The organism is Pseudomonas sp. S36, assembly GCF_016647875.1.
GTDB classification, from domain to species: domain Bacteria; phylum Pseudomonadota; class Gammaproteobacteria; order Pseudomonadales; family Pseudomonadaceae; genus Aquipseudomonas; species Aquipseudomonas parafulva.
The window spans coordinates 1-45,712 of record NZ_JACVVG010000037.1 but is presented as its reverse complement, the minus strand read 5'-3'; the positions used below and the strand labels follow the sequence as shown (position 1 = coordinate 45,712).

46 protein-coding genes are annotated in these 45,712 nt (G+C 64.3%); 21 read left to right on the top strand and 25 right to left on the bottom strand.

The genetic code is table 11. The annotated features are described in order from the left end of the window. Positions 1 to 283: 283 nt before the first annotated feature. The 4 genes from IAE36_RS18460 to IAE36_RS18445 are packed head-to-tail and all read right to left on the bottom strand — an operon-like array spanning position 284 to position 5,042. The gene (locus tag IAE36_RS18460; protein ID WP_201213927.1) at positions 284 to 1,138 is read right to left on the bottom strand and encodes an efflux RND transporter periplasmic adaptor subunit; all 855 of its coding nucleotides are present in this window, start codon (positions 1,136 to 1,138) and stop codon (positions 284 to 286) included. A 10-nt stretch (positions 1,139 to 1,148) separates the two neighbouring features. Next, positions 1,149 to 1,349, bottom strand: coding sequence for a DUF1656 domain-containing protein (locus tag IAE36_RS18455; protein ID WP_028633275.1), 201 nt, complete (start codon positions 1,347 to 1,349; stop codon positions 1,149 to 1,151). Next, positions 1,339 to 3,516: an FUSC family protein gene (locus IAE36_RS18450; RefSeq protein ID WP_201164599.1), complete on the bottom strand. Its 2,178-nt coding sequence runs from the start codon at positions 3,514 to 3,516 to the stop codon at positions 1,339 to 1,341. The genes IAE36_RS18455 and IAE36_RS18450 overlap by 11 nt, the downstream gene beginning before the upstream one ends. Next, positions 3,513 to 5,042 (bottom strand): efflux transporter outer membrane subunit, encoded by a 1,530-nt coding sequence (locus IAE36_RS18445; protein ID WP_201213925.1) that lies wholly within the window; start codon positions 5,040 to 5,042, stop codon positions 3,513 to 3,515. The genes IAE36_RS18450 and IAE36_RS18445 overlap by 4 nt, the downstream gene beginning before the upstream one ends. A 190-nt stretch (positions 5,043 to 5,232) precedes the next feature. Between IAE36_RS18445 and IAE36_RS18440 the strand changes: the two genes are divergently transcribed. Beyond that, on the top strand, positions 5,233 to 6,180 hold the full coding sequence (locus IAE36_RS18440) for a LysR family transcriptional regulator (RefSeq protein ID WP_060483060.1): 948 nt from the start codon (positions 5,233 to 5,235) through the stop codon (positions 6,178 to 6,180). A gap of 119 nt (positions 6,181 to 6,299) precedes the next feature. Next, positions 6,300 to 7,274, top strand: a complete 975-nt coding sequence (locus IAE36_RS18435) for a 2-hydroxyacid dehydrogenase (protein ID WP_201213924.1) — start codon at positions 6,300 to 6,302, stop codon at positions 7,272 to 7,274. A 9-nt stretch (positions 7,275 to 7,283) separates the two neighbouring features. On the opposite strand, the gene IAE36_RS18430 is transcribed toward IAE36_RS18435, so the two are convergent. Continuing rightward, positions 7,284 to 8,186 carry a DMT family transporter gene (locus tag IAE36_RS18430; RefSeq protein ID WP_201213923.1) on the bottom strand — a complete coding sequence of 301 codons (903 nt, stop codon included), beginning with the start codon at positions 8,184 to 8,186 and terminating at the stop codon, positions 7,284 to 7,286. Positions 8,187 to 8,539: 353 nt separating this feature from the next. On the opposite strand from IAE36_RS18430, the gene IAE36_RS18425 reads away from it, so the two are divergent. Continuing rightward, complete coding sequence (locus IAE36_RS18425; RefSeq protein ID WP_201213922.1) at positions 8,540 to 9,415, top strand: helix-turn-helix domain-containing protein; 876 nt, start codon at positions 8,540 to 8,542, stop codon at positions 9,413 to 9,415. Positions 9,416 to 9,436: 21 nt separating this feature from the next. Here IAE36_RS18425 and IAE36_RS18420 read toward each other — a convergent pair whose 3' ends face one another. From IAE36_RS18420 to IAE36_RS18395, 6 genes are all read right to left on the bottom strand, one after another. After that, entirely contained in the window at positions 9,437 to 11,827 is a 2,391-nt protein-coding gene (locus IAE36_RS18420; RefSeq protein ID WP_201213921.1) for a TonB-dependent siderophore receptor, read from the bottom strand. Between the two features lie 113 nt (positions 11,828 to 11,940). After that, a complete protein-coding gene (locus tag IAE36_RS18415) occupies positions 11,941 to 12,927 on the bottom strand; it encodes a FecR family protein (protein WP_201213920.1) in 987 nt (328 codons plus the stop codon). Continuing rightward, complete coding sequence (locus tag IAE36_RS18410; protein ID WP_236404157.1) at positions 12,924 to 13,424, bottom strand: RNA polymerase sigma factor; 501 nt, start codon at positions 13,422 to 13,424, stop codon at positions 12,924 to 12,926. The genes IAE36_RS18415 and IAE36_RS18410 overlap by 4 nt, the downstream gene beginning before the upstream one ends. 79 nt (positions 13,425 to 13,503) lie before the next feature. Further along, complete coding sequence (locus IAE36_RS18405; protein ID WP_201164605.1) at positions 13,504 to 13,830, bottom strand: DUF3325 domain-containing protein; 327 nt, start codon at positions 13,828 to 13,830, stop codon at positions 13,504 to 13,506. Next, positions 13,830 to 15,407, bottom strand: coding sequence for a PepSY-associated TM helix domain-containing protein (locus IAE36_RS18400; protein WP_201213918.1), 1,578 nt, complete (start codon positions 15,405 to 15,407; stop codon positions 13,830 to 13,832). Before IAE36_RS18400 ends, IAE36_RS18405 begins: the two co-directional genes overlap by 1 nt. Further along, the gene (locus tag IAE36_RS18395; protein WP_201213916.1) at positions 15,404 to 15,709 is read right to left on the bottom strand and encodes a DUF3649 domain-containing protein; all 306 of its coding nucleotides are present in this window, start codon (positions 15,707 to 15,709) and stop codon (positions 15,404 to 15,406) included. The genes IAE36_RS18400 and IAE36_RS18395 overlap by 4 nt, the downstream gene beginning before the upstream one ends. Before the next feature lie 174 nt (positions 15,710 to 15,883). On the opposite strand from IAE36_RS18395, the gene IAE36_RS18390 reads away from it, so the two are divergent. The 5 genes from IAE36_RS18390 (at position 15,884) to IAE36_RS18370 (ending at position 20,724) form a co-directional block, all read left to right on the top strand. After that, a complete protein-coding gene (locus IAE36_RS18390) occupies positions 15,884 to 16,384 on the top strand; it encodes a sigma-70 family RNA polymerase sigma factor (RefSeq protein ID WP_028633288.1) in 501 nt (166 codons plus the stop codon). After that, positions 16,381 to 17,307: a FecR domain-containing protein gene (locus IAE36_RS18385; RefSeq protein ID WP_201213915.1), complete on the top strand. Its 927-nt coding sequence runs from the start codon at positions 16,381 to 16,383 to the stop codon at positions 17,305 to 17,307. The genes IAE36_RS18390 and IAE36_RS18385 overlap by 4 nt, the downstream gene beginning before the upstream one ends. A gap of 117 nt (positions 17,308 to 17,424) precedes the next feature. After that, positions 17,425 to 19,749 carry a TonB-dependent Fe(3+) dicitrate receptor FecA gene (gene fecA, locus IAE36_RS18380; RefSeq protein WP_201213913.1) on the top strand — a complete coding sequence of 775 codons (2,325 nt, stop codon included), beginning with the start codon at positions 17,425 to 17,427 and terminating at the stop codon, positions 19,747 to 19,749. 189 nt (positions 19,750 to 19,938) lie between these two features. Continuing rightward, positions 19,939 to 20,286: an HPF/RaiA family ribosome-associated protein gene (locus IAE36_RS18375; protein ID WP_201164610.1), complete on the top strand. Its 348-nt coding sequence runs from the start codon at positions 19,939 to 19,941 to the stop codon at positions 20,284 to 20,286. A gap of 147 nt (positions 20,287 to 20,433) precedes the next feature. Beyond that, the gene (locus IAE36_RS18370) at positions 20,434 to 20,724 is read left to right on the top strand and encodes a DUF3509 domain-containing protein (RefSeq protein WP_028633292.1); all 291 of its coding nucleotides are present in this window, start codon (positions 20,434 to 20,436) and stop codon (positions 20,722 to 20,724) included. A gap of 3 nt (positions 20,725 to 20,727) precedes the next feature. Here IAE36_RS18370 and IAE36_RS18365 read toward each other — a convergent pair whose 3' ends face one another. Next, positions 20,728 to 21,198, bottom strand: a complete 471-nt coding sequence (locus IAE36_RS18365) for a phosphate-starvation-inducible protein PsiE (RefSeq protein ID WP_028633293.1) — start codon at positions 21,196 to 21,198, stop codon at positions 20,728 to 20,730. 212 nt (positions 21,199 to 21,410) lie between these two features. Here IAE36_RS18365 and IAE36_RS18360 point away from each other — a divergent pair, with 212 nt between their 5' ends. Continuing rightward, entirely contained in the window at positions 21,411 to 21,674 is a 264-nt protein-coding gene (locus IAE36_RS18360; protein ID WP_028633294.1) for a YebG family protein, read from the top strand. Positions 21,675 to 21,716: 42 nt separating this feature from the next. Here the strand turns inward: IAE36_RS18360 and IAE36_RS18355 are convergent, their stop codons facing one another. Continuing rightward, positions 21,717 to 22,736 carry a Leu/Phe/Val dehydrogenase gene (locus tag IAE36_RS18355; protein WP_201213911.1) on the bottom strand — a complete coding sequence of 340 codons (1,020 nt, stop codon included), beginning with the start codon at positions 22,734 to 22,736 and terminating at the stop codon, positions 21,717 to 21,719. Between the two features lie 121 nt (positions 22,737 to 22,857). Here IAE36_RS18355 and IAE36_RS18350 point away from each other — a divergent pair, with 121 nt between their 5' ends. Then, complete coding sequence (locus tag IAE36_RS18350) at positions 22,858 to 23,664, top strand: transglutaminase family protein (protein WP_028633296.1); 807 nt, start codon at positions 22,858 to 22,860, stop codon at positions 23,662 to 23,664. Here IAE36_RS18350 and maiA read toward each other — a convergent pair. Genes maiA through hmgA form a run of 3 tightly spaced genes read right to left on the bottom strand, consistent with a single transcriptional unit; the run spans position 23,661 to position 26,898 of the window. Beyond that, positions 23,661 to 24,290: a maleylacetoacetate isomerase gene (maiA, locus tag IAE36_RS18345; RefSeq protein WP_201213909.1), complete on the bottom strand. Its 630-nt coding sequence runs from the start codon at positions 24,288 to 24,290 to the stop codon at positions 23,661 to 23,663. The genes IAE36_RS18350 and maiA overlap by 4 nt on opposite strands. An 11-nt stretch (positions 24,291 to 24,301) precedes the next feature. Next, on the bottom strand, positions 24,302 to 25,594 hold the full coding sequence (fahA, locus tag IAE36_RS18340) for a fumarylacetoacetase (protein ID WP_201213907.1): 1,293 nt from the start codon (positions 25,592 to 25,594) through the stop codon (positions 24,302 to 24,304). 2 nt (positions 25,595 to 25,596) lie between these two features. Then, positions 25,597 to 26,898 carry a homogentisate 1,2-dioxygenase gene (gene hmgA / locus IAE36_RS18335; RefSeq protein WP_201213905.1) on the bottom strand — a complete coding sequence of 434 codons (1,302 nt, stop codon included), beginning with the start codon at positions 26,896 to 26,898 and terminating at the stop codon, positions 25,597 to 25,599. Between the two features lie 170 nt (positions 26,899 to 27,068). Between hmgA and IAE36_RS18330 the strand changes: the two genes are divergently transcribed. Continuing rightward, positions 27,069 to 27,851, top strand: coding sequence for an IclR family transcriptional regulator (locus IAE36_RS18330; protein WP_201213904.1), 783 nt, complete (start codon positions 27,069 to 27,071; stop codon positions 27,849 to 27,851). Between the two features lie 237 nt (positions 27,852 to 28,088). Here IAE36_RS18330 and IAE36_RS18325 read toward each other — a convergent pair whose 3' ends face one another. The 3 genes from IAE36_RS18325 to IAE36_RS18315 form a co-directional block, all read right to left on the bottom strand. Beyond that, positions 28,089 to 28,994, bottom strand: coding sequence for an alpha/beta fold hydrolase (locus IAE36_RS18325; RefSeq protein ID WP_201213903.1), 906 nt, complete (start codon positions 28,992 to 28,994; stop codon positions 28,089 to 28,091). Positions 28,995 to 29,163: 169 nt separating this feature from the next. Further along, positions 29,164 to 29,850, bottom strand: a complete 687-nt coding sequence (locus tag IAE36_RS18320) for an LrgB family protein (protein ID WP_060483047.1) — start codon at positions 29,848 to 29,850, stop codon at positions 29,164 to 29,166. Continuing rightward, entirely contained in the window at positions 29,840 to 30,226 is a 387-nt protein-coding gene (locus tag IAE36_RS18315; RefSeq protein ID WP_028633303.1) for a CidA/LrgA family protein, read from the bottom strand. The genes IAE36_RS18320 and IAE36_RS18315 overlap by 11 nt, the downstream gene beginning before the upstream one ends. A 99-nt stretch (positions 30,227 to 30,325) precedes the next feature. On the opposite strand from IAE36_RS18315, the gene IAE36_RS18310 reads away from it, so the two are divergent. After that, positions 30,326 to 31,225 (top strand): LysR family transcriptional regulator, encoded by a 900-nt coding sequence (locus IAE36_RS18310; protein WP_201213902.1) that lies wholly within the window; start codon positions 30,326 to 30,328, stop codon positions 31,223 to 31,225. Between the two features lie 16 nt (positions 31,226 to 31,241). Here IAE36_RS18310 and IAE36_RS18305 read toward each other — a convergent pair whose 3' ends face one another. Beyond that, positions 31,242 to 31,697: a flavodoxin gene (locus IAE36_RS18305; RefSeq protein WP_201213901.1), complete on the bottom strand. Its 456-nt coding sequence runs from the start codon at positions 31,695 to 31,697 to the stop codon at positions 31,242 to 31,244. 225 nt (positions 31,698 to 31,922) lie between these two features. On the opposite strand from IAE36_RS18305, the gene IAE36_RS18300 reads away from it, so the two are divergent. The 5 genes from IAE36_RS18300 (at position 31,923) to IAE36_RS18280 (ending at position 34,694) form a co-directional block, all read left to right on the top strand. Beyond that, on the top strand, positions 31,923 to 32,540 hold the full coding sequence (locus IAE36_RS18300) for a hypothetical protein (protein WP_201213900.1): 618 nt from the start codon (positions 31,923 to 31,925) through the stop codon (positions 32,538 to 32,540). Positions 32,541 to 32,709: 169 nt separating this feature from the next. Then, positions 32,710 to 33,282, top strand: coding sequence for an antibiotic biosynthesis monooxygenase (locus IAE36_RS18295; RefSeq protein WP_201213899.1), 573 nt, complete (start codon positions 32,710 to 32,712; stop codon positions 33,280 to 33,282). A gap of 33 nt (positions 33,283 to 33,315) precedes the next feature. After that, complete coding sequence (folM, locus tag IAE36_RS18290) at positions 33,316 to 34,053, top strand: dihydromonapterin reductase (protein WP_201213898.1); 738 nt, start codon at positions 33,316 to 33,318, stop codon at positions 34,051 to 34,053. 10 nt (positions 34,054 to 34,063) lie between these two features. Then, entirely contained in the window at positions 34,064 to 34,360 is a 297-nt protein-coding gene (locus IAE36_RS18285) for a DUF1244 domain-containing protein (protein ID WP_028633309.1), read from the top strand. Continuing rightward, on the top strand, positions 34,353 to 34,694 hold the full coding sequence (locus IAE36_RS18280) for a HopJ type III effector protein (RefSeq protein ID WP_201164623.1): 342 nt from the start codon (positions 34,353 to 34,355) through the stop codon (positions 34,692 to 34,694). The genes IAE36_RS18285 and IAE36_RS18280 overlap by 8 nt, the downstream gene beginning before the upstream one ends. Before the next feature lie 72 nt (positions 34,695 to 34,766). Here IAE36_RS18280 and fabV read toward each other — a convergent pair whose 3' ends face one another. Then, positions 34,767 to 35,978, bottom strand: coding sequence for an enoyl-ACP reductase FabV (gene fabV, locus IAE36_RS18275; RefSeq protein ID WP_201213897.1), 1,212 nt, complete (start codon positions 35,976 to 35,978; stop codon positions 34,767 to 34,769). Positions 35,979 to 36,264: 286 nt separating this feature from the next. Between fabV and IAE36_RS18270 the strand changes: the two genes are divergently transcribed. Continuing rightward, positions 36,265 to 37,446, top strand: coding sequence for an acetyl-CoA C-acetyltransferase (locus IAE36_RS18270; RefSeq protein WP_201213896.1), 1,182 nt, complete (start codon positions 36,265 to 36,267; stop codon positions 37,444 to 37,446). Positions 37,447 to 37,449: 3 nt separating this feature from the next. On the opposite strand, the gene IAE36_RS18265 is transcribed toward IAE36_RS18270, so the two are convergent. Then, complete coding sequence (locus IAE36_RS18265) at positions 37,450 to 38,283, bottom strand: 5-methyltetrahydropteroyltriglutamate--homocysteine methyltransferase (protein ID WP_201213895.1); 834 nt, start codon at positions 38,281 to 38,283, stop codon at positions 37,450 to 37,452. A gap of 247 nt (positions 38,284 to 38,530) precedes the next feature. Here IAE36_RS18265 and IAE36_RS18260 point away from each other — a divergent pair, with 247 nt between their 5' ends. Further along, complete coding sequence (locus IAE36_RS18260; RefSeq protein ID WP_201213894.1) at positions 38,531 to 40,015, top strand: methylenetetrahydrofolate reductase C-terminal domain-containing protein; 1,485 nt, start codon at positions 38,531 to 38,533, stop codon at positions 40,013 to 40,015. Here IAE36_RS18260 and yjiA read toward each other — a convergent pair. The 3 genes from yjiA to IAE36_RS18245 form a co-directional block, all read right to left on the bottom strand. Beyond that, positions 39,975 to 40,952, bottom strand: a complete 978-nt coding sequence (yjiA, locus tag IAE36_RS18255) for a GTPase (protein WP_028633315.1) — start codon at positions 40,950 to 40,952, stop codon at positions 39,975 to 39,977. The genes IAE36_RS18260 and yjiA overlap by 41 nt on opposite strands. 84 nt (positions 40,953 to 41,036) lie before the next feature. Further along, on the bottom strand, positions 41,037 to 41,234 hold the full coding sequence (locus IAE36_RS18250; protein ID WP_003251633.1) for a YbdD/YjiX family protein: 198 nt from the start codon (positions 41,232 to 41,234) through the stop codon (positions 41,037 to 41,039). 13 nt (positions 41,235 to 41,247) lie between these two features. After that, complete coding sequence (locus IAE36_RS18245) at positions 41,248 to 43,314, bottom strand: carbon starvation CstA family protein (RefSeq protein WP_028633316.1); 2,067 nt, start codon at positions 43,312 to 43,314, stop codon at positions 41,248 to 41,250. A gap of 164 nt (positions 43,315 to 43,478) precedes the next feature. On the opposite strand from IAE36_RS18245, the gene IAE36_RS18240 reads away from it, so the two are divergent. Then, positions 43,479 to 43,841: a PilZ domain-containing protein gene (locus tag IAE36_RS18240; RefSeq protein WP_201213892.1), complete on the top strand. Its 363-nt coding sequence runs from the start codon at positions 43,479 to 43,481 to the stop codon at positions 43,839 to 43,841. Positions 43,842 to 44,102: 261 nt separating this feature from the next. Continuing rightward, complete coding sequence (locus IAE36_RS18235; protein ID WP_060483037.1) at positions 44,103 to 45,620, top strand: nucleobase:cation symporter-2 family protein; 1,518 nt, start codon at positions 44,103 to 44,105, stop codon at positions 45,618 to 45,620. Positions 45,621 to 45,712 lie beyond the last annotated feature (92 nt).

Sequence of the window (45,712 nt, the reverse complement as noted above, 5' to 3'; positions counted from 1 at the left end):
CTTTTTGTCGCGTTTGACAAAAAGTGACTCGCCGTAAGGGCGAAAAGGTGAATAAGCGTCACCATCGCATATGGACTATGCTTGCCATGAAAACCCACGAACAGCAAACAACTTAAAACTTAAAAAGCGTGGACGGACACACCGGGCAGACATTCTTTTACGCAAGTGGCGCTTAATCACCTTTCCGCCGTAAGCGCGAAAAGTTGATCAAGCGTCCCCATCGCAAATGGACTATCCACATTATCAAAACCAACCCAAAGAACATATATGGCGATCCATAACACTAGAGCGGCGTCACCACCACCGTACACGTAGTCCCCGCCGCCAACAAAAACCCCTCCGGCACACTATCAATATGAATCCGCACCGGCACCCGCTGCGCCAACCGCACCCAGTTGAACGTCGGGTTCACATCAGCCACCAACTCACGGCTCTGCGGGTTGTCCCGATCATAGATACCCCGGGCAATACTCTCCACATGCCCCTCCAACCGCACCCCACTCATCATCTGCAACTCCGCCGGGTCCCCCACTTTCACATGCGGCAACTTGGTTTCCTCGAAAAACCCATACACCCAGAACGAGTGCTCATCCACCACCGCCATCACCGCCTCCCCCGTACGCGCATAATCCCCCCTGTGCACATTCAGGTTGGTCACGTAGCCATCCACCGTCGCCACGATCTGCGTACGCTTGAGGTTCAGCTCCGCTGCCGCCAACTGCGCCTGAGCATGCTGGTAATCGGCCAGCGCCGAACTGGCGATGTTGCTCGCATCGTCGCGGCTTTCCTTGGAGATGACCAGGTTGTCCATGTCCGCACGGCGCCTGGCGTTGACCCTGCGCATCTCCCACGTCGCTTTGCGCGAGGCCACCAGCGCCTTGGCCTGGTCGACCGCCACCTGGTAATGCGCCGGGTCTATCTGGATCAGCACATCGCCCTTCTTCACCCGCTGGTTATCCTTGACCGGCACATCCACCACATACCCCGGCACATCGGCAGCGACGTTGATGATGTCGGCACGCACACGGCCATCCCGGGTCCAGGGCGTGGTCATGTAGTGCAGCCACAGCTGACGACCGATCACCACCGCAGCAGTCAGCACCAACAGAGTGGCGACCAGGCTGAAGAACTTTTTCATTGAAGGTTTCTCACCAATAGAGCGACAGCGCCAAGGCGCCGAACAGGCAGACGAACAGGCTCAGGCGCAACAGCGCCGGGTGCCAGAAGAAACGGTAGCCATCGTGGCTGGCGATGAACCGGTCCAGGCCCCAGGCCAAGCCCAGCGCAAACAGGAACATCAGTGTCAGGGTGGGCATATAGACGCCATGGAAGGCAATTTCACGGGGCATGGTGCACACCTTTGTCCGGGGCCAGCGGTGACAGTGGGTCGAGCAGAGACGAGCGAATGAAGTGCAGGTAGCTTTGCGCACGGCGCAGCACCGAGGTGTCGAAGTGCCGGGCGAAGGGCTCATCGGTGGCCTGCACCCGCGAAATGGCATGGTCGACCGCCACCAGGGCCCGCTCATGGTTGCTGGCATTGGGCTGCAGGAACAGCCGTGCCAGCGCCCGCCCCATCACCCGGATCGCCTGGCGCCACGGCTGCGATTCGGCATAGGCCGGGTGCACCGGCGCGCGGTCCTGCTCCTTGCGCAGCTCGATGACCGCATGGCCGATTTCCAGCACGGTGAACATCCAGCCCATCAACTGGCTCTGCACCTGCGGCTTGCCAGCAGCAAGGCCGTAGGCCTGGTGCAACAGGTCGCGGGTGCGGCTTTCGAAGGCCGTGCCGATGCCGCGCAGCCGACCGCTGATGGCGAACAGCACCTGCTCGCGCAGTGCCTGCTCCAGGCGGCTCCACAGCCAGCGGCTGTTGGGCGGCAGGATGATCGCCCCGGCGGCGGCGCACACGAACATGCCGATAACCATGGCGATGTAGTCGTTGATGAAGCTGTACGGGTCATACACCGTCAGGTTGTTGGGCACCGAACCGATGGCGAAGAACACCAGCAGGCCGATACCGTAGCCCGCGTAAGCCGGGCGCGACGACAGAAACGCCCCTAGCACGAACACTGGCGCCAATACCATGCACAGCAACGGGAAGCCGTCGATCCAGGGGAAGACGAAAAAGGTTTCGAAGAAGCCCACCACCGCGCCGATGGCCGTGCCGCAGGCCATCTGGAAGGACAGCCGCTTGGGGTTGGGCGATGCGGCAGACAGGCCCACCGTGACCGTGGCGATCAAGGTCATCATGGCCCCGCTGGGCCAGTCGCTCAGCAACCAGTAGCTGCCCAGCAGCAACAGCACCGCCGATGCCCGCAGCCCGGCCGCCAGCGACACCAGCCAACTGGTCTGCGCCACGTAAGGCTCGTCCCACTGCTCGCGCTCGTGCTTGTGCACGGCCAGCGACGCATGGGTTTCGGCGTAGCTGTACATCTCGTCGACGAAGCGGTACAGCAACTCGAACGCGGTGTGGAAATCCAGCAGGTCCGCTTCACCGGGTTCGGTGGCGAGGTACTCGGCGCGCAGGCTGCGTACCTGGGCCTGCAGGCCCTCCCGGTAGGCCCCCAGCTCCAGGGTCAGGCGCAGCGCGTCGGCGTCGGTCAGGGCGCGGTTCACATAGGGCTGCAGCAACTCGACCAAGGTCTGCAGGCCGGGCTCGATGGCGCCGACAATTTGCGACGGCCCCCGGGCACGCAGGCGTTCGATCAGGCGATGCAGGGCGTTGAAGCGCGTGGTGATGGCCATGAACTCGCTGTTCATGCGCACCAGGCGGCCACTGCGCCGGCGCATGTGGGGGTCCTCGAAGGCGGTGACGTTACGCAGGCTCTCCAGGCCTACCGCCTCGGCAACGAAACGCACGTTGCTGCTTTCAAAACGGTCGCGCTGGCTGTCGCCCCGCAACGCCTCCACCACTACAGCGGCGAACACGCCAAAACGCTGGTAGAGGGCGTTGCGCATGGCGGCGCTGGCGGACTGTGGCAGCACCGCAGCACTGACGAATGTGGACACCAGGATGCCCAGGGCAATTTCCAGCACCCGCCACATGGCCGCCATGAAGGCTTGATCCGGGTGCTGCAGCACTGGCAGGCCGATCATGGCGGCGGTGTAGCCGGCCAGCACGAACCCGTAAGCCTGGAAAGTGCGGTAGCGCATGGCACCTGCTGAACACAGGCCCACCCACAGCGCCAGGCTGGGCAGGAACAGCTCGGTGTTCTGCGGGAAGATGGCCATCAGCGTCACCATCATGGCAGAACCTGCCAGGGTGCCCAGCACCCGATAGAAGCTCTTGGCGAACACATGCCCGCTTTGCGGCTGCATGACGATGAACACCGTGATCATGGCCGTGCGCGGCTGCGGCAGCTCCAGGCGCATGGCCAGCCACAGAGTGATGAAGGCCGCCGCCAGCACCTTGAAGATGTACACCCAGGTGACGCCGTCCGTACGCACCCAGGCAAAAAAGCCTCGTCGCCACTCCAGGCGTTGCAGCCAGCGCAGGGGCAAGCTGGCAGCGCTCATTCTGCACGGCCCCTTCTGGGGTTGAGGATCGCCAGGGTGGCCGGGGTTTCCGGCGCCGCCTGGCGCTGTTCGTCGGGCACATCCCTACCGGCCTGCAGGCCACCGCCCAGGGCGGTAACCAGGTCGGCATGGGCAACCAGTCGCGCGGCCTGCACCTGCTGCTGCACCTGCTGCTGGCGGAACAGCAACGTCTGCGCGTTGAGTACGTTCAGGTAGTCGGTGAGGCCGCGCTTGAACGCTACCGTGGCGATGTCGTAGGTTTTCTGCGCAGCCGCCACCGACTCGGCCGCGAAGTGCGCCTGCGCCTCCATCGACTCGCGGCGGATCAGCTGGTCGGAGACACCCTTGAGCGCATCCACCACGTTCTGGTTATAGCGCGCCACGGCCATGTCGTAGCCCGCCGAAGCGGCACCCAGTTGCGCGCGCAAGCGGCCACCGTCGAACACCGGCAAGGTGACGGCGGGGCCAATGGTGTAGTTGAACTTGCGCCCGGTGAGGAACGCCAGCGCGCCACCACCGGTGGCCATGAAGCCCAGGCTGCCCACCAGGTCGACGTTGGGGAAGAAGCCGGCGTGGGCCACATCGATGCCGCGCGCCTGTGCAGCCACCTGCCAGCGGCTGGCAACCACATCAGGCCGCTGACCGACCAGTTCGGCGGGCAGCGTCGAGGGCAGCTTCAAGGGTGCAGCCAGGGCCAGGCTGGGGCGCTGCAACTGGGCGCCCTCCCCCGGCCCCTTGCCCGCCAGGGCAGCCAGCTGGTTGCGTGCCAGGGCAATGGCTTCGTCGAGGCTGTCGAGCTGACGATGGGTTTCCGGCAACGGCGCTTCGGCCTGGCTGACCTCGAAGTGAGTGCCGATACCGGCATCCAGGCGGCGTTGGGCCAGGGCCAGAATTTGCTGTTGCTGGGCAAGCTCGGCCTTGACGATGTCGCGCTGGGCAAAGTGCAGGCTCAACTGGATGTAGGCGCGCACCACATTGTGCTGCAGTTCCAGCTGCGCCTGGCGGGCCTCGGCCACGCTCACGTGTACCTGGTCCACCGCCTGCTCGCTGGCGTTGCGCTCCCGCCCCCACAGGTCCAGGGCATAGCTTAGACCCAGGGCCGCCTGGTTGTCCCAGGTGTTGGCACCCGACAATGCGCCAGGCCCGTAGAATTGATCCTCGGGCCAGTTGTGGCGCTTGAGTGCAGCCTGGCCATTGCCTTGCAGTTGCTCTGCCGACTCGGCGATGCCGGCCATGGCCCGGGCCTGGCGCACTCGCGCCGCCGCCATGGCCAGGCTTGGGCTGCCGGCCAGGGCCAGGGCGATCCAGTGGTCCAGTTGCGGGTCAGCATAGGCATGCCACCATTGCTGGTCGGGCCAGTGGGCGTCGCTGGCAGCTTGCTGTATGGCCTCATCCGTGGTGAGGGTGTTGGCTTGCAGCGTCTTGGTTTGCGGGGCGATGCCCCAGGTTCCGATACAGCCACTCAAACAGAGGGCAAGGGCACAGGCACTGAACGCATGGAGCGTTCTGTTGAGGCGACGCGGCACAGCTGCGGTATCCCGAGGAAAAGGTGGAGGGGCCGCGCAATTCTAGGGGGCGGCCGCACTGGCGATAAGCGCTGTTTCCTGCGAATCTTTGTTACCAAAACAGCGATAATCCGCCTTTGGTCGTAGGCAATTTTCATCTCCTGCGCATGACTTCGTGACACAATTTTGTCCTCTACATCGAGAGTTACCCATGGACACCCTGCAAAACATGCGTGCGTTCAGTTGCGTTGCCCAGCTTGGCAGTTTCACTGCCGCAGCGGGCCAGCTGGATACCACCACCGCGAACGTGTCGCGGGCGGTTTCCAACCTGGAGGCCCACCTGCAAACCCGGCTGCTCAACCGCACTACCCGCCGCATTGCGCTGACCGAAGCCGGCAAGCGCTACCTGATGCGCTGCGAACAGATTCTGGCCTACGTGGAAGAGGCCGAGGCCGAGGCCAGTGACGCCCACGCCCGCCCGGCCGGGCAACTGAAAGTGCATTCGATGACCGGGGTGGGCCAGCACTTCGTGGTGGACGCCATTGCGCGCTATCGCGAGTCGCACCCGGACGTCACCTTCGACCTGACCATGGCCAACCGGGTACCCGACCTGCTCGACGAGGGCTACGACGTGTCCATCGTGCTGGCCACGGAGCTGCCGGACTCTGGCTTCGTGTCGCAACGGCTGGGCATCACCTACAGCATCGTGTGCGCCTCACCTGGGTACATCGCCCGCCACGGCGTGCCGCAAAAGCCCGCGGACCTGCTCAGGCACGCCTGCCTGCGCATGGTCAGCCCGGTGATCCCGCTGGAGAAATGGCTGTTCGACGGCCCGGAGGGCCAGGAGATGGTCAACGTCACCAGTTCGCCGTTCATGGTCAACACCGCCGACGCCATGCGCACGGCCATCCGCAGCGGCATGGGCGTGGGGGTGCTGCCGATCTACTCGGCCATCGAAGGCCTGCGCAACGGCAGCCTGGTGCGCATCCTGCCGGAGTACCGCCTGCAGGAACTGAACCTGTACGCCATCTACCCCTCGCGCCAATACCTGGACGCCAAGATCAAGACCTGGGTGGAATACCTGCGCAACTCCCTACCCGAAATCCTTGCTGCCCACGAAGCCGACCTGAAAACCCACCAGGTCATGATCGCCAACTAAAGGCCGCCTGGCGGCCCTCTCCAACCCAATCACGCTTCACCTTGCCGCTTCCAACTTGCAGCTTGCAGCTTGCAGCTTGCAGCTTGTAGCTTGTAGCTTTCCGTCCGAAGGGTGTTTCGATGAAAAAGACTGTCCTGGCCTTCAGCCGCATCACGCCAGCAATGGCCGAGCGCCTGCAGCATGACTTCAACGTGATCGTGCCCAACCCCAAGCTCGGCGACATCAGTGCCCAGTTCAACGAAGCGCTGCCTGAAGCCCATGGCCTGATCGGTGTGGGCCGCAAGCTGGGGCGGGCGCAGCTGGAGGGCGCAGGCAAGCTGGAGGTGGTGTCCAGTGTGTCGGTGGGCTACGACAACTACGACCTGGACTATTTCAACGAGCGCGGCATTGCCCTGACCAACACCCCGGATGTATTGACCGAGAGCACCGCCGACCTGGGGTTTTCGCTGGTCATGGGCTGTGCCCGGCGTACCGCTGAACTGGATGCCTGGACCAAGGCCGGCAACTGGCAGGCGACCGTGGGGCCGGCGCAGTTCGGCAGCGACGTGCACGGCAAGACCCTGGGTATCGTCGGCCTGGGCAACATCGGTGCCGCCATTGCCCGCCGCAGCCGGTTCGGTTTCAACATGCAGGTAATCTACGCAGGCAACAGCCGCAAGAGCGCACTGGAACAGGAACTGGGCGCGCAGTTCCGCAGCCTGGACCAGTTGCTGGCCGAAGCCGATTTTGTCTGCATCGTGGTGCCGTTGTCCGATGCCACCCGCAAGCTGATCGGCGCACGGGAACTGCAGCTGATGAAGCCCAGCGCGTTCCTGATCAACATCGCCCGCGGGCCGGTGGTGGACGAGGCGGCACTGATCAATGCACTGCAAAACGGCACCATTCGCGGCGCCGGGCTGGATGTGTACGAGAAAGAGCCGCTGGCCGACTCGCCGCTGTTCAAACTGCCCAATGCCCTGACCTTGCCGCACATTGGCTCCGCCACGGCAGAAACCCGCGAAGCCATGGCCAACCGCGCCATCGACAACCTGCGGGCAGCCCTGCTGGGCGAGCGCCCCCAGGACCTGGTGAACCCGCAGGTGTGGAAAAGCTGAACGGCCGTTCTATACCGACCTCGGCACGCCCGGGGCCACCCTGGCCCTGGGCTTGCGAAACACCAGCACATTGCCTGCCATCACCGCCACCAGGCCCAGCAGCGCGGGCGGCGTCCACTGATACCCCTCCACCGCTGCAGACACGTTCAGCGCCACCAAGGGGAACAGCACCGTGCAATAGGCCGCACGCTCCGGCCCCATGCGCCCGACCAGCGTGAGGTAGGCCGTAAAGGCGATCACCGAACCCGGCACCACCAGGTACAGCAACGAACCGATGTACCGCGTGCTCCAGTCCAGGGTGAACGGCACGCCGGCCAGCACGCAGAACACCGCCAGCATCCCGGCCCCGTACATCATGCCCCAGGCATTGGTGGTCATCGGCTTGAGCCCGGCCTTCTGCTGCATGCTCGACAACAGGTTGCCTGCCGAGAAGCACAGGGTGCCCAGCAGCGCCAGGGCCATGCCGTACAAGGTTTCACGGCTGGCGGCATGGTGCGAGAGCTCCGGCCAGAACAACAGCCCCAGGCCGGCTAGCCCCAACGCCCCACCGCCGAGCACATTGGCAGCGATCTTCTGGCCGAAGAACAAGCGGGCGTTGAGCGCGTTCCACAGCGTGGCAGTGGAAAACACCACCGCGATGAGGCCGCTGGCGATCCATTGGCTGGCGCTGAGAAAACAGATGAAGTTGACGCAGAACAGGCACACACCCTGGGCCAGGCACAGCCAGTGACCACGGCGGTTCATGGCTTGCAGCTTGCGGGTGAGCAACAGCACGGCGAACAGGATCAGCCCGGCGAGGGCAAAGCGGTAGACGATGGATACCGGGATGGCGACCACGCCCAGTTGAAGTTTGAGCGCGATCCAGGTGGTGCCCCAGATCAGGACGGTGAGCAGGTAGAGTGACAGGTTCATCAGGGGCCTCAGGCGGTGGGGATCAATTCGGGGACCGCATTGCGCTGCCTTGCACGAAATCTCAAAGTGGCCGCAATCACTGTGGGGCAACTGTGTTCCACCAAATCTCAAAGTTGACGCAATCACTGTGGGAGCGGCTTCAGCCGCGAACACCGGCAAAGCCGGTGCCATACACTGCGCTGCCCGCTTCGCGGGTAAACCCGCTCCCACAGAAGGCGAGAGCAGGGTTATCTCCCAGATGCGAGTTTCATCCGGATAGCCCATTGCGGCTTGCATAAACTTGCGCATTTGTTGCGCAGGTAGCTGTAAGCCTGCCCCAGGCTCAGTAGGATGGCTGGCAAGAGGAATTGCCCATGACCCCACTCGACCAGCTGCACGTGTTCAATGCCATGCATGCCTCGCCCAATGCCCGGCTGGAACTCAGCGCGCACCTGGGTGACGGCTTGGCGGCTGCGCTGTGGCACAACCGCGACGACGCTCGCGACTACCAGGCGCCCAGCCATCACACCTTGTCGTGCTACATCGACGATGGCACCGGCACCTTCCGCCGCCAGCGCCCGGCAGACAAAGGCGCACCGGACAAGCTGTGCATACTCCCGGCCGGGCATGAGTCAAACTGGGTGATCAATGGCACCATTCGTGTCGCCCACCTGTATGTGAGCGAGGCGCAGTACGCCCTGGGCTGCGTGCGCCTGCTCGACCGTGAACCGCGTGAGCTGCAGTTGCAGGAGGCCACCTTCACGGACGACCCGCAGCAGGCCCGGCGGTTTCGCCAGCTCATACAGCTGGGTTGGGACGAACCTGCAGAACGCCTGCTGGCCAGCAGCCTTGCACACGAAGTGGTGGACCACGCCCTGCTCAGCCAGGTGGGGGTGCGTGATGGGTTGCGGCTTAAAGGGGGGCTGGCGCCGAACCTGCGGCGCCAGCTGATCGACTACATCGAGGCGCACCTGGCCCAGCCCCTCACCCTGGGCGAGCTGGCCGTGCGCTGCAACCTGTCCGAATACCATTTCGCGCGCATGTTCCGCACCAGTTTCGGGCTCCCCCCGCACCAGTACCTGCTGGCCCGCCGGCTGCAACGGGCTTGCCAGCTGCTGCGCCTGGGCGACACGCCACTGGGCGACGTGGCCATGGCCTGCGGCTTTGCCAGCGCCAGCCACTTCACCAACCGCTTTCGCCAGGCGCTGGGGGCGACACCTGGCGAATACCGGCGGGCGTTCAGCCGCTGAACCGAGGCGGGCAAGCGCGCCTTAGAACTCCAGCGTGCTGGACAGGCTGACCTGCCGGGCATCGCCGAGGGCGACGAAGTACTGGTTAACCGCCGAGCTGTAGTACACCTTGTCGAACAGGTTCTTCACGTTCAGTTGCAGGCGCACCTTGTGCTCGTCCAGTCTGGTTTCGTAGCTGGCAAAGGCATCGGCCACGGTGTAGGACGGCAGGTCAAAGGTGTTGGTGGCGTTGCCCGGGCGCTCGCCAACATACCGCGCCCCCGCGCCCACCCGCAGGTTGTCGCCACCGAACAGGTTGCCGAAGTCGTACACCGCCGACAGCGAAGCCCCATGCCGGGCCACGTTCTGCAAGCGGTTACCTTCCAGGGCCGGGTCTTTTGTCACCTTGGCGTCGGTGAAGGCGTAGCTGCCGATCAGGCTCCACCGCTCGCTCAACTGGCCGGTTAGGTCGAGCTCGACGCCACGCGAACTGACTTCGCCGGCATTGCTGTACACCGTCTCGCGGGTGGTGGAGTCGAAGTTGGACACCAGCACGTTGCGCTTGGTGATATCGAACAGCGCCAGGGTGCCGGTGATGCGGCCAGGCACATCGAGCTTGGCGCCCAGCTCCCAGGACTTGCCCTCTTCCGGCGCGATTGCTGAGTCCAGCACCACATTGCCGGCCAGCGGCGCGATGGTGGAATTGGGCTTGAACGACTCGCTGTAGCTGCCATAGAACGACAGCTGTTCGTCCACCTTGTAGACGATACCGGCGTGGGGCACCCAGGTCTGGCCGCTGATATCGGTGTTGGCCTTGAACGGGCGGCCGCGACCGGCGTACTGGTCGTACTGCTGGAAGCGCCCACCCGCCACCAGGATCCAGTGGTCGTCCAGGTGCAGCGCGTCCTGCAGGAATACCGCGTCGGTGCGCAGCTTGTCGGTCTGGTCGCTGTCGCTGGCGCGCACAGTGGTGCCCTCCACTTCACGCCCATACACCGGGTTCAGGTAGCTGAACACCGACTTGGGGGTCTGGCGGATCAGGTCGGCCCGGTAGATCTTGCGGTCTTCGTGGTCCACGCCGAACAGCAGGTCATGCTGCATGCCGGCCAGTTGCACATTGCCGGCCAGGCTCAGGGTCACGAACTGGTCGCGGCTCATGGCGCCCTGGGTACCGTCGATGCTGCGGGTGAGCGTGCCATTGCGCGTGTTGATGCCGGTGACGCGCACCTGGCTGGCGTCGTAGGTTTCGCGGTTGAAGCTGTAGCCCAGGTGCAGCTTCCAGTCGTCGGCGAGCTGGTGGTCCACCTCCAGCCGGTACAGGTCCGAGCGCCCCTGCATGTCATTGAATGGCTCATCCAGGCGCCGGGTGGCCGGGATGTTCAGCGGGTGCCCATCATTGCCGAAGGCCGTGCCGCGGTCGAACGGCGAGAGAAACTCCCGGTGCTCGTAGGCCAGCACTACCTGGGTGTCCTCGCCCAACCAGGCCAGCGAAGGCGCTATCAAGGTTTCACGGTGCACGCCGTAGTTGCGCCAGTAGTCTTCGTCTTCATGATCGGCGATCAGGCGGTAGGCGAAGTTGCTGTCACCCAGTGCACCGGTGCTGTCGAAGCCACCGCCACTGCCATTCTTGCCGCTGCCATAGCTGGAGCCGCGCACGGTCAGGGCGTTGTACTGCTCCAGTTGCGGCCGTTTACTGACCACGTTGATCACCCCACCCGGGTCCTGGATGCCATACAGCAGCGAGGCCGGGCCTTTGAGCACTTCCACCCGCTCGGTGCTGGCATTGAGGGCGCGGCCCTGCACCACCGGCATGCCGTCGCGCATGATCGAGCCGTCGCGGTTGTCGCCAAAGCCGCGCTTCATCACGGTGTCTGCCGTGCCACCGAAGTTGTTGCCCTGGGTGATGCCGCTGACATTGGCCAGGGCATCGTCCAGGTTGCGCGGCGCCTGGTCGCGGATGACCTGCGCCGGCACCACGTTGATGGCCTGGGGGATGTCCTGGTTGGGCCCCTGCCCCCGCATGATCGATGCAGTGGCCGGCGGCTGGTAGCTGGTGCTGTCCAGTTGCGAAGTGACGGTGGTGGCCTGGAGGCTGAGGGCACCGGATGTGTCCGCCGCTTCCACGGTGAGCGTGCGTGCGTCCACGCGGCGCCATGCCAGGCCGGCGCTGCCGAGCAACTGCTGCAGCGCCTGCTCGGCACTGAACCGGCCTTGCAAGGCTGGTGCCTGTACCGCCGGCAACGCCAGGGTGTAGAGCACGCTTTGGCCGGTGGTGCGGCTGAACGCGTTGAGGGCCTGGGCCAGCGGCTGCGCTGGTTGGGCAAAGGTATAGGCCTGCGACTGCTCGGCGGCGCTGGCCAAGGGGGCGACAGTGAGCGGCGGCAGCACGGCAAGGCCAAGCCAGAGGGGAACGCAACGCGAGGTGAACTTCATGAACGCTGACCTGTGAGAGGGTAATCACTGCGAATGAATCGCACTTCCACTCATTACACGGATGCGGCGAGCGATTACCTCACCCCACACACAAAAGTTTTTTGCGCAGCCGGCTACGGGCGGACCAGGGTCAGGCGCCCGAGCACCGTGTGCCGCTCGAAGCCCACCACCTTGCCGAGGGAGTCCAGCGCCAGCATCGGCTCGGCAACCGGGAAGCTGCCACTGACCAGCCGTTGCCCCAGGGCATCGTCGAGCAGCAGGATTCGCCCGGGGTAATAGCGCCTCAGGTCGTCCAGCACCTGCGCCAGCGGCGCCTGGGAGTAGTTCAGCCAGCCCTCGCGCCAGGCCAGGCGGTTGTCGCTGTTGACCATGACGGTATTGCCGACCTGGCCAGAGGCGTACATCACCTGCTGGTTGGCCGTGAGCTCACGGCCCGCGGCGCCTTGGGCCGGGCTTACCGCCACCCGGCCACTGCGTACCGTCACCTGCGCCCCCGCACCCTGGTCGCGCACCTCGAACTGGGTACCCAGCACGCGCACCTGCCCCCCTGCGGCGTCGACCAAAAACGGCTCGCCGGTGTGCGTCACCTGGAAGAACGCAGCGCCATGCAGCAACCGCACCCGGCGGTGACCCTGGGCAAACTGCACAGCGATCGCACTGTGGGCATCCAGGGTCACCTGGGACTGGTCGGGCAAGGTGACGTGCCGCACCTGCCCGGCGCTGCTGTAGTCGGCCTGCAAATCCTGAATCCAGTAGCCCGGCTGCCAGCCCCCGGCCATGCCCAACGCCAGCACCAGGCACGCCGCAGCCGCCAGCCCGGCCACCCGACGCCCCCAGGGCCGCCGCGACACAGGCCGGGCCATGGCATCGAGGTAGCCTTGCAGGGCGTGCTGGTCTTCAGCGGCCAGGGCGGCGGCAACAGGCCCACTGTTGTGCCAAGCCGACTGGGCCTGGGCATAGGCCGCAGGGTGCTGGGGGTCTGCCAGCAGCCAGCGCCTGAACGCGGCGCTTTGGGCCTGCGCCGGCTGCTCGTTGATGCGGCCCAGCCACTGCGAGGCGGCCTGGAACTGCGCGTCGGTGATCGGCGGTAGACGGCTCATCGGTGGGCGCTCCCTGGCCGGCGTGGAGTGGACGCGGGCTCGGCAACACTGGCCTTGCACGCTTGCAGGGCGCGCATCATATGCTTTTCCACGGCGCTCTGGGACAGTTGCATGGCGCTGGCGATCTCGCCGTACTTGCAACCATGCACGCGGTTGAGGAGGAAGATCTGCCGAGTGCGTTCGGGCAGCGCCCGCAGGGCGGCCTCGATGCGTTGCAGGTCGTGGGCCACTTCCAGGGCCTGTTCGGGGGTTTGGCCCGGGCTGTGCTCATCGGCAGGCAACGCGCCTTCCGCTGCACGCTCGCGGCTGCCTTCACTGCGCAGGTGGTCGATGGCCAGGTTGCCGGCGCAGCGCAGCAGGTAAGTATCGAGCGCTTCTACCTTGACTTCGGGCCGCCCCCAGAAGCGCAGGAACAACTCCTGGACCAGGTCTGACGCCGTGGCCCGGCAGCCCACCCGGCGGCTGACCAAGGCTTCCATGCGTGCCCGCTGGGCCATGAAAACCTGGGTGAAGCGCACCCGGCTGCCGAGGGTGTCGGCAACGGGTTGTACCTCATCTTCAGGCTGGGCCACGGCATCAAACAGCGAACAGGGCCAATAACGGCCCCATCAGCACACTGACAGCGGCCAGCTTCAGCAGCAGGCGGGGCTGATACGGCAAGACAAACACCCACAAGGTCACGCCCGCCATGATCACCGCCGCCCACTCCACCAAGCCGTAGGCCCAGCCACGCAGGTGCACGCTGAGCACCAGCGAAACCACCAGCAGCAACCAGCCGGCCACCTGCAGGGCCTTCAGTTGCCCGGGGCGCGGCTTGCGCCCCAGCAGGTCGCTGAAGTGTTTTTCCATGGCCAGGCACAGGGCTGCGAAGCCGGCGAAAGCGATCAGTGCATTGCCCAGCATCAGCTTGCCTCCGCAGGTTCGGTTGCCGCATTGCGGGCAGCGCGCGGGGTGCGCTTGGCGGCCACCTTGGGGGTGCGCAGCATCTTGCTGGCCAGCCAGGCCAGGAACACACCGCTGGCCAGTGCCGTGAGGTCAAACCCGGCCATGGTCCAGTCACCGGTCTGCAGCGAGTTCCCCAGCCCACGGTCGGTGGTAAGGGCGTTGAGCAGGGGCAGCAGAGCGAAGGCCAATGCCCCCAGCGCCAGTTGCTCGGCCCAGGCCCGTCGGCCGCTGCGCAGCACGGCATGCACCAGCGACAGGCCCCAGCTGATGAAGAACACGTTGACCTCCCAATCCCCCCGGCCCTCGAGCGTGGCTGGCAGCAAGCGGTTGGCCCAGAAGAAACTGGCCACAGCCAGCAGCAGGCCACTCATGCTGGCGATGTTGAGCACCTCCACCAGCCGTAATTCCATGGGTAAGTGCGGGCTTTTGGCGTGCTTGAGCTGGCGCTTGCCCAGCCACATCACCAACCCGGTGCCGATCACTGCCGTGCCGGCCAGGCCGAAGAAGAAGTACAGCCAGCGCAGCCACGGGCCGGCGAAGTTGCCCATGTGCAGCCCGGCAAAGCTGAACGCAGTCATCATCGCCCCGCTCTCAGGCTTGCCCTGGCCCAGCAGCGCGCCACTGGCGCCGTCGAAGGTCCAGTTGGCGCTGCGCCGGTAGGCGACATGGTCAGCTGCCGATTGGGACAAGGTGACCCGGGCATTGCTGTCGCCCGGGTTTTCCACGCGAATGTTGCCCACCCGGGTACCCGGCTGCAGCGCCTGCATCTTGGCGTACAGGGCAGGCAGCGGGGTGAGCGGCGCGGCAACCTGGGCGGCGGCCGGTGTTTCATCGCCACCGAACAGGTCATTGAAGTACTTTTCGGTGTCGTTGCCGTAGTGGGCCGTGATGCCCGCTGGCATCACCAGGTACATGAACAGCACCAGGCTGCTGTAGCTGATCATCAGGTGGAACGGCAGCACCAGCACACCAATGGCGTTATGCCCGTCCAACCACGAGCGCTGGCCTTTGCCTGGGCGGAAGGTGAAGAACTCCTTGAAGATCTTCTTGTGGGTAATGATGCCGGTGACCAGGCCCAGCAGCATGATCAGGGCGCAGAAGGTCGACAGCCAGCGGCCAAACGGGTGCGGCATCTGCAACTGGAAATGGAAGCGGTAGAAGAACTCGCCTCCCCGGCTGTCGCGGGCCTCGACGGGCTGGCCGGTCTGGGTATCGAGGGTCTTGCTGACGAAGCCGCGCCGCCCGCCGTTGGGGTCGCGGTAGCCCACACTCAGGGCCGCTTCGCGGTCGCTGGGCATGCGGATGAACCAGGTGCTCGACTGTGCGGCGTTTGCCTGCAGGTAGCGTTGGGCCATGTCCAGGGCACGGGCGGGTTCCACGGCATGGCTGCGGATTTCCGGCTGGGTCCAGTGAGTGATTTCGTCTTTGAAATACGTCAGGGTGCCGGTGAGGAAGATGGCAAACAGCAGCCAGCCGAACAGCAGGCCTGTCCAGGTGTGCAACCAGGCCATGGCCTGGCGGAAACCTTCTTTCATGGGGTTTTCATCCCGTAGGCAAGGGCGCTCAGCACACCCATCAATACACCCGGCGCCAGCACCCCCAGCCAGGCCTGCCAGGCCGTGCGGCAGGCGAAGCACCAGATGAAGGCCAGCACGTAGAACACGAACGACAGCATCAGCCCGACCAGCGTGGCATCGACCGCGGCGAGGGGTGCCAGCAAGGCGATACAAACGCTGGCCACGGATGCCAACGCATAACCCCCGAGCAGCGCAGCCAGGCTGCGGGAAGCCACGGCCAGGCGGTAGCTGAGCGTGATGCCGGCGGTTTTGCGCGTCATGGCGAGGGTCCGGGTGTTAGCGGGTGAGCAATAATAATGATTTGAATTCTCATAAGCAAAGCTCGTTTGTCGGCCCTCGCCGGCCGCTGTGCACGGCAACGGATTGCACCGCTGTTGCAGCACAAATATAATGCGAACAATTATTACTACCAGTTGCGCCATCGGCGCCGAGGTATCCCGGTGCCAAGCGCGCTCACATCCACCGTCGAAGGCCTGTACAACGCCCACCACAGCTGGCTCACAGCCTGGTTGCGCCGCCGCCTGGGCTGCCCGCACAGCGCCGCCGACCTGGCGCAGGACACCTATGTGCGGCTGCTGCAGGCGCGTGAAGCACCGCAACTGGCCGAGCCACGGGCATTCCTCACTACCGTGGCCAAGCGGGTACTGTGCAACCACTACCGCCGCCAGGAACTCGAACGTGCCTACCTGCAGGCACTGGCGCAGGTGCCTGAAGCGGTAGCGCCGAGCGAAGAGCACAAGGCGATCATTTTCGACACCCTGCTTGAGCTCGACCGCCTGCTGGACGGCCTGGCGCCGCTGGTGCGGCAGGCATTCCTGCTGGCGCAGGTCGATGGCCTGGGCCAGGGCGAGATTGCCCGCAAGCTGGGCATTTCCCTGGCCACGGTCAAACGCTACCTGAGCAAAGCGGCGATGCGCTGCTACTTTGCCCTGTGAACCCGACATTTTCCCGGCAGGTGGCTGAACAGGCCGTGCACTGGCTGGTGGAGTCCCAGGGCGACGCATTCGACCTGTCACAGCAGCGGGCACTGGAGTGCTGGTTGCTGGCAGACGTGGAACATCAGCGGGCCTGGGCACATATCCAGCGGGTCAACCAGCGCATGCGTAGCGTTGCGGCCCCGGTGCTGCACGCCACCCTGCAGGCGCCGCCTTCGCCCGCCAGGCGCCGGGCCATGAAAGCCCTGCTACTGGCGGCGCTGGCCAGCGCCACCGGCCTGGGCCTGCAGCAGCACAACCCGTTGCCGGGCCTGATGGCGGACTACCGCAGCCCGGTGGGCCAGCGCCGGCGCCTGCCGCTGGCCGATGGCAGTGTTTTGCAGCTCAATACCGGCAGCGCTGCCGATGTGCAGATCGACCTGCAGCAGCGACGGGTGCGGCTGCTGGAGGGCGAGCTGGCGTTGCAGGTGGCCAGGCAGGCGCGGCCATTGCTGTTGCGTACCGCCGAAGGCGACCTTCGCCTGGACAGCGGGCGCTACAACGTGCGCCAGTTCCAAGGCTACAGCCAGGTGGCCGTGTTCGATGGCGCGGCGGATGCCGACGGCCAGCGGCTGGTGGCCGGGCAACAGGCGCGCTTCAGTGGCGCCTGGCACGGGCAGACCGTACTCGACCGCAATGTCGGGGCATGGGTGGAAGGCATGCTGGTTGCCTCGCAGATGCGCCTGGCAGACTTCCTTGCTGAGCTGGGCCGCTATCGCCATGGCCAACTGGGCTGTAGTGACCGGGTTGCAGACCTGCGCCTGTCGGGCAGTTACCCGTTGAATGACAGCGAGCGCATCCTCGACATGCTCGAGGTGGCGCTGCCTGTGCGGGTGCGCCGGTTTACCCGCTACTGGGTCAAAGTGGAGCCTGCCCTCGGCTGAAGCCGGTCGTGCCCTGTTGGCTGCACAGCAGCCGCAAAAAAATCCCCCATGCAGTGAGCCATTTTCCCAACCTCGCGTGACAGACATGGCAACTCCACTCTTTTCAGGACCCGCCCCATGCTGCTGCGCCCTCGCCCACTCGTTCACGCCATGCTGCTGGCCACCACCCTTGGCCTGGCCGTGCCCGCCGCCCAGGCCGAAAACCGTAGCTACCACATCGCCCCCGGTGCACTCGAAGAAGCCCTCAATCAGTTCGGCCGCGAGAGTGGCGCGCTGATTTCGTTTGGCTCGCACGTGACCGCTGGCCTGCGCACGCAAGGCCTGCAAGGCGAGTACGACATGCGCCAGGGGCTCGACGCGCTGCTGCGCGGCAGCGGCCTGCAGGCCCACCAGGAGGCCGACAACGCCTTCAGCCTGCAACCGGTCGCCACCACCACCGCCAACGCACCCCTGGAGCTGGGCGCTTCGACGGTGGTGGGTGACTGGCTGGCCGATGCCCGCCAGGACAATGTGTTCGAACACCCAGGCGCCCGGGATGTGGTACGCCGCGAGGACTTCGAACGCAGCGGCGCCACCACGGCCCGTGAGGTGCTCAACCGTATGCCCGGCGTGAACGCACCGGACAACAACGGCACTGGCAGCCACGACCTGGCACTGAACTTCGGCATCCGCGGCCTGAACCCGCGCCTGGCGTCGCGCTCGACCGTGCTGATGGACGGCATCCCGGTGCCTTTCGCGCCCTATGGCCAGCCGCAACTGTCGCTCGCGCCCTTGAGCATGGGCAACATGGACGCCGTGGACGTAGTACGCGGTGGCGGGGCCGTGCGCTATGGCCCGCAGAACGTCGGGGGCATCGTCAACTTCGTTACCCGCGCGATCCCAGAGCAGGCCACGTTCAAGGCGGCCATGCAGAACCAGATCAGCCCCTCGTCCAGCCACGACGGCTTCAAGAACACGGCCAACCTGCTGGTCGGTGGCACCAACGACAACGGCCTGGGCGGTGCCCTGCTGTACTCCGGCACCCGGGGTGGCGACTGGCGTGAACACAGCGACACGCAGATTGACGACCTGATCGTCAAAGGCAAACTGCAACTGGATGAAGCCAACAGCCTGCATGCAATGGCGCAGTACTACGAGGGCGAGGCCGACATGCCGGGCGGCCTGAGCAAGGCAGCCTTCGACGCCGACCCTTACCAGTCGACGCGCCTGAAAGACCGCTTCTGGGGGCGTCGCACCCTGGTCAACGCAGGGTATGACTACAAGCAGGACGACCGCCAGTTCAGCATCAACAGCTTCTTTACCAACACCCTGCGCAGCGGCTACCTGGACCAAGGAAATTTCGTTTCGCTGTCGCCTCGCGAGTACTGGGTGCGCGGTATCGAAACGCGTTTTTCCCAGGGCCTGGCGCTGGGCGACAGCTGGCATGAGGTGGGCATTGGCTACCGCTACGTGAACGAGGCCGGCCACGAGCTGCGCTACCGTGAACCGGTAAACGGCAGGCTGCCCAGCACCGCCAGCCGCAACGACCGCGACACCCGTGGCAGCACCGAGGCCCACGCCCTGTACCTGGACGACCGCATCGACATCGGCCGCTGGACCATCACCCCGGGCATCCGCTACGAAATGATCGATTCGGCCCAGAACAACAACCTCAGCGGCCAACGCTACCAAGGCAGCTACAACACCGCCTTGCCGGCGCTGAACGTGATGTACCACCTGACCGACGCCTGGAACCTTTACGCCAACACCGAAGGCTCGTTCGGCAGCGTGCAGTACAGCCAGATGCCGAACCGGGTCAACAGTGGCGAGGTCAAGCCAGAGAAAGCCCGCACCTGGGAGGTGGGTACCCGCTACGACAGCGGCGACCTGCAGGCTGAGATCGGCGCGTTCCTGATCAATTTCGACAACCAGTACGAAAGCAACCAGACCAATGATTCGGTGATCGCCCGTGGTGAAACCCGTCACCAGGGCATCGAAACCAGCGTCCGCTATGCCCTTGACGGCCTGAGCCCGGCGCTGACCGGCTTCGACGTGCATGCCAGCTACGCTTTCGTCGACGCCACCATTCGCGAGGACGGGCCGAACAAGGGCAACCAGGTGCCGTTCTCGTCTCGGCACAAAGGCAACCTGGGCGTGGGCTACACCCAGGGGCCCTGGCAGCTGAACCTGGACGGCAGCTTCCAGAGCGCGCAGTACGCCGACAACGCCAACACCGGCCCTGAAAGCGCCGACGGCAGCACCGGCCGCATCCCGGGTTACGGGGTGGTGAGCACCCGCGCCGGCTACGATTTTGGCGCGCAGCTGGCCAACCTCAAGGTGGCAGTGGGGGTGAAAAACCTGTTCAACCGCGAGTACTACACGCGCTCCTATGACGACAACAACAAGGGCAAGTACGTGGGCGAACCCCGCACCTTGTATGTACAGACGTCGGTTGAATTCTGAAGCCAGACGGGCGAACGGTGAGGCCAGGTGGATGACAGCAGTGTACTTTGCAACAAGAAATTTATTTTGCCAAAGGGCTTGAATTCGTCATCCAGTTGCCTGACCTTAGAGTCAAGAGGCGCAAAAATTCCAGGGGTCTCAAGGACCTAGGCGCGCCTCCATGCGAGCAAGCTGAATAAGGATTGAATCATGCAAATCCAGGTCAACAGCAGCAACCATTTCGAAAGCAACGCCCGGCTCGACCAGTGGGTACGCAGCACATTGCAAACCTCGCTGGAACGTTACGAAGAAGACCTCACCCGCATCGAGGTCCACCTGCGCGACGAGAACGGCGCCAAGCCCGGACCGCATGACAAACGCTGCCAGATGGAAGCTCGCCCCAAAGGCCACCAGCCGATTTCCGTGACCCACACTGCCACTTCGGTCGACCAGGCAGTCGACGGCGCAGCCACCAAGCTCAGCCACGCCCTGGAACATTTTTACGGCAAACTGCGCAGCAAGCGCGGCACGCTGGAGCTAGCCGACCCGGAAGCCTGATGGTGTGAATGTGAGGGGGCCGCCCAGTGGCCCCCTTACAACCTGATGACACTGCATTGTTTTTTTACAGGTACCGATAAACGGTCCTGAACCCGCCCCCTTCCCCACCAGTCAATTTCTGCATTGTCCCGTTGCAGAAGCACGCCCATGACCAACCCATTTGCCAGTATCAACGACGCATTCAGCCCGCAGTTCCGGGTCAACCTGAGCATCGAGGCGCTTGATGGCAGCATCATGCTGACCCTGTCCGACGACTCGGGCGTGGCGGCCAAGCGGCTGATCAGCAAGGCACAGCGCAACGACCCGGTACGCCTGCAGCGCGTCATCGACAGCATTCGCCTGGGCCTGGCCATCGACCGCAGCCAGAACCCGATGCAGGTGTTGGCCGCACTGACCCGCGACGGGGCTGCCCAACAGCGCCACGTAGTTGCCAACTGAGGGCTACTTGCCCTCCTCCACATTGCGGCCGTTGGCATCCAGCACCTTGGTGGACGGGTAGCGGTACGACGCGTAGCGCACCACCAGGATGGAAAACGCCAGCAACAAAATGCCCCCGCACAGGTACAGCAGCCCCACGTCCGGCGCCTTGTGGTGCGACACGTCGCCGATCAGCAAGCGGGTGAGCGCGGTGATGGCTACGTAGAGCAGAAAGCGAATGGGCATGTGGTTGGTCTTGAAATAGATCCCCACCATCGCCCCAAGCTCCAGGTAGATGAACAGCAACAGGATGTCATCGACACTGATGCCGCCCTTGCCCAGCATGTCCAGAAAGGTCACCACGGCGGCGTAGGCCGTGATCGCACCAATGCCGAACAGGGCCAGGTAATGGAACGCCTCCACGCACAGGTTGCCCAGCGAGTCGGCCGAACCATGCAGGCCCTTGCGCAGTTTTTCTGCCCATTTGATGTTCACGATGTTCCATTCCCCGATACGTCTTGAAGGATGATGCGTCACCGGTGTGACGCTTGTGCCATGCAGTTAAAGGGCCAGGCCCTTGCCTTGGAAGGCGGCTGAATGCCGCAGGGCACGCCTGGGCGCCTGTGAAGAACGGGCTTGCGCGATGCAAGCAATGCCATTACTGTATATAGATACAGTAAACCAGCATAAAGGCATAGAGGTGATGAATGGCCGTCGAAGTGGTGTACCGCAGCAGCCGCGACCCGGAGCGCTTGTTCATGGATAAGGCCGAAGCAGACCGTCACGACAAGATGCTCGAACTGGCGGAGCGCCTGGCCGAGGTGCTGCACAAGGCCGTGCCGTCGCTGACTGAACAGCAGGTGGAAGAAGCCGGCATCTACATGGCGAAAAACCGTGACGTATTCGCCCGTGCTTTCAAGAGCCAGCCTGATGCACTGGCAGAACTGCTCGAAGGCAGCGCCGCCGAATAAGCCAGGCTTTGCCCTCCATTGCAGGGGCAGGCCAACACGGCGTCAGGTATACAGCAAACGCTCCGCCAGCGTTTGCGCAACCCGTGCAGGCGAGCGCTTTTCGGCCTGGGCATGGCCGAACACTTCGGTGAGGCGTGCAGGTATGCGCGCAATATGCGCAGCAATAGCCGCGCTGCTCTCGCCTGCATGGGTGAGGGCCACATGGATCAGCCCCCCGGCATTGATGACATAATCCGGCGCGTACAGGATGCCGCGGGCTTCAAGCTGGTCAGCCACCTGCAGGTTGGTCAGCTGATTGTTTGCCGCCCCCGCCACCGCCGCGCACCGCAGTTGCATCACGCTGTGCCCGTTCAGCACCGGCCCCACCGCGCAGGGGGCGAAGATGTCGCACGGGGTGCTGGCCAATGCATCATGGGCCACAGGGTGCGCATCAAGCTGCTCCACCGCCAGGCGCACACGGCCCGGGTCCAGGTCGCTCACCAGCAGTTCGGCACCTGCAGCATGCAGCTGTTCCGCCAAGGCATAGCCCACATTGCCCAACCCCTGTATCGCCACGCGCAGCCCTTCGAGGTTGCAGCTGCCCAGCCGTGCATAGGAGGTGGCCCGGAGCCCGGCAAATACGCCGAGCGCTGCGTGGGGCGACGGGTCGCCACAGGCGGTGGTGCTGGTGACGTGGGGGGTGCCTTGGGCGATGCAGTCCATGTCGAGGGTGGACGTGCCGCTGTCCACGGCAACCACGAAGCGCCCCTGCAAGGTATCGATGAAGCGGCCAAGCGCCTGGAACAAGGCGGCGCGGTTTTCCACGTGGGGGTTGCGCATGACCACGGCCTTGCCGCCCCCCAAGGGGAGCCCTGCCAGCGCGGCCTTGTAGCTCATGCCCTGGGCCAGGGCGATGGCGTCGGTCATGGCACTTTCATCATCGGCATAGGGCAGGTAGCGGCAACCACCCATGGCAGGGCCCAGCCGCTCGTTGTGGATGGCGACCACGGCTTTCAGGCCTGTCTGTGGGTCATTGAACAGGTGCAGTGACTGGGTACGGGTGCTTTGCATCAGCGCGAACATCGGCCTGGCCCCCATGAAGTGCTGCAGTCAGTATAGGCACCTGCAGCGCACCCGCCCGCTCACCGGACCACTGGACTAAACCCTCCGTGCGGCCAATACTCAAGCGTGTGTGGAGAAGCCCATGAAGCCACGTCAAGCCTGCCTGGCCTGCCTCGACCGCCAACCGGTCGCCCTGCTGGAAGCCGCCCTGTGGATTGCCGCCGAGCATGACCCCGGCGTCGAGCCGGGCGCTGGCCTGGCCACAGTGCAAGGCCTGCAATTTGAAATCAGCAGCCATTTGCCGATGCTGCCCGTCAACGAACTGGCCCAGCCCTTGTTGCGTCAGCTCGCTGCCCTTGGCTTCCAGCAGGATGAGTACCTGCCGCTGCGCCCCCATGCCGCCCTGATGAACCAGGTACTGCAGCGCCGCAGGGGCCAACCCCTTACTTTGGCCCTGCTTGCCCTGGAGCTTGCCCAGCGCTTGTCCATTCCGCTGGAAGGGGTGAGCTTCCCTGGGCATTTTCTGCTGCGGGTGCCTGGCGCCGACCACCTGCTCGACCCCTGCGGCGGCAGACGCCTGTACCCCAACGACTGCCGTGAGCTGTTGATACGCCAATACGGCCCCGGCGTGACGCTGTCGGGTGAGCACCTGCTGGTGGCCAGCCCGATGCAGATGCTGCAACGCCTGTCACGCAACCTGCGGCAACTGCACGCCAGCAACGATGCTCCACTGGCGGCGTTGATCGATGCCGAGCGGGTGATGCAAATGGGGCCGGTGCAGGTGGGCGATTACCTTGCCCGGGCCAATTTGTACCAGGTACTCGATTGCCCGCAAGCCGAACGCTTCGATCTTGAACGGGCCATGCTGCTGACCGAGGACCCCGTTCAGCAATTGACGCTCAGCAAACGCCTGGCTCAGCTGCCCAGCGGCAAGCGCTCCATCCACTAGACAGGGGCATCAGGCTGGCGCGACGGGTGTGCCTGTTGAAATGCCGGATGCTGCCCGGCCAGCGCAGCCACCCGACGGATACGCGGATACCGCGCCAGGTCAACAGCAAAGCGTTCGGCCGCATAAAGCTGCGGAATCAGGTACACATCCGCCATACCCGGTGCGGCCCCGAAGCAGTAGCCGTGATCACTGATCAGTTGCTCGACGGCAGCCAGGCCCTGAGTGACCCAATGCCCAACCCACTGGTTGACCTGAACCTCCCCGTGCCCGGCCTCGCGCAGCCGGTTGAGCACAGCAACGTTGTGCAGCGGATGAACATCGCAGCCGATGATTGCGGCCACCCCACGCACCCTGGCGCGCGCCGCAGCATCAGCCGGGAGCAACGCGGGATCGGGGTAGGCTTCCTCCAGGTATTCGAGGATTGCAGGCGACTGTACCAGCAGCTCACCCTGATCGGTGCGCAGCGCCGGCACCCGCCCCTGCGGGTTGAGCGCAAGGTACCCGGCGCCCCGCTGCTGGCCCTGCAACAGGTTGACCGGCACCGCCTGCCAGCCCAGCCCCTTGAGCCCCAGCGCGATGCGTACCCGGTAGGACGAGGTGGAACGGTAGTAGGTATACAGCTCCATGCCTCTGCCCCTCAGTTGGCTGCGACGACCGTGCCGCGGCATTCGCCGAAACCGATACTGGCCGAACCCTCGCGCCGGCAGCGCGCACGCAGGATGATCTCGTCACCGTCCTCAAGGAACGTGCGGACCTCACCTTTGGCCAGCTCCACCGCCTGTTTGCCACCTTCGGTGATTTCCAGAAGGCTGCCGTACGAACCTGCCGTCGGCCCCGACAGCGTGCCCGAACCAAACAGGTCGCCCGGCTGCAACTGGCAACCGTTCACGCTGTGATGGGCCACCAGCTGCGCGGCTGTCCAGTACATGCTGCGGGTATTGCTCAGGGTCAGGCGATGAGGAGCCTGGCCTTCGTTGCGCATGCGCTCGGTGAGCAGCAGCACTTCCAGCTCGATGTCGAATGCACCGGCAGCCTGGTCCTGGGCGCCGAGCAGATACGGCAGCGGTTGCGGGTCACCTTGCGGGCGGGCGGGCTGTGCGCAGCGGAACGGCTCCAGCGCTTCGGCCGTTACCACCCAAGGCGAAATGCTGGTGACAAAGCTCTTGGACAGGAACGGCCCCAGCGGCTGGTACTCCCAGGCCTGGATATCCCGTGCCGACCAGTCGTTGAGCAGGCACAGGCCGGCGATGTGCTCCCCCGCCTCGTCGATGGGGATCGCCTGGCCGATGTCGTTGCCCTGGCCAATCCAGATGCCCAGCTCCAGTTCGTAATCCAGCCGTGCACAGGGGCCAAAACGGGGTTCGCTGTGCCCGGCGGGCAGCGTCTGGCCCTTGGGCCGGCGCACGTCGGTGCCAGACGGGCGAATGGTGGAGGCGCGGCCGTGGTAACCGATGGGCACGTACTTGTAGTTGGGCAACAGCGGGCTGTCGGGGCGGAACAGCTTGCCCACATTGGTGGCATGTTCGATGCCCACGTAGAAGTCGGTGTAATCGCCGATCTGCGCTGGTACGTGCAGCTGGCACTCATTGGCAGGGTAAAGCGCCGGCTTCAACGCTGCCTGGTGCTCGCTGTGCTCGCCCAGCAGTTCCAACAGTCGACCGCGCAAGGCCACCCGCGCGTTGCGGCCCAGTGCAAAGAAGGCATTCAGGGTGCCACCCGCCGTCGCCTCGGCGGCAGCCTTGGCCTGGCCATGGAAAAGGCCCGCAGCAAGTACCGCTTGCAGGTCCAGGATGGCATCGCCGATGGCTACGCCGCAGCGCCTCGCCTCACCCGGCCGGCTGAAAATGCCCAGCGGCAGGTTCTGCAACGGGAAGTCTGCGTGCCCGTTGGCGTGCTCGACCCAGCTGCGGGCCATGACGGTGTGGTTCATGCTTATCTCCGGTTCGGGTTGAACGTGCTGGGCAAGGTGGCCCAGCAACTGTCGTAGTCGGCCTGCAAGTGTGGGGATGCCAAGGCCTGCTGACTCGGGCGCAGCACCTGGCTGGTCTCGAACATGAAGGCCATGGTGCTGTCGATCTTGTGCGGCGCCAGGTCGGCAGCGATGGCCTTGCTGCAAGTGTCGGCATCCGGGCCATGGGCGCTCATCACCCCATGCAGCGAAGCCCCCCCGGGCAGGAAACCCTCGGCCTTGGCATCGTAGGCACCGGCGATCAGGCCCATGAATTCGTTCATCAGGTTGCGGTGGAACCACGGTGGCCGGAAGGTGTTTTCGGCCACCATCCAGCGCGGCGGGAAGATCACGAAGTCCATGTTGGCCAAGCCGTGCACGCTGCTCGGCGAGGTGAGCACAGTGAAGATGGACGGGTCGGGGTGGTCGAAGCTGACCGTGCCCAGGGTGTTGAAGCGGCGCAGGTCATATTTGTAAGGGACGTTGCTGCCATGCCAGGCCACCACGTCCAGCGGGGAATGCTGAAGCTCGCAAGCCCAGTGCTCGCCCAGAAACTTCTGCACCAGTTGCACCGGCCCCTCCAGCGCTTCGTAATGCGCCACCGGGGTGAGGAAATCCCGGGGGTTGGCCAGGCCATTGCTGCCAATTGGCCCAAGGTCGGGCAGGCGCAGGGGCGCCCCATGGTTTTCGGCAATGTAGCCCCGGGCCTGGCCGTCCAGCAGTTCCACCCGAAACTTCATGCCCCGGGGGATCACTGCAATCTCCAGCGGCTCTACCTGCATCACGCCCAGCTCGGTGGCGATGCGCAGGCGGCCCTGCTCGGGCACCAGCAGCAGTTCGCCGTCCGCATTGAAGAACACGCGCTGCATCGAACGGTTGACACGGTAGACGTGCACGCTCACACCCGCCGGTTTGTCGGCGGGCGCGTTGGCCACCATCGGCAGCCAGCCTTCGATGAAGTCAGTCGGCTCTGCGGGGATAGGCTGCGGGTTCCAGCGCAGGCGGTTGGGGGTGACAGCCCCCAGTGGCGTGGCCAGCGGCTGACGGGCCAGGCGCTCGAAGCGAGGGTGCAGCGCCGAAGGGCGAATGCGGTACAGCCAGGTACGGCGCAGCTCGCTGCGGGCCATGGTGAAGGCGGTACCCGACAGCAACTCGGCATACAGCCCATAGGGGGCCTTTTGCGGTGAGTTCTGCCCCACCGGCAGGGCACCCGGCAGCGCTTCGCTGGCGAACTCGTTGCCAAAGCCACTCAAGTAGTGAAGGTCGGGTGACAGCTCGCGGTCCATCGGTGCCTCCGGCTCTGGCAGAGCCTGTTCGGGCAGTTGCCGGCAGGGCCGTGAAGCCGCCAGCAGGTCTGCATTGTTATTATCGTAATCAGATTACGGATAACGTAATTTGCCCCGTGCCTGGCGTCAAGCTATAAAGGCCCGACTGAAGACTGCAGAAGACGACACCCATGGCCCGTGCCAGCACCTCCACCGACAATGGCAAGCAGAAAGTCCGCTCGGCGGAGGTGGGTACCGACATCCTCAAAGCCCTGGCGCAGCTGTCCCCTTCCACGTCGTTGTCACGCCTCGCCGAACATGTGCAGATGCCCGCGAGCAAGGTGCACCGGTACCTGCAGGCCTTGATTGCCAGTGGCTTCGCCGAGCAGGATGCCGCCACCAACCACTACGGCCTGGGCCGTGAGGCCTTGCGTGTGGGCCTGGCGGCGCTGGGCAGCATCGACGTGCTGAAGATCGCCTCCCTCCCGCTGTCGCAGCTGCGTGACGCGCTGAACGAGAGCTGCTTCATTGCGGTATGGGGCAACCAGGGCGCCACCGTGATCAGCATCGAACCGGCGGTGCGGGCGGTTACCGTGGTCACGCAGATCGGCTCGGTGCTGCCGCTGCTTACTTCGTCCACCGGGCTGGTGTTCGCTGCCCACCTTCCCGAGCGCGAAACGGCCGAATTGCTTGAACGAGAACTTGCGACCCTGCAGCAGGGCGCCGAGCACTACCACGCGTTGCTGGCGGGGATCCGTGAGCGGGGCCTGCACCACGTGCACGGTTTGCTGATGCCAGGGGTGGATGCTTTGTCTGCACCGGTATTCAACGCCATGGGGCAGATTGCAGCGGTGATGACGGTGGTGGGGCCTACCTCGATGTTCCATGCCGACGAGCACGGGCCAGCCGCCCGGCAGTTGCTGGCGGCCGCACGCGAGGTGAGCTGGCGCATGGGGCATGCCACTGAAGCCTGAGGGCCGGCTGCACTGTTGCCCCTGATGTAAAGGTGAATGTCACAAGTGGCTATTTTTCTCGGCGGATCAAGTGCTTATTCTTGAACCACTGGCCGGCCTGATGGGCTTTCCCCCCGCTTTTCAGGCGTGCCGGAACGACGTTGATTTTGAAGCTCCTTGATCTGACGTCTCGATTGACCGCTGCGGTTTGCAGCGGTTTTTTTTTGCCTGTCCACAGGCTGTCGACCAGGCATCGCCCTAGGACCATGCCACCTGCTGAAGGGTGCAGCGGGCTATCTGCTCGCGAAATGCAAGGTAATGACGCAGCACCTGCACCGGTGCCTCGTTATGAGGGTAATGGCCTATGCCTTGAAGCAGCACCACGTCGGCATCGGGCACCAGCTGCCGGTAGCGTTCAGCCATATGGGCGCCACACAGCGGGTCGGCCGCACCATTGATGAGGCGCAGCTGCACGTTGGCACCCTGCAGCGCATGCACCCAGCGATCACGGTACGCCCTGGCCTCTGGTACATAATTCGCCAGCTTGTGCAGAATGCGCGTACCCCGGTTGGCCGCCACCAGGCTCCACATATCATCCAGGGCACTCTCGCTCGGGTGGGTGCAGGGGCCGTATACCCGCGTCATGTTGCGCACTAGATCATCACGCCCGAATGAGCGCGCCACCAGCCAGCCCACCCGGCTCAGCAGCAGTTTCTGCAACAGCAACAGGCGCGCATGCTCCGGGAACAACCCGCTGTTGAGGAAGACGCAGCTGGCAATGTTGGCACGCTGCTCGCGGTGCCGGGCCAGCAGTTCCTGAGCGACACTGCCGCCGTAGTCATGGGCCAGCAGGTGCACAGGCTGCTCCATATGCAGGTGATCGAGCAGGGCCTGTTGCAGGTCAGCCTGGTGCACCAGGGTGTAGCCGTGGTCAACGGGTTTGGCCGAGTCGCCGAAACCCAGCATGTCGCAGGCAATCACCCGAAAGCGCTGCGACAATGGCCCCCACAGGTAGTGCCAGTCCCAACTGGCCGTGGGAAAACCGTGTAACAAAAGCAGGGGCGCTCCTTGCCCTGCGGTCCAGTAGCGGATGCTCTGGCCCCGGAAAGTGAAACTCTGTCCCCGGGTACGCCAGACGCACAATGGAATTTCGGCCATAGGCATCGGAAGGAACCCGGTTAGTCAACGTGATAGGGCAAGGCTGCGGTCATTGCATGTCACCTCGGCACTTACATGTGCTCTCTGATCGAGGCTGAGTCTAGCCAGCCGCCCTGCGCCTGGAACTTGCGTTGCCAGCCAGCTTGATGACTGAGCGAGTCAGTGGCACGAACGGTCAGAGCAACAGCGCCAGCAAGGGCGCGGCGCACAGGTTCAACAGCCCGGTCAGCACCATCACCAGGCCGGCCACCGAACCCTCTTCGCTGCCCACTTCCTGCGCCCTGCTCACCCCTGCACCATGGGCCCCCACGCCAAACAGGGCACCGCGGGCCAGCGGCGTGCGCAGGGGCAACCAGCGCAGCAGCACACCCCCGAACAGGGCACCGAGCACGCCGGTGAACATCACGAACACTGCGGTCAGCTCTGGCACACCGCCCAGGTCTTGCGCCAGGGGCATGGCGAACGGCGTAGTAATCGACCGCGGAACCAGCGACAGGCTGGTGGCAGTGTCCAGCGCCAACAGATGAGCCAGCCCCCAGGAGCTGGCAATGGAGGCACTGCTGCCCACCACCATGCCGATCAACAGTGCAGGCCAGTGCCGCGCCAGCAGGGCGCGCTGTTGCCAGATCGGGACGGCGAACGCCACGGTCACAGGGCCCAGCACACCCATCAGCCAATGGGTATTGCGGGCATATTCGGCATAGGCCGTGTGCAAGGGGATGGCCACCGCCAGAAGCAGCACGGGCACCAGTATCAATGGCGACAACAGGTAGCGCCCGCTGCGCCGATACAGCCAGCGGCTGCCCAGGTACGCCAGCAAGGTGAGCAGCAGCCAGAACAGCGGCATCGGTTCAAGGCTCACGGTGCAGGCTCCAGCGGCAGACCCATTCAACGGTCAGGGCGGTCACCACCATGACCACCAAGGTACTCAGCGCGATCACCAGCAGGATGCGCCAGCCCTCGTCGCGCACCAGGGCGCCATAATCCAGCAGGCTCATCAAGGCGGGGATGAAAAACAGCAGCATCTCAGCCATCAGCCAGCCAGCGCCCAGTTGCAGCATGGCGGGCTTGAGCACGCCGCAGGCGAACAGCAGCAACAGCAGCGCCAAGCCCATGACGCCACCGGGTATAGGCCAGCCTAGCCACGCAGCCAGCTTGCCACCTAGCAGGAACAGGGCCCCAATCACGGCCATTTCCGCCAGCAGGCGCAACGTCTTTTTCAGTAAAGCGGTATTCATGCTGTTAGTCCTCGACAGGCCTGCCATTGTAAAAACTGCCTCCCTAGGCCAAAAGCGAATTGTTAGACTTGAAGCCATTCCATAAAGGAATCGAGAGAGATGGAATTCAAACAACTGCGAAGCTTCATCGAAGTGGTGCGCTGCGGCGGGTTCACCCATGCCGCCCAGGCGCTGCATATCAGCCAATCTGCGGTCAGCAAGCAGGTTGCCCAATTGGAGCAAGATGTGGGCCAGCCGTTGCTGGAACGCCAGGCCTCGCAACTGCACCTGACCAGCGCCGGGCGCGTGGTGCTGGAGCGTGGCGAAGCCTTGCTGCGCCAGCGCCAGGCTCTGCTGGACGAACTGGACGCGCTCAACCAGATGGGGCGTGGCGAGTTGCGCCTGGGCTTGCCGATGTTGGGCAGCGACGCCCTGTTCGCGGGCTTGTTTGCCGAATACCGGCGGCGCTACCCGAACATCGCCATTCAGTTGCTCGAGGGTGGCAGCCTTAGCGTCGAGCAGGCCGTGCGCGAAGGCGAACTGGAGCTGGGCGGCAGCCTTACCCCCAGCGACCAGGGGTTCGAGTATCAACCCTTCTGCAACGAGCCACTGGACGCCCTGCTACCGGCCAGCCACGAGCTGGCCAGCCTTGAGAGTGTGACGTTGCGGCAACTGGCCGACACACCGTTTCTGCTGTACCAGCGCAGCTTCGTGCTCAACGACCGGCTGCTGAAGGCCTGCCAGCAACAAGGCTTCACGCCCAGGGAGGGTGGGCGCAGCGGCCAGGCGGACTTTCTCGCCGCCCTGGTGGCGGCAGGCCAGGGTGTGGTGCTGCTTCCCCGCGTGGTGGCCAGGGCGCTGGAGCGCCCTGGCGTGGTACGGGTGCCACTGTGTTCACCCTCAGACCTGCGCTGGGACATCGCCTTCATCTGGCGACGTGGGGCGCACCTGTCGCGGGCGGCGCAGGCCTGGCTGGCCTTGTTGCGCGAATACCCCGCCCTGGTATCGGGCAACGGCTGATACGCACAAGGGCCGATCAGGCCTTCAACGCGCCAGCGAGGTCGGCCAGCCAGGGCTCGGCATCGGTTTCGGGGGTTACGGTCTCGCTGGCATCCAGGCGCAACATCGGTTGCACCTCCTGCACGCCAAGCTCGGCAAACAGTTCGCGCACCTGCTCGCCGCCGCCGCAGTAGGTATCGCCATAACTGGAATCGCCCAGCGCTATCACCGCGCCCGGCAGCCCGCGCCACGCGGCTGGCAGGGTGTCGCGGATGCTGCTGTACAAGGGCATGAGGTTGTCCGGCAGCTCACCCATGCCGGTGGTGGAGGTCACGGCCAGCAGGGCGTCCGGGGCGAACGCCTGGATATCCTGCAAGGTGCTGCGGGCTGCGTACCAGGCCTGCAGGCCAGCAGCCTTCAACAGTGACTCGGCGTGACGGGCGACTTCTTCGGCGGTGCCGTACACCGACCCGGAAATAATGGCGACTTTCATCGGGGAGAGGATTCCGAAACTGAGTGAAAACGTAGGATACTAGCACCCGGCGCTGGCAAAAGGCCGCCTCTCTTCCGGATGCTCCCCTGCACGTTGCACCTTCATACTCGATAGGCCGTGCGGTGGGTGAATAGCGCGTTCGTCCGAAACCTGGGCGCTATGGCTGAACCAAGGCGTGTACAAGCAGTCAATCGGGTTGAAGAACCCTCACCTTCGAGTTTCATCATGCAAGAAGACGTGCTCTTGACTCAGGATGAACTGGATTATATTCAGGACGTCCAGCAGTCGCCGCAGTTCGATGTGGCCGATGCCTTGCCCAGCCTGCTGGTCAATGGCGACAGCCGTGTCCAGAACTTGCTCACGCGCCTGGTGGCCGACGAGCAGGTGACCCTGCAAGCACACTTCAACAACCAGCAGATCAGCTTTCCGCTGCAGGTGATCGAAGACGAGTTTCATACCCTGCACCTGCAACTGGGGGCACCGGAAATCTACGAAGATGGCCCCAGGCTACGCCCGTGGCGCCTTTCCCTGGACCAACCCCTCGCCCTGCTGAATGCCGATGGGCAACCGAGCGGGCTGTGGGTGTGCGACATCTCCTTCAAGGGCGTGCTGGTGGAATTGCGCGGCCTGCCGGAAGCCCCCGACCAGTTTGAACTTCAATTCGCCCCCGGCGACATCGATCCCATCGAGTTGAAAGGCACGCAGCGGCGGCAGATAAACGGCACCAAAGCCGCTTACCACCTTGGCCGCAGTGCCGCTGAGGACATCGAGCGCCTGCGCGACTACATTCTCCAGGCCCACAGCCGCGTGCACCCGGAGCTGCATACGCAGCCAGCCGCCTGACCCCTGCGCTACCGATGATGCGAGCCGCCTGGCGGCCGATGCTTGCCAGCGCCGCCACATCAGCGATAATCCGCGCCCAATTCTTGCATGCATGCCTGTGTCGCCCACCACCCCGGTCGACATAGCCAGGGGCCAGCTACCCGCCAGCCCCGTTGTCTGGAGATACACGATGTCTACCCCACCCGTTACCCTGATGGTGTCGCGCCGTGCCGCTCACGGCCGCTACCAGGCGCTGCTGGCCTGGCTGCACGAAGGCGAACAACTGGCCACCGAATTCCCCGGCTACCTGGGCTCCGGCATCCTCGCACCGCCCAGCGATGGCGACGAATTCCAGATTATCTTCCGCTTCAGCGACGAGCCCACCCTCAATGCCTGGGAGCACTCCGCGTCGCGACGCGCCTGGCTGCAGCGCGGCAACGGTTTGTTCGAGCGCCCCAGAGAGACGCGCGTCAGCGGCCTGGACGACTGGTTCGGCACCAGCCTGGTGCGCAAACCGCCGCGCTGGAAGCAGGCCGTGGCCATCTGGCTGGCATTCTTCCCGGTGTCGCTGGCGTTCAACCTGGTGTTCGGCCACTGGCTGGCCAGCCTGGGCATCGTGCCGCGCATCTTCCTCAGCACCCTGGCTCTGACGCCGTTGATGGTCTACCTGTTCATCCCCTTGTCGACGCACCTGCTGGCGGGCTGGTTGCATGCCTCCCCCACCCCGGCCCGGCCCGCGCCCCAGGCCTCGCGCAGCCGCTGAGGCCAGGCCACGCACACGGCAGGCAGTTCGGGTATGCTGGGCGGCAACCAACGACAGACAAAGTTGACCGCCCCGAACATGAATAGCCCCATCCTCATTACCGGAGCCAGCCAGCGTGTCGGGCTGGCCCTGGCCGTGGAACTGGCGCAGGCCGGCCACCTGGTGGTCAGTGCCAGCCGCAGCCTCCTGCCCCAGGCGGCCCACCCCAACATCGTGCAGTTCCAGGCCGACCTGTGCCAGGCTGCCGACCGCGAGGCGCTCATCCAGCACCTGCACAGCGAGTACGACGGCCTGCGCGCCATCATTCACAATGCATCGCTGTGGCTTGACGACGGGCTGGACCACCTCGAAACCATGTTCCGCCTGCACGTGGAGGCGCCCTACCACCTCAACCTGGCGTTGGGCGATTTGCTGGCCAAGGTGGGCAAGGCGGACATCATTCACGTCTGCGACGAAACCTCCTCGCGTGGCAGCAAGAGCCACATCGGCTATGCCGCCACCAAGGCCGCCCTGCAGAACATGGTGCTGTCGTTTGCTGAAAAGTACGCCCCCACGGTGCGCGTGAACGGTATCCTGCCCGGGCTGCTGATGCTCAAGGAAGGCGGCGATGACGACTACCGCCGGCAAACCCTGAAAAAAGCCCTGCTGGAATTCGAACCCGGTGCCGGGCCCTTGATCGAAACGGTCAAGTACCTGCTGGCCAGCCAGTACAGCACCGGCAGCCAGGTGGTCATCAACGGTGGCCGCCACCTGAAGAACCGCATGATCTGAGAGAAGCCCCATGACCCCACAGCAACAGCTCGAACTTGAAGCCGCCGCCTTCCGGCGCCTGGTCGAACACCTGCGCGCACGCACCGACGTGCAGAACATCGACCTGATGAACCTGTCCGGTTTCTGCCGTAACTGCCTGTCCAAGTGGTACAAGGCCGCAGCCGATGAGCGCCAGGTTGACCTGAGCCTGGATGATGCCCGCGAGGTGGTGTACGGCATGCCCTACGCCGAATGGAAAGCCCACTACCAGAAAGAAGCCAGCGCCGAACAACAGGCGGCGTTCGAACAAGGAAAACCCCGTGACTGACCTGAACACCCTGCGCACCCGCCTGGCCAGCGGCCAACACGCTTTCGCCGACACCCTGGCGTTTGTTGCCGAACACTATGACTACCAGCCCCAGGCATTCGACAACGGCGGCCTGCAGAGCGCAGCCGGGCAGAACGAAGGCTCCTGCAAGACGCTGGGCCTGGCACTGCTGGAAGGGTTGAGCGATCAGGAAGCCTTGCTGGCATTTGGCGAGCATTACCGCGACGTAGTAGCCACCCCGGAAGGCAGCGACCACGGCAACATCCGGGCACTGATCAAACATGGCCTGGCGGGCGTCACCTTTGCGGCGCAGCCCCTCACGCGCAAAGCGTGAAGCAGGCCGGCCCTGCCTTAGCGGCCTTCGCAGTGACTGTGCTGCGAGGGCGCCAAGGCGGGCCGAAGCGGGTTACAGCTCGATGCAGTCGAACTTCACATCGGTTGCCACGTCTTCGTCATAGTTGACGTCAGCGCGCTCGAAGCCGAACAGGTTGAGGAACTGCTTCTTGTAACCGGCGTAGTCGGTCAGCTCGAACAGGTTCTCGGTGGTCACCTGTGGCCACATGGTTTTGCAGGCATCCTGCACATCGTCACGCAGTTCCCAGTCGTCCAGGCGCAGGCGCGCCTTTTCGTCCACCTCTGCCGGCGCACCGTCGGTGCGGTACAGGCGGTCGCGGAACATGCGGTCCAGTTGGTCCTGGGTGCCTTCGTGCACACCCTTCTCCTGCATGATCTTGAACACCATCGACAGGTACAGCGGCATGACCGGGATGGCCGAGCTTGCCTGGGTTACCACCGACTTGAGCACGGCCACGTTGGCGCCACCCTTGATTTCACCGGCCAGCTTCTGGTCCAGGCGCAGGGCGGTTTCGTCCAGGTCCTGCTTGGCCTGGCCCAGCGCACCGTGCCAGTAGATCGGCCAGGTGATCTCGGTGCCGATGTAGCTGAACGCCACGGTGCGGGCGCCTTCGGCCAACACGTCGGCACCGGCCAGGGCATCGATCCACAGCTGCCAGTCCTGGCCACCCATGACGGTGACGGTATCAGCGATTTCCTGCTCGGTGGCCGGCTCGATGCTGGCCTCGATGATGGTGTCCTTGTTGGTGTCGATGGCGGTCGACTTGTACGGCTGGCCGATAGGCTTGAGCGCAGAACGCACCAGCTCGCCGGTCTGTGGCAGTTTGCGCACAGGCGAGGCCAGCGAATAGATGACCAGGTCAACCTTGCCACCCATGTCGTTCTTGATCAGCTCGATGACCTTGGCCCGCGCTTCATCAGAGAAGGCGTCACCGTTGATCGACTTGCTGTACAGGCCGTCGGCCTTGGCAAACTTGTCGAAGGCAGCGGCGTTGTACCAGCCGGCGGTGCCTGGCTTGGTCTCGGTGCCTGGCTTTTCGAAGAACACACCGAGTGTGTCGGCCTTGAAGCCAAAGGCTGCGGTAATGCGCGCCGCCAGGCCGTAGCCGCTGGACGCACCGATTACCAGGACCTTCTTCGGACCATCCTCGCGCACGCCCAGCTTACGGGTGGCTTCGATCTGATCACGAACGTTGAGCTCGCAGCCCTTCGGGTGAGTCGTGGTGCAGATGAAACCGCGGACCTTGGGATGAATGATGGCCAATGTCTGTACCTCGTCAGGTTGATGCCGGGAAAGCGCCACACCTTGGCGCTCTCGTTTAACAGAGGGTGAGACTCCCCCCGCAGATGATGCGGCACATATTAAGGGGTGAACGGGGCGATTCAAAACCTGAGGCGCACTGCTGGCGCGAAACCAGGCGGGACGCAAGCGCCAGGGGCCCTGCGAATTGATTGGGTTTGGCTATCAATCCACAAGAAAATCAAACTTAACAAATGAGCCCAGGCAGACGATGCTGGGTGTTTAACGTACCCGCACGGAGAACAACAACATGAACGACGTGGTCATCGTTGCCGCAACCCGCACCGCCATCGGCAGTTTCCAGGGCGCACTGGCCGCCGTCCCTGCCGTGGACCTTGGCGCCGCCGTGATCAAGCGCCTGCTGGAGCAGACCGGGCTGGACCCTGCGCAGGTCGACGAGGTGATCCTGGGCCAGGTACTCACCGCAGGCGCAGGGCAGAACCCGGCGCGCCAGGCGGCGGTCAAGGCTGGCCTGCCCTACAGCGTGCCGGCACTGACCTTGAACAAGGTATGCGGGTCGGGCCTGAAGGCCTTGCACCTTGCCGCCCAGGCCATCCGTTGCGGTGACGCCGACGTGGTGGTTGCCGGCGGCCAGGAAAACATGAGCCTGGCGCCCTATGTGATGCCCTCGGCCCGCACAGGCCAGCGCATGGGGCATGGCCAACTGCTCGACAGCATGATCACCGATGGTTTGTGGGACGCCTTCAACGACTACCACATGGGCATCACGGCTGAGAACCTGGTGGAACGTTATGGCCTGAACCGCGAACAGCAGGACGCCTTTGCTGCAGAATCCCAGCGCAAGGCCGTAGCCGCCATCGAGGCGGGCCGCTTCGATGATGAAATCACCCCGATCGTGCTGCCGCAGAAAAAGGGCGACCCCACGGCATTCGCCCGTGACGAACAGCCCCGGGCGGGTACCACAGCCGAGTCGCTGGGCAAACTGCGCCCGGCCTTCAAGAAGGATGGCAGCGTCACGGCAGGCAATGCGTCCAGCCTGAATGATGGTGCTGCAGCGGTGTTGCTGATGAGCGCAACCAAAGCCGAGGCGCTGGGCCTGCCGGTGCTGGCCAGGGTGGCGGCCTACGCCAGCGCGGGCGTAGACCCGGCGATCATGGGTATCGGCCCAGTGTCGGCCACCCAGCGTTGCCTGGAAAAGGCTGGCTGGCAGCTGGCCGACCTGGACCTGATCGAAGCCAACGAGGCCTTCGCGGCCCAGGCGCTGGCGGTAGGCAAGGCGCTTGAATGGGATGCGGCGCGGGTGAATGTGAATGGCGGCGCCATTGCCCTTGGCCACCCGATTGGCGCATCCGGGTGCCGGGTACTGGTGACCTTGCTGCACGAGATGATCAAACGCGATGCCCGCAAAGGGCTGGCGACGCTGTGCATCGGCGGCGGCCAAGGGGTAGCCCTGGCCCTTGAACGCCGGTAGGCACTAGCGAGGTGTAGGGGTGTGGGACGTGTTCACCGCATGCACCAACGCCCCCACCTGCCGGCATTTGTGCACAGCCTGCTCCAGCGGGTTGTCCAGCAGCGAGCATGAGGGGGCCAGCCAGAGCCGCTCGCCCAGCCTGTCATGGGCATCGCGCAGCACATCCTGAAGCTGCGCCAGGTCGCCAGGTGATGCCTGGCGGCCATCAACCAACCCCAGCGACAGCACCTTGTAGGCGGGCAGGCGGTCGAGCACGCTCAGGTACTGTTCAGGCGCCTGCACGAGGTCGATGTGAAGCCCATCGACCGGCAGGTTCGCCGCCAGGCCCAGGTTGCCGCCCAAGGCACCGGAGCAGGTGGCGATCAGTTTTTTCAAGGGCGCCCGCTGGAGGATGTTGTAGACACGCTCGTAGGCGTTTTTCCAGGCCTGGGGCAGTTCAAGGGCAAGAATGGGCTCATCGATCTGCACCCATTCCACCCCCAGCACGGCAAGCTGGTTGAGGGCCTGGTCATATTCGGGCAGCAGGCTGTCGAGCCGTTCCAGCGCATCGAGGCCGTTTTCTTCGCCCTGCCACAGCAGCGTCAAAGGGCCTACCAGCACCGGCTTGACCGCATGGCCCAGCGCGATGGCTTCTGTCACCTCCTGGAAAAGCGGTTCCAGATGCCCAGCGAGCACGGATGCCTGGGCGTCGACGACGCCAGGGTGCTGGTAGTACCAGGCGGTATCCCCGACGGGCAGCAGCTCGATACCGGCTTCTTTCTGCGCCTGCCAATGGCGGGCACGCAGTTCGCGATCGTCGCTGATGCGTGGGAAGCCCAGGTTGTGCGCCAGTGCCATGTCTTGCCCCTCGAGGTATCAAAAGAATGAGGGAATTGTCCGGGCAGGGGATGCTTGAGACAAACTCATTAAATTTGAGATGAATCCAAAAAATGCTCATGATGGCCCCCGCAGTACAGATGGCGCCGTCATGACCGGCGCAGGCAAAACCGGTGTCTCAAACAGATCACCGCCGTACGCAACCGGACATGACCGCGAGGTGCATCTGCCGCACAATGTCAGCCTGTTTCCTCAGGTGCCCGGCCCCATGAACGTGCTGAAAACCGCATTGCGCGAACAGCGCTTCGTCTGCGTGATGGAATTCGTCCCCAAGCCTTCGGCTGAGCGTTTCGCGGCCATGGATGCGATCTTGGCCCGCGGGCACCTGTGCGGCTGGCCGATGACCGTCGCTATCGGTGACCGGGTCGGCAGCCCTCTGGACATGTCCCCGCTCGACGCCCTGGCCTCGTTCAGCAATCCGGTACCGGCACTGCCGCACTTTTCTGGCAAGGACCGGGAGCGGCACCACCTGCTCGCCCAGTTGCAGCGCATGGACGCGGCCGGCCTGCATCAGTTGCTGGTACTCACGGGCGACCGCCTGCCTGGGCATCAGCCAGGCGAGCGCCCGGTGCGTTACCTGGAGTCGGTCGCGGCGCTGCAAATGGCGCGTCAGGCGTACCCACACTGGTTACTGGGCGCCGCGCTCAACCCGTTCAAGTACTGTGAGGAAGAAGGCGCGGCGCAGTACTTCAAGGCCGAGAAAAAGCTCGCGGCAGGGGCCGACTTCTTCACGCTGCAACTGGGCTTCGATGCGGGCAAACACCAGGAGGCCATGCACTGGATGCGCCGCCAGCCTGCGCCCAAACCGCTACTGGCCTGCCTGATGGGCCTGACCCAAGGCCGGGCAAACATGCTCGATCACGTCGCCGGGGTTACCGTCACACCGTCCATGCGGCACATGCTCGAAGCCGAGGCGGCGCAATCCAAGGCCTTTGCCCAGGCCCGCAGCGTCGACAGGCTGGCCTTGCAGGTGATTGGCGTGAAGCTGATGGGCTATGCCGGGGTGCACCTGTCGGGCATTCACGAGATCAGCCAGTTGCTGGCGCTGGAAGCGCGACTGGAGCACTGGCAGGCACAGGTAACCGACATGGCGCAGTGGGCACCCGCCTGGCAGGCCAGTTGGCAGATGCCAGGCCTGCCTGCCGTCACGTTCCACCCGCCACAGGCCGCGTGGCGCCAGGGGGAGTCGCGGGTAACCGCCACCCTCACGCAGCAGGCGCGCTACCACCTGATGCACGGCATGCACTCACTGCTGTTCAGCCGCCGCAATGGCCTGAGCCAGGCTTTCGGCTGGGCGGTGCGCCAGCCGGTGTGGTCCACCCGCCTGGGCGCTAAGGTGTTGCACACGGCAGAACGCGCGGTGAAGCGCCCGCTGCTGGGCTGCGACACCTGTGGCCGCTGCCGCCTTGAGGACACGCTGTATATCTGCCCGGAAACCTGCCCCAAGGGCCTGGCCAATGGCCCCTGCGGCGGCACGGCACTGAACCGCTGCGAATTCGGCGACCGCGAGTGCATCCACAGCGTGAAATACCGCACAGCCAAGGCCGTGCAGCAGACCGCGGTGCTGGCCGAACGCCTGATCCCCTGTATCGAGGAGCACACCCGTCACCGCAGTTCATGGCCCCAGTGGTTCGGGGCCCCGACCACGCGTGCTACGCCGCAGTCAGCGCCTCGAAGCCAGCCCGGATCGTAGCCTCGGGCAGGTCGTCGGCAATGAACACCATCACGCTCTCGCGGGCCTCGCCCTCGGCCCACTCGGCATCCCAGTCGAAGCCATAGAGCTTGAGCACGCCCTGGAACACCAGCTTGCGTGGCTCCCCGGCGATGTTGAGCACCCCTTTGTAGCGCAGCAACTGCTTGCCATGGGTTTCCAGCAGGCCGTTCATGAAGTCGCTGAGGCGGTCGATGTCCAGCGCCGTATCGGTGCGCAGCACCAGGGTGGCGATACGGTCCGGCGTGGCCGGCTTGAGCACCGGGCGCAGGGCAGGCTTGAGGTTGGCGCCCAGGTCCGGGTTGAGGTTGAAGCCACGCACATCCAGCAGCTCGGCCAGGGAAATGCGGCCGTGCTCCACCACATGAATGGCCGCCCGCCCGTTGATGCGGCCAAGCCGCTCGCGCAGCGCCAGCACGGCGTCCGGCTCGACCAGGTCGGTTTTGCTCAACAGCAGGCGATCCGCAAAGCCGACCTGGGCCTGGGCGATGGCCTGGGTAAGGTGCAGTTCGGCATGGGCCGCGTCCACCAGGGTGATGATGCCGTCGAGGATGTAACGCTCACGCAATTCCTCGTCGACGAAAAAGGTTTGCGCAACCGGTGCCGGGTCGGCAAGGCCGGTGCACTCGATCACCAGGCGGTCGAACGCGATCTCGCCGGCATCCAGCCGCTCCAGCAACAGGTACAGGGCACGGGTGAGGTCGCCATGAATGCTACAGCAGACGCAGCCATTGGCCAGGGTCATCACCTGTACCGGCTGGTCACCGAGCAGCTGGCTGTCAATGCCGGCCTCGCTGAATTCGTTTTCGATGACCGCAAGCTTCAGGCCGTGTTCGGCCTTGAGCATGTGCTTGAGCAAGGTCGTCTTGCCAGCGCCAAGGAAGCCGGTGAGGACGGTGACGGGAATGGGCGTCTGCACGCAGAAAATCTCCTGAGCGGAAAAACAAAGGGCCTCATCGCCGGCAAGCCGACGATGAGGCCAGTACAGGTCAACGCCTGGGGTTCAACAGCATTTGGGCCCGGACTTGCCTCCGTAACGGGCCTCCTGGCGTTCACGGAAGAACGCCTCGTAGCTCATCACCGGCTTGTCCGGGTGCGTCTTCTGCATGTGTTCGACATAGTTGTCGTAGTCGGGCATGCCGACCATCAGGCGGGCTGCCTGCCCCAGGTATTTCCCCAGTCGACCCAGGTCGTTGAACATCGCAGCAGTCCTCTCAAGCGTCAGGCAAAGCCTGGAACGGGGTTTCCTTGTCGGTCCGTTCCTTGCGGCCCCAGGCGGCATAACCCACCTTGATCGCGAAGAACAGAATGCTGAACACCACCACCAGGAACAGGATGGTCAGCCCGGCATTGGTGTAGGCGTTGTAGATCACGTGCTGCATTTGCCCGATGTCCTTGGCCGGGGCCAGTACCTGGCCGGCGTCCAGTGCGGTGCTGTACTTCTTGGCCAGGGCCAGGAAGCCCACGGCCGGGTTCGGGTCGAACAGCTTGATCAGGCCCGCAGCGGTGGTGCAGATCAGCAGCCACGCAGCCGGCAACAGGGTGACCCAGATGTAGCGCTGGCGCTTCATCTTGATCAGCACCACGGTGCCGAGCATCAGGGCAATACCGGCCAGCATCTGGTTGGAGATACCGAACAGCGGCCACAACGTGTTGATACCGCCCAGTGGGTCGATCACGCCCTGGTACAGCAGGTAGCCCCACATCGCCACGCAACCTGCGGTAGCCAGCAGGTTGGCACCCCACGATTCGGTGCGCTTGAGCGCCGGCACGAAGCTGCCCAGCAGGTCCTGCAGCATGAAGCGCCCGGCGCGGGTACCGGCATCCACTGCGGTAAGGATGAACAGCGCCTCAAACAAAATGGCGAAGTGGTACCAGAACGCCATGGTGTTTTCGCCCGGCAACACCTGGTGCAGGATTTGCGCAATACCCACCGCCAGGGTTGGCGCACCGCCGGCACGGGCCAGGATGGTGTGTTCGCCAATGTCACGGGCGACGGCTTCCAGGTGTTCCGGCGTAATCAGGAAGCCCCAGCTGCTGACCGTCTGCGCCACCGAAACTGCGTCGGCACCGACCACGGCGGCCGGGCTGTTCATGGCGAAATACACGCCCGGCTCGATCACCGAGGCCGCGACCATGGCCATGATCGCCACGAACGACTCCATCAGCATGCCGCCGTAGCCGATGTAACGCGCGTTGGTTTCGTTATCCAGCAGCTTGGGCGTGGTGCCCGAGGAGATCAGCGCATGGAAGCCCGACACCGCACCACAGGCGATGGTGATGAACAGGAACGGGAACAGGGTGCCCTTCCACACCGGGCCCGTGCCGTCGGTGAACTGGGTCAGGGCCGGCATCTTCAGCTCGGGCGCAATGATCAGGATGCCGATGGCAAGCCCGACGATGGTGCCGATCTTGAGGAAGGTGGACAGGTAGTCACGCGGTGCCAGTACCAGCCACACCGGCAGCACGGCAGCAACGAAGCCGTAGCCCACCAGCATCCAGGTGATCTGCACGCCGGTGAAGGTGAACGCCGGGCCCCATACCGGGTCGGCGGCGATCTGCCCGCCAAGCCAGATGGACAGCAACAGCAGCACCACGCCGATAATGGAGATCTCGCCAATGCGGCCCGGGCGGATGTAGCGCATGTAAATGCCCATGAACATCGCGATCGGGATGGTCGCCATTACCGTGAACATGCCCCAGGGGCTTTCGGCCAGGGCCTTGACCACGATCAGCGCCAGCACTGCCAGGATGATGATCATGATCAGGAAGCAGCCGAACAGGGCGATGGTGCCTGGGATACGGCCCATTTCTTCGCGGACCATGTCGCCCAGCGAGCGGCCATTGCGGCGGGTGGACATGAACAGGACCATGAAGTCCTGCACGGCACCGGCCAGTACCACGCCGGCGATCAGCCACAGGGTACCGGGCAAGTAGCCCATCTGCGCGGCCAGTACCGGGCCGACCAGGGGGCCTGCGCCCGCGATGGCGGCAAAGTGGTGGCCGAACAGAATGTGTTTGTTGGTGGGGACGTAGTCCAGGCCATCGTTGTTGAGCACCGCCGGTGTGGCGCGGCGCGGGTCGAGTTGCATCACCTTGGTGGCGATGAACAGGCTGTAGTAGCGATAGGCAACCAGGTAGATGGCCACTGCCGCGACCACGATCCACAAGGCGTTGATCGCCTCGCCGCGACGCAGGGCGACCACGCCCAGTGCGCAGGCTCCCAGGACTGCCAGCGCCAGCCACGGTAGGTGGCGTAGCAGGCTATTATTGTTGTTCATGGTTTGATTCCAGCTGGTGGATTGGAAAGACCGCCCATCGAGTCTAGGGCGAGTCATCGCGCATTGCCACACTTGCTTGGGAATAGAGCCTTTCCGAAAGGATTGCGCGCTAAGCCGACCAGGCAGAATTCATTCGACTCCGGATGTCATGCGAGGCCTGCATCATGAGCACCCCCCCTGAACGCCGCCGCTTCCTGCGCATCGATTTCGATGCGCCCACTGAACTGTGCCAGGGCCAGCAGCGCTGGCCAGCCACCCTGCTGGACTTGTCACTCAAAGGCCTACTGGTCCAGCGCCCTGCCAACTGGAGCGCCGACCTCACTCAGGATTTCGACGCCATCATCCACCTGGGCCCCGAGGAGCGGGTGCACATGCAAGTGGAACTGCGCCACGAAGAGCCTGACCGGCTGGGCTTTATCTGTCTGTACATCGACCTCGACTCGATGAGCCACCTGCACCGTCTTGTGGAATTGAACCTGGCCGATGGCACCGAAATGATGCGCGAACTGCGGCAACTGATCGAATAATGAAATCTCTTAGCTAGCTAACATCCCCCTCAGACTGACTTTCCTGTCCGTCTAGACAGCTTTGGCTGCGGTTGGGCTGTATTTGTACACACCCCTCTAGGCCGCATTCAGCGTATTGGTACGGCTCCTGCATTGGGTTACAGGCGCTTAGCAGGCACCTGCCCGCGCGCTTGGATCTAAATATTGTATACAATTTGTGTGGCAATCTATGGGCTGAAATGTCTACAGTAGCCACACAACAATAAACAGAGAGCCTGCTCAATGACCACGTCCCCTAGCACGTCTCCCACCCCGCGTCCGGAGGACGAAAACCTCGGCCTGGGTGCGAACCTGGCCTATGGGCTACAGCATGTGCTGACCATGTACGGGGGCATCGTCGCGGTGCCGCTGATCCTTGGCCAGGCAGCAGGCCTCAACCCTGCCGAGATCGGCATGCTGATCGCCGCCTCCCTGTTTGCCGGTGGCCTGGCGACCCTGCTGCAAACCCTTGGGCTGCCGTTTTTCGGCTGCCAGTTGCCGCTGGTGCAGGGGGTGTCGTTTGCCGGTGTGGCGACCATGGGCGCCATTCTCAGCAGCGAGGGCGGCGGTGGCCTGCCCGGTGTGCTGGGCGCGGTGATGGCGGCCTCGCTGATCGGCTTTCTGATTACCCCGGTGTTCTCGCGCATCACCAAGTTTTTCCCGCCACTGGTGACGGGCATTGTCATCACCACCATCGGCCTGACCCTGATGCCGGTGGCCGCGCGCTGGGTGATGGGCGGCAACAGCGCCTCGCCGGAGTTCGGCAGCGTGGCCAATATCGGCCTGGCCGCCCTGACCTTCGCCATTGTGCTGCTGCTGAGCAAGCTGGGCAGCGCGACCATTTCGCGGTTGTCGATCTTGCTGGCGATGGTAGTGGGCACGTTGATCGCCTGGGCCCTAGGCATGGCCGACTTCGGCAAGGTTACCGAAGGCCCGGTGTTCGCCTTCCCTACCCCGTTTCACTTCGGCATGCCTGAATTCCACGTCGCCGCCATCCTGTCGATGTGCATCGTGATCATGGTGACCCTGGTGGAAACCTCGGCGGACATTCTGGCCGTGGGTGAAATCATCGACACCAAGGTCGACTCCAAGCGCCTGGGCAACGGCCTGCGTGCCGACATGGCATCGAGCATCCTGGCGCCAATCTTCGGCTCATTCACCCAGAGCGCCTTCGCCCAGAACGTTGGCCTGGTAGCGGTGACAGGCGTGCGAAGCCGCTACGTGGTGGCCACCGGCGGTGTGATTCTGGTGGTGCTTGGCCTGCTGCCAATCATGGGGCGGGTGATTGCCGCCGTGCCCACGCCGGTACTGGGTGGTGCGGGTATCGTGCTGTTCGGCACCGTGGCCGCCAGCGGCATCCGCACGCTGTCGAAGGTCAGCTACAAGAACAATGTGAACCTGATCATTGTTGCTGCCTCACTGGGCTTCGGCATGATCCCGATCGCGGCACCTACGTTCTATCACCACTTCCCCAACTGGTTCGAAACCATCTTCCACTCCGGCATCAGCTCGGCGGCGATCATGGCCATTTTGCTGAACCTGATCTTCAACCATTTCACCACGGGCAACTCGGACCAACAGTCGGTGTTCGCCGCCGCTTACGAGCGCACCATCGAGTATTCGGACATTTCTGCGCTGCGTGATGGCGACTACTTCAAGGACGGCAAGCTGTTCGACGCCGAAGGCAATGAAGTGCCGATGCGGGTGGTGGACGAACATGGCAACGAGGCGGTGAAGCGGGCCGCGGTGGCCGAGCACTAACGCCAGGTGGGCGCTTGCTAGCGATTGAAGCCTGCGCCGGCCTCGGCTTAGATCGTGTGATGGCGGCCAGGTGTATGACGTGGTTTGTGCGG

What these genes read in the sequence shown, in the direction of transcription:
- IAE36_RS18460 (WP_201213927.1), bottom strand. Translation starts at nt 1,138, where the DNA reads ATGAAAAAGTTCTTCAGCCTGGTCGCCACTCTGTTGGTGCTGACTGCT.
- IAE36_RS18455 (WP_028633275.1), bottom strand. Translation starts at nt 1,349, where the DNA reads ATGCCCCGTGAAATTGCCTTCCATGGCGTCTATATGCCCACCCTGACA.
- IAE36_RS18450 (WP_201164599.1), bottom strand. Translation starts at nt 3,516, where the DNA reads ATGAGCGCTGCCAGCTTGCCCCTGCGCTGGCTGCAACGCCTGGAGTGG.
- IAE36_RS18440 (WP_060483060.1), top strand. Translation starts at nt 5,233, where the DNA reads ATGGACACCCTGCAAAACATGCGTGCGTTCAGTTGCGTTGCCCAGCTT.
- IAE36_RS18435 (WP_201213924.1), top strand. Translation starts at nt 6,300, where the DNA reads ATGAAAAAGACTGTCCTGGCCTTCAGCCGCATCACGCCAGCAATGGCC.
- IAE36_RS18430 (WP_201213923.1), bottom strand. Translation starts at nt 8,186, where the DNA reads ATGAACCTGTCACTCTACCTGCTCACCGTCCTGATCTGGGGCACCACC.
- IAE36_RS18425 (WP_201213922.1), top strand. Translation starts at nt 8,540, where the DNA reads ATGACCCCACTCGACCAGCTGCACGTGTTCAATGCCATGCATGCCTCG.
- IAE36_RS18420 (WP_201213921.1), bottom strand. Translation starts at nt 11,827, where the DNA reads ATGAAGTTCACCTCGCGTTGCGTTCCCCTCTGGCTTGGCCTTGCCGTG.
- IAE36_RS18415 (WP_201213920.1), bottom strand. Translation starts at nt 12,927, where the DNA reads ATGAGCCGTCTACCGCCGATCACCGACGCGCAGTTCCAGGCCGCCTCG.
- IAE36_RS18410 (WP_236404157.1), bottom strand. Translation starts at nt 13,424, where the DNA reads ATGGCCCAGCGGGCACGCATGGAAGCCTTGGTCAGCCGCCGGGTGGGC.
- IAE36_RS18405 (WP_201164605.1), bottom strand. Translation starts at nt 13,830, where the DNA reads ATGCTGGGCAATGCACTGATCGCTTTCGCCGGCTTCGCAGCCCTGTGC.
- IAE36_RS18400 (WP_201213918.1), bottom strand. Translation starts at nt 15,407, where the DNA reads ATGAAAGAAGGTTTCCGCCAGGCCATGGCCTGGTTGCACACCTGGACA.
- IAE36_RS18395 (WP_201213916.1), bottom strand. Translation starts at nt 15,709, where the DNA reads ATGACGCGCAAAACCGCCGGCATCACGCTCAGCTACCGCCTGGCCGTG.
- fecA (WP_201213913.1), top strand. Translation starts at nt 17,425, where the DNA reads ATGCTGCTGCGCCCTCGCCCACTCGTTCACGCCATGCTGCTGGCCACC.
- IAE36_RS18375 (WP_201164610.1), top strand. Translation starts at nt 19,939, where the DNA reads ATGCAAATCCAGGTCAACAGCAGCAACCATTTCGAAAGCAACGCCCGG.
- IAE36_RS18370 (WP_028633292.1), top strand. Translation starts at nt 20,434, where the DNA reads ATGACCAACCCATTTGCCAGTATCAACGACGCATTCAGCCCGCAGTTC.
- IAE36_RS18360 (WP_028633294.1), top strand. Translation starts at nt 21,411, where the DNA reads ATGGCCGTCGAAGTGGTGTACCGCAGCAGCCGCGACCCGGAGCGCTTG.
- IAE36_RS18355 (WP_201213911.1), bottom strand. Translation starts at nt 22,736, where the DNA reads ATGTTCGCGCTGATGCAAAGCACCCGTACCCAGTCACTGCACCTGTTC.
- IAE36_RS18350 (WP_028633296.1), top strand. Translation starts at nt 22,858, where the DNA reads ATGAAGCCACGTCAAGCCTGCCTGGCCTGCCTCGACCGCCAACCGGTC.
- maiA (WP_201213909.1), bottom strand. Translation starts at nt 24,290, where the DNA reads ATGGAGCTGTATACCTACTACCGTTCCACCTCGTCCTACCGGGTACGC.
- fahA (WP_201213907.1), bottom strand. Translation starts at nt 25,594, where the DNA reads ATGAACCACACCGTCATGGCCCGCAGCTGGGTCGAGCACGCCAACGGG.
- hmgA (WP_201213905.1), bottom strand. Translation starts at nt 26,898, where the DNA reads ATGGACCGCGAGCTGTCACCCGACCTTCACTACTTGAGTGGCTTTGGC.
- IAE36_RS18330 (WP_201213904.1), top strand. Translation starts at nt 27,069, where the DNA reads ATGGCCCGTGCCAGCACCTCCACCGACAATGGCAAGCAGAAAGTCCGC.
- IAE36_RS18325 (WP_201213903.1), bottom strand. Translation starts at nt 28,994, where the DNA reads ATGCCTATGGCCGAAATTCCATTGTGCGTCTGGCGTACCCGGGGACAG.
- IAE36_RS18315 (WP_028633303.1), bottom strand. Translation starts at nt 30,226, where the DNA reads ATGAATACCGCTTTACTGAAAAAGACGTTGCGCCTGCTGGCGGAAATG.
- IAE36_RS18310 (WP_201213902.1), top strand. Translation starts at nt 30,326, where the DNA reads ATGGAATTCAAACAACTGCGAAGCTTCATCGAAGTGGTGCGCTGCGGC.
- IAE36_RS18305 (WP_201213901.1), bottom strand. Translation starts at nt 31,697, where the DNA reads ATGAAAGTCGCCATTATTTCCGGGTCGGTGTACGGCACCGCCGAAGAA.
- IAE36_RS18300 (WP_201213900.1), top strand. Translation starts at nt 31,923, where the DNA reads ATGCAAGAAGACGTGCTCTTGACTCAGGATGAACTGGATTATATTCAG.
- IAE36_RS18295 (WP_201213899.1), top strand. Translation starts at nt 32,710, where the DNA reads ATGTCTACCCCACCCGTTACCCTGATGGTGTCGCGCCGTGCCGCTCAC.
- folM (WP_201213898.1), top strand. Translation starts at nt 33,316, where the DNA reads ATGCTGGGCGGCAACCAACGACAGACAAAGTTGACCGCCCCGAACATG.
- IAE36_RS18285 (WP_028633309.1), top strand. Translation starts at nt 34,064, where the DNA reads ATGACCCCACAGCAACAGCTCGAACTTGAAGCCGCCGCCTTCCGGCGC.
- IAE36_RS18270 (WP_201213896.1), top strand. Translation starts at nt 36,265, where the DNA reads ATGAACGACGTGGTCATCGTTGCCGCAACCCGCACCGCCATCGGCAGT.
- IAE36_RS18265 (WP_201213895.1), bottom strand. Translation starts at nt 38,283, where the DNA reads ATGGCACTGGCGCACAACCTGGGCTTCCCACGCATCAGCGACGATCGC.
- IAE36_RS18260 (WP_201213894.1), top strand. Translation starts at nt 38,531, where the DNA reads ATGAACGTGCTGAAAACCGCATTGCGCGAACAGCGCTTCGTCTGCGTG.
- IAE36_RS18250 (WP_003251633.1), bottom strand. Translation starts at nt 41,234, where the DNA reads ATGTTCAACGACCTGGGTCGACTGGGGAAATACCTGGGGCAGGCAGCC.
- IAE36_RS18245 (WP_028633316.1), bottom strand. Translation starts at nt 43,314, where the DNA reads ATGAACAACAATAATAGCCTGCTACGCCACCTACCGTGGCTGGCGCTG.
- IAE36_RS18240 (WP_201213892.1), top strand. Translation starts at nt 43,479, where the DNA reads ATGAGCACCCCCCCTGAACGCCGCCGCTTCCTGCGCATCGATTTCGAT.
- IAE36_RS18235 (WP_060483037.1), top strand. Translation starts at nt 44,103, where the DNA reads ATGACCACGTCCCCTAGCACGTCTCCCACCCCGCGTCCGGAGGACGAA.